The following is a 57,671-nucleotide window of genomic DNA, read 5'->3' on the forward strand; positions in this document are numbered from 1 at the left end:
ATCAACATGGGGACCTGGTGATCGCGAATTTCTAACAGTAGCCAGATGCTTACCTGAAGAGATGCAAACTGTTGCAAAGGCTATACTACAGCGAGTCCGCCAACAGTGGCCTGGTGACTTGAAACGTGGGCTACGCCGCAACTTCAGCAACTTCCCTGACAACTTTTGGTACGTGGTAGTTCAACCGCGGTCAAAAGAACTCTCTATTACAGTCCGCGGCGACCCGAAGCTCTTTCAAGGTAAAACCAGCCTAAGCGTCAAAGCCGACCGTCCGGGTTACACGCGCTTCAAGGTCAGTAGCGAGAAGGATACGGAGCCTGCACTTCAGCTAATCGGAATGTCGAGGCGCAAGCAGTAGATCATCCTGTAGAGTACAGTATAGCAAATTCTATTAAAGCGAGTAATTTACTGATGTTTTGGCACGGAGAGGAGTATGCGAGTTTCACAATTCTATGATTTGGGTCGCAATCAAGGGACGCTCGACTTTGTTGATGTTGAATTAAACACTGACGTTCCGGTGTTCGTAAGTCCAAGAGCACTACACGAGCTTGGAAGTGACTTCGGACAACACTGCGAATTTCTGGTACAGAATTTCTTCCAACATGTGATTTCGTTGATCCGAGATGGAAACCACAAGCAAGCTGAGGAGTTGCTGGCGACTCTACGAGAGCCAAACGAGACACATTTGGGACTTTCAAAAGACGCCCCTGCTGGTCGTGCCATGGGGGACGGATCTGCACACAAGGTTTGGCAAGCACTTAGCACTAGTGAGGCTGCTAAAAGCGGTCTTCTTAAAGATTTAGAAGATACCGCTCTTCTCGTACGAGGTATAAACAGAGATGTTATCTCCGACATTACTACAAATATTATAAGAGCTCCACTTATACAATATACACAACATGTATGCGATTACTATGGAATTCACAAAGAGTCCGGCGTTTCTTCTGGTAATATATGGCACCCTGATGAACACAAGTGGGTACAAGATTTTGTAGACTTACCAGTACCAAATGGGTTCGGAAGAATACTACTTGTCCCAAAGGCAATAGTGCGCCTTTCGCTAGGATACGATGCGTCGGAATACTATAGACACTATCTTCTTGAACGAATGCGAGAAGCTGAAGAAGCAGCCCATACGGGTCTTGTAGCGTTGATACAAGGCGGTCCTCGGCGTGGGCAAGTCGGAGTCACCAAGAAAGCACTTATTGAAAAGTACGGACAGAACAAGGATTCTATTGTATCGCAAACACTACGTTTTCCAGACGTTCTGGACGCATACAAGAGAACAAAAGATTCCGCCCCATCGCTGCCATTGTCCCATTACCAGTTTCCAGATGGAGATGGATCAAGCACACCCGACTGGAATACACTGTTGTCGAATATCCAAACTATACCCACTGGTAGAAAAGATGCAGCAAAATACGAAGACGCAATCGAATCTTTGCTTACTGCGCTTTTCTATCCAGCACTAACCAACCCGACTAAGCAGACGCGCATACATGCTGGACAGAAGATAATAGACATTACCTATACGAACATGGGCGTGGCTGGCTTCTTCAGTTGGGTTCGGGGACACTATTCCTCTGCTATGTTGATGGTCGAATGCAAGAACTATGGAAATGAAGTGGCAAATCCTGAGGTAGATCAACTATCAGGTCGCTTCTCCCCTAGCCGTGGAACTGTGGGGCTTCTTGTTTGCCGAAATGTTCTCGATCTAGAGAGTCTGCTAGAGAGATGTCGCAATACTGCTGCCGACGCTCGCGGGTACATAATCCCATTAACCGATGCAGACCTTGCTGAGTTGGTGAATGCCCGGACCACGGCGATGGACTCATTAGAGTTCCCCTTACTCAGACGACGTTTTGAACAGCTCATTCTATGAGTTGGATGTATTTAAGCCGAACAAACCGTCGCCAGCAGAAGGCATTAACTGCAGGACAATTTATTACTCTCCAACTCTCCCTGACACAGGGTTTGGCATCTTATGCGTTGTTATCAAGGCGATGGTGTAGAGTTGCCTTTATCATGATCAACAACACCGCGACGCCCAGTGTTGAAACTGCCGCAAGGTAGACAATCGTAAGTACAAACCAATTAAGTACCAGTTGCCAGGTGGGCCAAATATCACGCGTGTTACCAATGTAATCCAATACGATGAGACATGATCGCCCTGGGTTCTCTATGGCGTAGCTCGCAGCCTCAGGAAGGAATGACCACCCTATCACCATTGCAAACCCTGTATATGAACAAGTAAATAGCGCCTGCAGAATATAGTACAAACATGTTAGTAGTATACCGGACACTATAACAACTGTCGTTGTGCGTGTATTAGGAGCCTTGCTTCGTGAAATGTTATGGTACAACAGAAATGCAACAAATGCACACAGTACAATACGTGCAACCGAGAATGTTGGTGAGTTTCCCGCCTCACGCCAAAGCATTGGGGGTTGGCTAGTCCACTCACCCAAGACAGATAAGACGAGAGCAGCAATAGCTGCGATAGCATCCCAATGTTTTCTAATACTCTGGCTTTTTGGCTTGGTATTCATTGTTTAACTATACATGTAATACTGTCTAGTAGCCCGAGGCTCGCCCCGATTGAAACACTCTGCTTCTGTACAATCTCTCCATCTATCTCGACATTCATTATGTAATTCCCTGGAGGAAGATGACCTGTACTAGGAGAAGTTGGAATGTTAAATCTAAACATTGGCTTGCTATCTGTGTAAGCAAGTGGGCTAAAGCTTACATAATAACCATTTACTTCGTCGAGATTCTCAGCATTCTTTGTGCGTACTTCTACCGCTACCTCAAACATTTTGGCTGTAGAATAACCAGCCTCCCTAACATATGATATATACTTATTCTTAGTCTGTAGATCCGCACTAACTGCCTGTATAACATCTATTACCTCATCATATTCTCCTGCTCCTGAAGCTTGCATTAGAAGCTGCTCGTTATAGGCCATTGTTCTACCAAAAGCCTGATCCTCAATGTTCTGTCCCTCCACGATGCCATAAATTGACGTCCAGTCTGTAGAAATGCCCTGTAATTGAATTTTGATTTGCCTGTTGACGCTTGGCGGAAACTGTTTCGTTTCCAGAACCTCAAGCGCATCATTGGGGACTGGTATCGGTTGGCTGAAAACGTCCTGTGCATAACTTTGCTGAATGAAAATCAGTGTCAGCAGAATTGACAATGTGTACTGGAATCCGGATAGCATGTTCGTAACCCCCACTAATTAACAATATCGGACGGCCGCTGCATTGTCAGCCTTCGGATGCATAGCGCCCATAGACTCTCGGCTCAATTGCAAGTTCTGCACACCTAAACATAGGAAGGCCAAACTTGCCACGTCTAGCTATTCAGACTGGTGGACGACGCAAAGGGCATCCCTGATATTATTGATGGAATGATGACCGCCGTCGTTTGCGATCTGCTTTCCGTTCGTATATTGGCAGATACGAAAGTGAGACATCGCGCCTCACTAGAACCACGAGAAAGCCCGTAAACTAGCGGTTTTCGACATGGTGGGTTTCCCAGTCACGCCCACCATCTAAACTCCTGATATATTTTTAATTTTGTACTCACATAAAAACAACGCGAGTATATAGATCTCAGTGTAGCTAATTTCTAGCTACCCAGCGGTCAGGCTGGCTCAACTGGGTGTTTCCTATGAGTTATGCGATGAAATAAAGGCGGGAGGCTATGGTCAATCTAATTAGCACCGAAAGACATTTCGGATTTCATGTGATACAGAATTTCCGTTCTCATAGAGGACCTTTGAGCCTCTCCGGACGAGCCACTGATAGGGGCGCGATCTTTAAGTAGTCGACCGTGAAGAATAAGTTTGTTCCAGGCTGCAGCTGATATTCTGTATGAGATCAGCGCAGCGACGATAAGCCAACTCACGAAGCACAGTCTAGGTAAGTGACGCGACGCATCAAGAGCATCTGAGCGATTTCCGATGGCGTCGAACGCTAAGTTGGGTTGGCATCCAATAGAGAGAGACGGCAAAAAACAAGACGCTGCTCACCTAAGATGTGCCAGATTGTGTTGTGAATCGGCAATCGCGTAGGCAAATAAATCCTCATTCCAGTATGCAGACAGTGCCCCGGAAGCTCGCCCGACGATAGGCTGGATGGTAATGTCCAAATTCAATGGCTTGACTTAAGGTCTTCTACGTATCGAATAGCCGGACAACTTCGGATTCATCAATGTTTAGACCTGGCTGGTCGTGAAGGTGCAGGCAACCGTTGTGGGTTCGCTGCGTAAATATTTTCTCCCGGAACGGGTTAGGATTGCTGTCGATTTCGACCATACCTGTACCGCCAACAATCGCAAGTAGTTCGGCGGAGGCGGCCAGAGCGATACCACCGCCCAAGCTGTGAGGACAGAACATCTTTCCCGCAGCAACAGCCTGACGTCCGATTTCGATACACCCCGTAAGTCCGCCCCACTTGCACACATCGGGTTGGACAACATCGATCCAGTCAGCCGACAGTGCTTCGTGAAACGCTTCTTTATCGGCGAAATTCTCCCCTGCAGCCAAAGGGATGGTCGTTGATGTCTTCAAAGTTTGCCATTCTCTTGTCGGGCGATCGGCGCATATGGGTTCCTCAAGCCACAAGGGACTGAATTGCTTAAATCGCTGGGATGCGTTCAAAGCGTTGGCGACATCCCAAGCCTGGTTCGCATCGATCATGAATGTTTCATCTGGAAGCAGGGATTTAGCGAACACTTCGACATTCGTAGTGTCGCGTCCCAGGCCAAACCCGACTTTCAATTTGAATTGGTTAAATCCAAGCTCGCGAGCCGATTCCATTTGCTCCAAAGCGCTATCCGGGTTGATGCCGCTTGCATAGGCGGGGACCACATCTGAGGCGCGAGAAAACAATTTCCGTATCGGCAAATCTGCGCGCCTTGCGATCAAGTCCCAGCACGCGACATCCAGCCCGGCAATGCACTGGCTGATTGCTCCTATGTCGCCACTTTGGTTCTTCAGCACTTGCAGCTTGGATGTGAGAAACGAGTAGCATTCCGCCGGGCTGTGGAAGTTCCTTCCCACAACGAGCGAGAAAATTTCCTCTCCAAGCAGGTTTTTTCGATAGGTTGCGCCAGCAGATGGAAAATTGCACCAAACCTCTCCGTAGCCAGCGTTTCCATGACGATCTTTTATTCGCAGGAACAACGCCGGCCGCTTGAGCATCTTGCCGAATGACGTCACAACTGGCTTGGCGATCTCCGTGGCAAGACAGACACACTCCAGGGATTCTATTTGTATCGCTATATCTGTTTCGTTCCTATTTGCCAGATCTGGCAGAACTGAAGCATCACTCTGAATAATATTCATTTGCCGACCGTGAACTCTATGTCGAATTGAAGGGCGTCTCCAGGGTAATGGGTTTCTGCAGAATAGATGACTGTGTCACCTGCTCCTGTTAGCGTCCTGTTCACCTTGAAAAGAGGTGTATTGAATGGAACGTTCAGACGTTCAGCGCGCTCAGTGTTTGCGGAATCCAGGGACACTATCTGTTTCGCTGAATTTATCTGAACGCCAAGATCCCGCATCACAGTCAGGACGAGTTCCCGATCGAATCTTTCCGGTGCTTGATCGTATACGGAGTGCACCAGTTTAAGGTCTATCAGACAGAATGGCTTTCCATTCCTCGTATGCACTCGGCGCAATCTTCGGAAAACTGTTCCGTCCTCATCCACTGTCCCGACCAACTCCGAGGTCACACCAACCCCGACCTCAAGATCGGACACAGAATGTTCGAGTTGAGACAGATCAGCGTGCACCTTCAAAGCCGTCTTCGGAACAACTGCGACCGCCCGGACGAATGTTCCACGGCCGGAATATCGTTCGATCAAGCCTTCTGCTTCAAGCGAATCCATCGCTTTGCGAACAGTCATTCGCGCAAGGCCGTATTCCTTGACCAGAGACGACAGAGGAGGAAGTTCTGCTCCCGCCTGCAGTTCGCCTCGCAGAATACGCGCCCGCAGATGCTCGGCCATTTCAGCGTGAAGCGGCACTGACTTTCGCCGGATTGCGTGAAGTTTCATCTTGACAAGTTTCTCCGAGATACTAAAGGTCTATAGAGCTAGACGTATGCCTCAATACCAAGTCGATATGATAACGGGACCGGCTCGAAGTCAAGCATGGGTTTTGCACAAGGCATTGATTCAGTCAGGGAGAACACATGAGCATGCAAATCAGAGGCGTGATTGCCCCTATGACCACACCATTCGATGAGCAAGGCGAACTGGAAGTTGGCGCGGTTTCGGATCAGGTAAATTTTCTTATCGAGGGGGGCGTACACGCACTGGTGGCAGGCGGCAGCGGCGGAGAGGGTCACGTTCTTGACCGAGAAGAATTCCGAAGCCTACTGGAAGCCGTCGTAACCGCAACGGATGGCCGTGTTCCAGTAGTCGCCGGCGTGATAACTAACTCAACACGCGAAGCGATTATTAGAGCAAATTCGATCGCCGATCTGCCAATCGCGGCTTTTCAGGTTACACCGGTGCACTATCTTTTCGCGCCTACTCACGATGCAACGGTTCGTCATTTCGCTGAACTCTCAGATGCACTTCAGCGCGAGATCTTCATTTATAACGTCATCAAGTGGAATTACCTGCCACCGGAACTTCTGTTGAGGATCATGCGGGAAGTCGAGTTCGTCAATGGCGTAAAACAGTCAGCGGGCGATCTGAAACTTCTGAGCGACCTGTTGCTTGCCGCTGAGCCGAATATGGCGATCTATACAGCGATCGACGCCTTGCTCTATCCATCATACACGTTGGGGGCTCCTGGATCTATTACCGCTCTTCTGGCGGCAATACCCGGATCTAACGTTCAGCTATGGGACGCTGTGCATAATGGCGATCACGAGCGTGCACTAAAACTGCACGAACTCCAACTGGGACTGTGGAACACAATCACACAGCCTCGAATCCCTTCCTGCATCAAATTTATTCAATCGCTTCAAGGCGTCCCGTCAATGCATTCGAGAGCACCAATGACGCCGCCTGATATCGATCAGCAAGCCAGAATTCGCCGAGCATTCGACGAACTACAGGAGTTTCTGGATTAAACACGGATCAATCGATACGACAAAGGAGGAGAGTACATGCTCAGTTTACTTTTTAAGAAAACCGGACGTTTTATAGGGGCAATCGCCCTGTCGTTCACGCTTTACACAGCGACTGCAAATTCGGGAATGGCTTGGGAACCCGACGGCCCCATCCGTCTCATTGTGCCATGGAATGCCGGTGGCGGCACCGACTTGCTTGCGAGGGCTCTTGCCGCCAGTGCAGAAGACGAGTTTGGTGTTCCGGTAGTTGTCGAAAACGTGCCGGGGGCATTTGGTGCGCTCGGCGCGCAAAGAGTGGCTAGGTCTGATCCGAACGGCCAGACATTGCTGGTTTCTTCACAGTTCTTGGCATGGATCGATCAGGTGCGTGAATATCCAGTGACGCTCGACGATCTCTCAATCGTTATGAGTCTCAACAGCGGTCCCGCTGCCTTTGCTGTATCTGCAGACAGCGGAATCGAGTCGCTCGAAGATTTGAAAAGAGTTTCAAATGAAATGGACGGCGGTTTCACTGTCGCTCATGCAGGCGAAGGGCTTATCTGGCATATTTCCGCCCTGCTTCTGGCCAACAAGTTAGGCGTTGAATGGAATCTAGTGCCTTTCGATGGGACGAATGCAGGAGTTGCTGGCGTACTTGGTGGACAGGTCAATGCCGTTTCTGGCGGCGCTGCCGAGTTTGTTTCCCAGGCGAATGGCGGTGGATTGCGCGTTCTTGGCGTTTTTTCGGATGAAGAAAGTTTTGACGCCTTGCCCGAGGCGCCGACTTCGGCCAGCCTTGATCTCGACTATCAAATGATCACCTCTCGCGGGCTTGCCGGTCCCGCCGGCCTTTCAGATGAGACCCTTAATGCTCTGTATGAAGGCTTCACCAAGGCTGCCCAGAAGCCTGAATTTGTTGCACAGATGAACAAGCTTGGATTGGGTATAGATCTGATGCCGCCTGCTGAATATCAGACATTCATGGATAATATGCGGTCGTCTGCGCTGTCCGCGCTTTCCAACGCGTCCAAATAGCAATTCGGGGCCGGCGGCATTGTCGGCCCCGCACTGGCCTCCAAGAGTATGATGACCTTTGTTTTTCCGGTTATTGTCCTGTGCGTTTGCGTCACCGTTCTAATGTCAGCGTCCGGCAATATTGAGGGATTATTGCTGCCGACAGCGTTCGTCTTCCCCAGCATAGTCGCCGCATTGCTGACGCTTCTGACATGTTTTGAGATTTTCCGCAGCGCCCGAAACGACGACCGATCACAGGTCCAATCACTAGATTTTCTCAAGCCGTTACTTCTGGTCGCCAGTATGGCGTTCTATGTCGTCATGTTACCCATTGCAGGGTTTCCTGTTTCGGCGTCTTTTCTGGTGATAGCCACATCAGTCGTATCCGGCGGCAGAGGTATCCTTCCCATCATTGTCTTCACGGCTCTGATCGTCGCAGCCAGCTATTTGGGTTTCAGCTGGCTCGCTGACGTACCCTTGCCCGCGGGTTCAGTATCCAAATTATTCGGAAATTAAGACACTATGTTCACTGAACTCTTTGCTTCACTTGCTGAACTGCTTTCATCTCCACTTCGCCTTGGCATTATTTCCGGTGGCATTGGTCTTGGTATTGTAGTTGGTGCGATTCCCGGGCTTACAGCCACAATGGGCATTGCGCTGGCGCTTCCGCTTACGTTCGGCATGCCTCCCGAACTTGGCGTTTCACTACTGATCGGCATTTTTGTAGGAGCCATACATGGCGGAGGAGTGCCTGGTATTCTTGTTCGAACGCCGGGAACACCTGCTTCTTCGGCGTCCATGCTCGATGGATATTCGCTAACCGAGCAGGGCCGTGCAAGTTTTGCTCTGGGTGTCCATGCTACTGCGTCAGCCTCTGGTACTATCTGCGCTGCGATAATCATGACGTTCGCATCTCAACTATTGGCGCGTGGCGCTCTTCAATTTGGGCCGGCGCAATTTTTCCTGTTGGGTCTGGTCGGCCTTACGGTGGTGGCGTCCTTCGCCGGTCAGTCCGCAGTGCGCGGGATGATAGCGGCACTGCTCGGGCTCCTGCTTTCTACCGTTGGTCTTGACCCGATTACTGCAGCCAGCCGATTTACATTCGGTTCGTTCGAACTTGCCAGTGGTCTGAATATCATCCCCGTGCTTATAGGCCTCTTTGCGCTATCTCAGGTTTTTGAAGATCTCCTGACAAAACGCACAGACGAGTCTGCCAATGACGAGTCTCGAATGTCGGGGTTCAAGGTGGAACTACCAAGCTTCAAACTTTTCCGACGTCTGATGCCTACATTGTTGAAATCCGGTATTATTGGAACTGGGATCGGAGCTATACCTGGCCCGGGCGCTGTGCTTGGCGGTTTCATCCCATATGCTGAAGCCCGGCGTACGAGCAAAGAACCAGAAAAATTTGGGAAAGGCTCTGAAGAAGGGCTGGCTGCTGCAGAAGCAGGAAACAACGCCGCCGCTATCGGTGCTCTCGTGCCAACATTGGCCCTTGGACTGCCCGGTGAGGCAGCAACGGCCGTCATGCTTGGGGGCTTCATGATTCATGGCCTTCATCCAGGACCGATGTTGTTCCAGCAGAGCCCGGAGATCGTGAATTCACTCTACGCTGCAGTCTTACTGGCAGCTCCGATTCTTTTCGTGCTGGCTGTGATTTTCGCCCGGTACGCGTTCCTGATTGCCTATGTCCGGCCCGCTTACCTCGTTCCGACGATCGTACTGTTTTCAGTCATAGGTTCCTATGCGATCCGCAATAGCATATTTGATGTCGCGGTAGCGGTCATGTTCGGAGTCATCGGTCTCATCGCGCAAAGGAACCGTTATCCGATCGTTCCAATCTTGCTTGGGCTCGTCCTTGGACCAATCATCGAATCCAATTTCAGGCGTGCGCTACTGATCTCTCGTGGAGATCCGATGATTTTTGTCGATAGCCCCGTATCAATTGCATTGATCGCAATCGGTGTTATTTCGCTTTGGATGGGCCTGCGCCTGAGTCGGAAGAACGTTGATTGATTAAACAACGCATCCGCTTGACCTCCGACTGGGTCAGCCCGCCATAGCGCTTATGCCAGGTATAAAACATTGCATCGCTGATCCCGGATTTGCGGCAAACTTCCGCAACCGGTGTACCTTCATCTGCCTGGAGCAGGATGAAGGCGATCTGCACCTCGAAAAACTTCGACTTCTTCATGGAGCTCTCCTTCTCCCATCATCGGGATCACAAATGGAAAATTCCCGCTCAGAACACTCCGAAAACCGGGAAGCACGTCAGCCGCTGCATGAGATATCCACCCCCGAAAATTCCGGCTCGGGGCGATCCAAAGACGGGGAGCACATCAGTTGGGGAACAGGCTAACCTCAAAGCGGGGACAATTCAGGGGAGCAGGTCACTTTGCATCGCCAAAGCGCGACAGTTGGCGCCCTGTTTTTCACATACACAACCGTAAACAGAAATTGTATTCTACCTTCGCTCCCTCAATCGGAGCGACTCAAATCGCGTGGCCTGATACCATATTTCCGGCGAAACAGAGTGGAGAAGTGCGACGAACTGTTGAAACCGTGCTCGAACGCAATCGACGTGATCGAGCGACCATCGCGCCTGGCAATGAGATCATAACTACGCTGTAGCCGCCTGTGCCAGATCCAGTCTGAAACCGACATATCGCATTGGCGAAACAGCATATGCAGATAGCGCAGCGACATGTTGTTCGCATGAGCGATCCGTTCGAGCCTTAAATCGGGCTCCCCAAGGTGCTGCTCGATCCATTGCTGAACAGATCGAAGCCGCGCGCGCTGCACCGAACCGTCGAGCGCTGGGAAATCGCTTTCGCCGGCCATCAACGCCAAAGCTATGATGTCGATCAATTGAGAGCCGAGCCCGCTGCGCAACTCGCCTTTGACATTTTCGCTTTCCATGGCGAGCGAGGCACAAAACTCAGCTGCAATCCGACCGAGCCCCTGCGTGGTGTTAATTTCAGCTGAAACGGGAATAGCGTTCCTTGGCAACCTCGACGCCAGCTGGTCGCGCGGAACTTCGAGATAAAAGGCCCTCCCTTCCCCGACCACCTGCAGTTCATACTGCTCGGTCGCACTGAAAATCGCGCCGCGCGCCGCGTTGGAATGAAGTGTGGACCCGTGCTGCAGCACGTTGACGCTGCCATACTGCAGGAAGTGCAGGTAATAGCAATCCTTGTCGAGACGGGCGATGTGCTGTCGATTGCGATTGATGCGCTGTTCGGAGAGCAGAATGTCGGTCAGCACCACGTCGCCAAATTGTGATTCGCGAATAAACCCTTTGTATTCCTCGGGTTTTGTCGCATCGACTTCGACATTTACATAGACATCACAAATGGCATCCCGCCAAGATGCGTAGCGCTTGGCGGGCACAATGCCTTCAGTATTGAACACAATATCCACGAGCTCCTCCCCCCAGACAGCACGTGTTGCAGTACGTTCAATATCATAGGTGTGAATATCCCGCAAACCGACTCCCACCGTTGCGCGCTCGGAAAAGTCCACTGCGCTCTCGGGAAAGAAATCCGGTTTCGAACGCCATATTTTTTACCTCCGACGTCGCGCGTCCCATGTGCGGCGCTGGGAGGAACAAGATGGGGCTTTTGGGGCAGCCAACCCAGGAAAAGATCGTTCTCGCACTGGCGCTGGTGTTGTGCCTTGGTTTCGCTTTGCTTCTGCCGGGCTTCTGGACGGCCAGCAATTTGCTTAATCTCGTCCGCAGCGTGTCGATCCTCGGTATTCTGGGCGTCGCGATGGCTCTGGTCGTCATCGGCCGCGGCATTGATCTTTCTTTGGTCGCCACCATGGCGGTCGCCGTCGCGTGGTCGCTGCAACTGGCGGAAAGCGGCATGCCGATGGCCCAGGCGCTGGCATTCGGCCTCGGATTTTGCCTCCTTATCGGCCTTTTGAACGGGTTCTTAATCGCCTATGTGGAAATACCCGCGATCTTTGCGACACTGGCTATGGGCACAGCGGTCTATGGTTTCGGGCGTTACTTTTTATTCAGCCTCGATATCGTCTACATGCCGCCGGATGCGCATGCACTTACCTGGGTTGGTCAAGGCACGCTTTTCGGTGTTCCCGCACCCATCTATATGTTTGCGCTAGTCAGCGCACTCGCTTTCCTGTTTCTGCGCTACACGCGGCAGGGCCGCTATCTGCGTTCCGTTGGCGACAATCTGCTTGCGGCACGCATCACAGGTGTACCGACGCGGCCGATCATATTGATGCAATATATGATTTCATCGGTTATCGGCTTTCTCGCCGGCTGCGTCACGGCCGCCTCGGTGGCGAGCATGAACGTGCGTATCTCCAATTCCACGCTCATTTATGACGTCATTCTTGTTGTCGTGCTCGGCGGCATTGGGCTGTCCGGCGGCAAGGGCGGCATCCGCAACGCCATCGTCGGCACTCTGCTGATCGGCGTGCTTCTTAACGGCATGACCATAATGGACATTCAGTACACAGTGCAAAACGTAATCAAGGGCATAATCCTGCTCACAGCCATCGTCATCGACACACTTCTCAACCCCCGCGACGAGCAGACCGCGCAGCAGGGGGACATCTAAACCCGTACTCGAAAGGGAGGAACCAACTATGAGACGGATAAAGGCAATCATCATGGCCGCCGCGCTGGCAGCCACGACCGGCGCGGTAACCGCACAGGACATCGAGGATCCGACGCGTGCGCCGTACTATGACAGCTTCAAGGACAAGACGGTCGCGTTTCTGCCCGTCTCCATGGGTATTGACCTGACCGAGGGCTGGGCCGCCGGCATCAAATCGGCGCTCGAACCGCTCGGTGTCACCATTGAAATACGCGACCCGAACTTCAACACGGCCGCTGGCGCTCAGGCGCTTACTTCGCTGATTTCCGAGAAACCTGATGTGATCGTGGTCCACAACCCGGATGTCCAGTCCTATGCGCGCCTGCTCCGGCGGGCTGAAGAGGCCGGCATCTATGTCGTTCAGGTGAATATGCGCTCCGCCTATTCCACCGACGCCTTCGTGGGCGCCGATTATGTGGGCATGGGCCGGCAGATCGGTCAGCGTCTGGTCGACTTATGCTCACCTGACAATGGCAAGAGCGGCAAGGTCGCGGTAACGCAGGGCGTGCTGACCGCCGCTGCCAGCATCTATCAGATGAAGGGCATTAACGAAGTCTTGAACGATCACCCGGAAATCCAGTTGGTCTCAAATCAGGCTGCTGACTGGGATGCCACCAAGGCCAAGAATATTGCGGCTACTGTCATCCAACAGCATCCCGACCTTTGCGCCATCACCGGATTCTGGGATGTGATGGATGTGGGCACCGCCGCCGCGATCAAGGAAAGTGGACAGGATGTCTATTTGTTGACCCAGGGCGGCGGCAATCAAGCGACTTGCGATGCAATCGCCGCAGGCTCATTCGATGAGTCCGTGGTCTACAACGTGCCCGGTCAGGCCCGCGACATCGCCAACATCATCAAGCAGTTGTTGCAGCTCAAGCCCGAGCCCGGCGCGATGAAAACAACGCTGTTCACCCAGTTGGAGTTCATAACCGCGGACAACATGGATTCGGGCACCTGCTGGAAGCTGCCCGGTCAATAATCCTGCGACCATTTTAACAAACTCCGGGGCGTCCGTTGGCGTCCCGGTTCCCCGACAAGCGAACGTTCATGGCCCTGACCGACACCCTTACGCGCTGGCGATACCGCCTCGTCCCCGACCATCTCGTCGGTGAAGTTCTCAGCAAGCGCTGGATCGACAATGCGATCCCCCTGCTGATCCTTTTGGCCGTCGTCTGCGCATTCAGCTTTGCGATGCCCGATTTCTTCGGTCCGTCCAGTATTTCGGATCTGACCCGTCAATGGGGCGAGTTCAGTTTGCTTGTGCTGGCACTTATGATCGTAATGGTCGCGGGCGGCATCGATCTGAGTATCGGTTCCACCTTCGCGCTCGGCAACATCGTGGCGCTGGCGTTGATCGCTGTGGCGGGCTGGCCAATGTGGGCGGTGGTTCTCGGCACCCTTGCCTGTGGTGCTGCCGTCGGCCTTGTCAATGGCCTGCTGGTTGGCTATCTGCGCCTACGCGCTTTCCTGACTACGCTCGTGACGCTGATCATCGTACGCGCAGTGGTCGATATGCTGTTGTTGAATTACTCAGTTGCAATCGCGAGCACCTTCATCGACTCTGACTCTTGGTATTACCCCGGCGAAGGTTCGGTGTTCGGCGTTCCTTTTTCGGTCGTCTTAACCATTATTCTCGCGATTATCATTCATCTGGTGTTTTCCCGCTCGCGTATCGGCTGGCAGGTTTTAGCCACCGGCGGCTCGCGCCGGTCGGCCCACAATGTCGGCATTCCCGTCCGCCGGGTTGTCTGTGCAACCTATGTCGTTTCCGGTGTGCTAGCTGCGCTTTCGGGCCTGCTATTTGCCTCGCGGCTGGGCGGAGCGGGAGCGGATACCGGCGTTGGCCTTGAAATCATGGCGCTGACTGCGGCCGTCCTTGGCGGCAACAGCCTTGGCGGCGGACGCGGTTCGGCGGCCAAGGCGATCATCGGTTCGATCACGGCCATGATTATGGTCAACGGTCTTATTAGGATGGGTGTGCCCGCCGGGGCCAATTCGCTGATGCTGGGGCTGGTGCTATTTACCGCCGTCGCAATCGATGTGCGCTGGATCAAGAACCTACATAAGGTGGTCTCAAAGGTCTATGTGTCGCCAGCCTACGCTTCTCTGCCAAAGCCGCCGGGAACCGACTCGTACTCGCCCTATGCCGTCAACGACAAGCTGGCGCCGGTCACATTGATTGGCCTTGGAGAAATCGACGGGCCCGAAGACATTATTCTCGATGACGACGACAATATCTACACCGGCAATCGTACTGGCGATGTCATCCGGTTTTTCGCACCCGACTATAAGCAGCACGAAGTTTACGCCCATGTCGGCGGACGGCCACTAGGGCTCGCCTTCGACAAAAATGGCGATCTTCTGGTTTGCATCGGCGGCATGGGGCTCTATCGGGTCACCAAGGACCGCGAAATCGAAAAGCTAACTGACGAGACGAACCGCTCCTGGCTGTCGGTTATCGACGATTCCCGGCTGCGCCTAGCCGACGATCTTGATGTCGCGCTCGATGGCCGCGTGTTCTTTTCAGAGGCGACGGTTCGCTACGAAATGCATGAATGGCCGGTTGATGGGCTGGAGTCGCGCGGCAATGGACGGATCATCTGCTACGATCCTAGCAGCAAGTCTACGCACACAGTTTTGCGGAATCTCAAATTCCCGAATGGCATCTGTATGGCCCATGACGGCCAATCGTTCTTCTTTGCCGAAACCTGGGCCTGCACCGTTTCCCGCTACTGGTTCGATGGGCCAAAAAAGGGAACCGTCGAAACGGTCATTCCCGATCTTCCCGGCTACCCGGACAACATAAATCGTGCGTCGGACGGTACCTTCTGGCTAGCTCTTGTCGGCATCCGCACGCCGTCCCTCGATCTGGCGCTTAAAATGCCGGGCTTCCGCCGCCGCATGGCGCGCCGCATCGCCCCTGATGAATGGCTCTACCCCAACATCAACACCGGTTGTATCGTGCGCTTCGACGCGACCGGCACCATTCTCGATGTGATGTGGGATCGCGGCGGAGAGAACCATCCGATGATCACCTCAATGCGTGAGCATAAGGGGTACCTTTATATCGGCGGCATCCTCAACAACCGCATCGGCAAACTGAAGCTCAAAAGTGCCGACAAAAGCTGGACTGGCTTAGCCTCCTACTGGGGGCAGTCATGATCGGGGCAATTATGAATGCCATCGACAATTTCTTCGGTCGCGGCGAGTCCGCCGTAACGGTGCCGCCACTAGACGGCGCGTTGAAACCCAATCGCATTCTGGACGATACCGATAAGCGCTATCCGCTTGAAGATGTAGACTGTCTGGCCGAGTCGGGCAGAAAGCTTTTCGCAACATCGGGCCGCACCGTTTGCGTCCTCGGTCCGAAAGACCGCTGGACATCGCTTTGTAAAGTTGATGCGGACATCACCTGCATCGCACCCATTGGCAAAGAAGGGCTGGGCATTGCTCTTGCAAGCGGCGACATCGTGGTTCATGGCGGCGCCGAGGACGGCAAGCGGTTTCGCGCTGCCCCGGATGTCAACTGCATTACCGCAATGATTGAGAAAGACGGCGTTCTTTATCTGGCAAACGGTTCAGCCAGTAACGCCTCCGAAGACTGGCAGCGCGATCTATTGCAACGCAACGCATCGGGCAGCATATGGAGGATTGGGCTTTCAAACGGCAGGTCCGAATTGCTGACCGATGGTCTCGCATGGCCCGCCGGGATCGCAATCGATGAAAAGGGACTGGTTGTCTCCGAATCCTGGAAACACAGACTGATCCGGCTCGACCCATTTGAGCCGAAACATACCGAGACGCTTTATCATGACCTGCCAGCTTATCCAGGACGTTTGTCCGCGTCACCAAAAGGCTGGTGGCTGGCGGCATTTGCGCCGCGCAGCCAGCTTGTCGAATTTGTCCTGCGCGAACCGGGTTACTGCGCGCGCATGCTGGAGGACATCCCGAAGGACTATTGGGTCTCCCCAAAATTACAGTCAGGCCGGAGCTTTTACGAGCCGCTGCAGGGCGGCGGTGTCAAGCATCTGGGGCAACTCAAACCCTGGGCACCAACTATGTCGGCGGGTCTTTGCGTTGAACTCGATGGAAATTTCCAGCCGGTTTCAGGCCTGCATAGCCGCGCCGACGGTGTAACGCACGGTATCACTTCGGTTGTCGAACTGAACGGGACTGTCTATGCCGCATCACGTGGCCACGGCGTTGTTGTCAGGGTGCCGGTCGAACCGGCGGGATCACGATCATGACGCCGATTCTCGAATTGCGCAAAGGCACCAAACTTTACCGCGGCGTTGCCGCCGTCAAGGATGTGGATTTCGATCTAAACCCCGGCGAAGTGCACGCGCTTCTCGGCGAGAATGGTGCCGGCAAATCCACGCTGACCAAGATGCTGGCCGGTGTGGTCGAGCCGACATCGGGCGATATTTTCATAAGTGGCGAGAAGGTTGCGCTGCCTACTCCCGCCGACGCCCTTAAAAATGGCATCGCGATGGTCTATCAGGAAACAAGCCTCGTGCCCTCGCTCACCGTGGCGCAAAACCTTTACCTGATGGATGACAAGCCGTTCCATCGGCTGCGCGGCATCTACATTGCGGGCCAGCAATTCCTGCAATCGTTGAATTTTCATGTAGACCCGGCGGCACTGATTAGCAGTCTCGGCGCCGGTCAGAAACAAATGGTCGAGATTGCCCGCGCCGTACACCACAACGCCAAGGTCATTATTTTCGACGAGCCGACAGCAACGCTGACGCCCGAGGAAAAATACCAGTTCTTTGCGCTGGTCGGGCGACTTAAAAAGCGCGGTGTCTCCATCATCTTCATCAGCCACGCCCTTGAGGAAGCGCTGCAGATTTCGGACCGCATCACCGTGATGCGGGATGGCGAGCATGTGGTCACCGACCATACCTCCAACTTCGACCGGGAGCTCATTGTACAGGCAATGGTGGGGCGATCGCTCACCGAGGAACTGTATGGCTCTTTTCAAGACCGGCAGACTCGCCAACCGGGACGCAAGGTTCTGAGCGTGCAAAACCTCTCGATGGGCGACGTCGTACGCAATACCTCGTTCTCGGTGTTCGCCGGGCAAATCACCGGCATGTTTGGCCTGATCGGCTCGGGCCGCACGGAAACCGCAAAAGTCGTCTCCGGGGTTCTCAAGCGTGACCTTTTCCATGGCGGCAACGTACAGTTCGAAGCCCGACCAGTCCGCTACCGGGTGCCCCGGCCTGCCGTGAAAGACGGTATTATCTACGTCACCGAGGATCGCAAGTCCGAGGGCTTTTTCGAAACCATGTCGATTGCCTACAATATTTATCTCGGCGCGTTGGCAGGCGGGCAAGCCGACTCTCCGATCATTTCGATGAAGGAGATGCGCACGCTGGCCGAGCACTGGACCAAGGCACTCAATGTCAAGGCGATCAACGCAGATGCCAAGGTTATCGAATTGTCGGGCGGCAACCAGCAAAAGGTGGTCGTGGCGAAGGCCCTGGTTCAAAAACCGAAACTGGTTATTTTTGACGAACCGACCCGTGGTGTGGATGTTGGGGCGATTGCCGAAATCCATCAGCTTATCAACAAGCTCGCCGATGATGGCATCGCGGTTCTGGTGATCTCGTCCTATCTGCCCGAAGTCCTGCACCTATCTGACCGTATCCTGGTCTGCCGTCAGGGCCGCGTGGTGGAGGAATTTGACGGTAGCCAGGCAAAAGAAGAGTCTATCATGTTCGCGGCGGTACATTGATGACTCCGGTTCTGAAGACCACTCGCCCCGTTCTGCCCGTACGCACCATCGACGATGTGATCGCCATTGAAGGGATGCCTTATGACGAACTGGTGACGGCGCGAAATCTTTACGACCTCGTGCTGGCAACCGCCATGCATGTAGGAGACCGCAAGGCGCTTACGGTGCTGCGCTCCGAGGATCCATACGATGTCGGCATTTCGCTAACCCACAAGGAACTACTTGGCGAAGTCACCCGAGCGGCCAACATGTTCCGCGCACTCGGTATCGCACCCGGGACGGGCGTCGTCGCCTTTCTCGCCCCCACCCTGCCCGAGTTGCCCGCGCTGCTGCTTGGCGCTCAAGTCGCTGGGGTCGCCAGCACACTGAACTATCTGCTCAGTGCCGACGCGATCATCGACTTGCTGAATGCGCAAAAAGCGAGTGTTCTGGTGCTAGCATCCGAAGCGGCGGATGCCACATGCTGGAGCAAGGCCAAAGGCGTGTTCGCCAAGGTGCCAACACTCCGTCATGTTCTGGTACTTGGCGATGGCGCAAAAGCAGGGGCCGGCTATGAAGTCCTGTCCTCCGAGCTGGCGAAGCACGCCTCCAGTGCGCTTGCCTTCGAACCCGTTTCCAACCGCGATAGCGTCTGCGCGCTGTTCCATACCGGCGGCACGACAGGCCGGCCGAAACTCGTGCAGCTGACCCATGGTAACCAGATACACGCCGCCTTCGGCTTCGCGCAGGTGTTTGGCTATGATGAGTGCGACGTCGCCATAGACGGACTACCATTTTTCCATGTCGGCGGCACGATGACTGTGGGGCTGGCACCGCTAGCCGCAGGGGCGCATGTGGTCGTGCCCTCGCCCCACGCTTTGCGGCCACCGGCTGTGATCGCCAACTACTGGACAATAGTTGAACATTTCAAAGCTACGGTGGTGGGCGGCGTACCAACCTCATTGGGTGCGCAAACCAATAGCTGGAAGCCAGGCACCGATGTGTCTCAAATCCGCATGGCCATGACCGGTGGCGCAGTGCTTCCGCGCGCGGTTGGCGAGCGCTACCAAACCGTCACCGGCGTCACGATTTTCGAAACCTATGGCATGACCGAGACCGCAGCAGCTATCGCCTTCAACCCGGGCTTGGGAGAATCCATAATGGGCAGTGTCGGTTTCCGGGCCCCTTTTTCTCAGACCCGGATCGTCTCACTGGACACCGAAGAGGTGCACATCTGTGTGCCCGGAGAAAGCGGGCTGGTTCAGGTGCGTGGGCCGCAGGTGTTTCCCGGCTATGTAGACCCGGCCCACAATATCGGTACGCTTTCCGAGGACGGCTGGTTGACGACCGGTGACGTTGGTTATCTCTCCGCCGATCAGCGGCTATTCCTCACGGGCCGCGAAAAAGACCTGATCGTTCGCAGCGGCCACAATATCGATCCGGCGGCTATCGAGGATGTCGCCAATCAGTTCGCGGGTGTACAGATCAGCGCCGCTGTCGGCATGCCGGACCAGTATGCCGGCGAAGTACCGATCCTTTTTGTTGTCCCACTTGAGGGCGCAACGATCGACTTTGCCGCCCTGTCAGATTACCTGCAAACCAATATTCACGAACTCCCGGCCCGCCCGAAGGTTATCCTTCCCCTCGATGCGCTTCCTGTGACTGCCGTCGGCAAAATCTTCAAACCGGCACTACGCGACGCGGCAATAAAGGAGAAAATCCGGCGCGAGGCGGCGGGTATATTTAGTAGGAACACAGCGCTAGACATCGACGTCAGCCTTGATGCCCAAAAGCAGACCATCGTCCGCATAGAAGTCAGCGACGCAAGTGCTGGCGACCTTGCCAAGCTTACTGAAGCGCTCAAACCTCTGCCTCAAACCTATATAGTGGAGGCAGTAAATGGCTGATCCGGTGCTTTTATCTGTTGATGGGCATGTCCTGACGATCACACTCAATCGGCCCGAGCAACTGAACGCCCTCTCGCGCAAAGCCATGACGTTTTTCGAGAAGACCGTCCGCGCGCTCGGAGATTTTTCAGGCGTTCGCGCGGTCATAATCACGGGCGCTGGCAGGGCCTTTTGCGCAGGCGGCGATCTAATCGGATTCAAACGTGCGATCGACGTCGACAAGCAGGCATTGCTCGACGAGCTCGCGTATAACCAGACCATTCTGCAAATGATCGAGGACATTCCGGTGCCGGTCATCGGCGCGGCGAACGGAGTTGCCGCTGCAGGCGGACTAGAGCTGCTGCTGTGCTGCGACATCGTGCTGGCGGCCAAGAACGCGAAAATCGGCGATGGCCATGCACGCTACGCCATCGTACCGGCGGGCGGCGCCACGGTCAGGCTGCCGCGCAAGATCGGTCCGGCCAACGCGGCGCGGCTATTCTACACGGCGGAACTCGTCGATGCCGAAACCATGAGGGATTGGGGCCTTGTTTCAGAGGTGGTGCCCGGCGATAAGCTGTTGGAAAGGGCTCAAGCCCTGGCATCAGACATCGCACGTGGCAGCCCCGAAGTCTTGCGCAGGATCAAGAAGCTGATTTCGGCGCGCGCTGGCGAACCGGTTACCGGCCTTGCGGAAATCGGACAATTCGCCGAACACGTGAATGGCGCTGATCTTGACGAGGGACTGCGCGCCTTCATCGAAAAACGTACACCGGACTATTAGGGTCAGGACCTATTGATTAAGGGGGTTTTCGGGTTCAGGCAAATCAGATTCAAAGCAGGAAACGAAGGAGTTTTCTGATGTCTGATATGTTCTGGTTGTCCAATCGACAGTTTGCCCGGATGCGCCCCTATTTCCCTCTTTCCCATGGTGTTCCGCGAACCGATGACCGCCGGGTCATTTCCGGCATCATCCATGTGGTCAAGAACGGTCTTCGCTGGTGCGATGCGCCTGCCGGGTATGGGCCTCACAAGACACTTTACAACCGCTTTGTCAGGTGGAGCAGGCTGGGTGTTTTTGATCGTATTTTCAGTGGCCTGGCGGGTGCGGCTGGCGAGCCGGACACGGTGCAGATCGACTCTACCCACATCAAGGCTCACAGGACTGCATGCAGTCTTGCAAGTCCGCGGGACGGGATGTTCCCCGCCACATTGGCAGGACGAAAGGTGGTCTGAATTCCAAATTGCATGCCGTCATCAATGGAGAAGGCAAACCGGTGATCTTGGCGCTGACTGCCGGACAGGTCTCGGACCATATCGGGGCGAAGATCGTTTATCCCTGTCTTCCAGGTTCAAGAGTACTGATCGCGGACAAAGGCTACGACAGCAACGAATGGCGCGCTGCACTCAGCGCCAAAGGCATCACGGCATGTATTCCGCCAAAAGCCAATTGCAAGGCGAAGATAGAATTCGACAAAGTCCCGTACAAACAGAGACATAAGATCGAAAACACCTTCTCGAAGATAAAGGACTGGCGCCGGATGGCAACCCGATACGACAGGTGCGCCGACGTCTTCATGGCTGCTGTCACACTTGCCGTAACCTGTATCTTCTGGCTCAGTTGATGAGTCCTGACCCTAGGGGCTATTCAGCGACAGCAGTTCGAAACTTCGAAATGCGAATATCCAATGCATCCAGTGATAAGGGCTCCACTCACCCCATACCCTTAAAAAATGGCGTATTACTGCTAAATGTAGATACGAAAGTGAGACATCGCGCCTCACTGGCACCGCAGGAAGGCCTGTAAACCAGCACTTTTCTAGTATGGTGAGTTTCCCAGTCACGCCCGCCATCTTTCAGGAAAATACAGCTTTTCAGACGGTCGGTCGGACACTTGCGCCGCTCGAGCCGGAACGCAGCTACAGTCGCCGTCAACCGCCGGCGTCGTCCACGCCTCCGGCTGTCGCCGCGACATTGCCCTTGCCGACGTCCACAATGCGTTCGCGTGGCCACCATTGCGGATGGTTCTCCTCCACCCATCGCAGCATCTTTTCGCGCAGCCTGGCGTGCATCTGCCAGGCGGCGGTGGGATCGCCGGCCGTGGCGTAGAAGCGGACGTGCTGTCCGTTCTGGTCGTGATCGTCGACCAGAACCTTTGGCTCCGCGCTCTCCATGACATCCTCGTCTTCGGACGCGAACTCCAGGTACGCCTTCCTGAGGGCCTCCACATTGGCGGAATGATCGAGGAGAAGCGTGAATGTCCGCGTCATCTTCGAGTCCTGCACCGACCAGTTCTCGAAAGGATTGGATATGAAATAGCGCACAGGCACGATCAATCGGCGATCATCCCAGGTGCGCAATCTCACGAAGGTATAGAAGATCGCCTCCACATAGGCCCAGTCGCCCTCGTAATAGACGCTGTCGCCAATCCGGATCGGCTTGGCGATCGCGATCTGGAGGCTCGCCAGTATGTTGCCCAGCACCGACTGGCCGGCGATGCCGAGGATCACCGTCAGGACACCCGCGGAAGCCAGCAGCGAAATGCCCAGCGAATGAAACAGATGCAATTGCGTGAGCACGAGGCCGGCGCCGAACGCGAATGCGACCAGAAGCACGACACGCCGCAAGGCGTATATGGAGGTATAGAAGCTTCGCTCCTGCGCGCTCTGCTCGTCGTCTATTTTTCCGACATAGCGATGCGTGACGACATTGAGGATACTGTCGATCGAGCGCAACGCGGCAAGGGTGATGGCGATGGCCATCGCGATCGTCAGTATGGGCGTAAGAACGGCCATGATGGGCGCAGAAAAGGCCAAGGCCCTGCTTGCGATATAGTCCAGCAAGAAGACCGAGAAAAACAGCGCGAGCGGAGTCCGCGCCGCTTGCGCCGCGATCTTGCCATTCTCCCATTTCAGGCGCCCCGCCAGGAGGCCGAGGCCCCAGCGAAACAGGAAGAATGCGCTGAGTGAAATGACAATCGCGACCGGCAGCGCGACGAATTCCCACGGTTTCAGGGACCAGAGCGCCTGACGCCGCCAGGAATCAGGCAGTTGACGCTCCAGCCAACCCGGGCCGTAATGTTCGTACAAGGCATCGATATTGGCGACTGTCTGACGCGAAAACACCCATGCGGCGTCGCCCGTTACAGGTTTCACGCGGTTCATCCGGATTGCGACCGGACGGTCGTCGAGATCTAGAATTTCCAGTTGCAGGCTGCGGCGCGGCCGCCCGACGCCCGCGCTGTTGGTGGATCCGTTCTCCTGCATGGCGTCCGGCCGGTCCGGCAACTCGTTCCAGCTGATCCAGAGACGCCTTTCGATGATCTTGCCGAGTTTTTCGGCAAGGTCCCGCCCGGCCTCGGCCTGCTCTGTCTCGGGGATGTCCGAAAGATCGAGAAGGTGCGCCGCAACCAGAGGATTGTCGGCGCGGGTCGCGTTCAGGAAACTCTCCATCGCGCCCTGCGGGGTCGAACGATCGACCTCTGCGGGCATTTCGCCAAGACCGGTGTTCAGGACATCCACCTGAAACCAGTTTTCCATCTCCTGCGCATGCCCGTCTGACAACGGGGCGAAGCATGCAATGATGGCGATGGCAACGAACAGGAAGGAAGAACGCGGACGTTTCCGAAGACGCAAACCGTTTACCTCTGGTCTTTCAGACATTGATTCAGAGGTTGCGCTCGCGTCCGTAAGCAGTTCGATCGATGAGGGAGGAGTCACTGCCCGGCATCGATCGAGATTGCGCCATGACATCCAGGCGGCAACCCTTGAGGTGATCTAACGCGACCGCCGGAGAAAGGTTCCAGTCTGGTGTTTGGCTGATTTTTGTCTGGCCTGGCGTTTCATTCTGACTGGCGAAAAGCGGCGAACCCGGTCGGCCTCCCACGCCGTCGCGGACGCTACTGTCCTTCTGTCGCACGGGCGCCGCGCGCCCTTGAACCCTGTCTGGCGCTGGCGATCTGGCGGAAGAAATCCCGTCGCGGCTGCGCCGGACTGCCCAGCAGTTCCGCCTTTGGCGGCACGTTGCTGATGACGCCGGCCTGTGCGCCAATGCTGGCGCCGTCGCCAATTTCGAGATGCCCTGCAATCGCCGCTTGTCCGCCGATCCGCACGAAATTGCCGATCTGCGTCGAACCCGCGACGCCGACCTGTGCGACGATGACGCAGTACTGTCCGATCGTGACGTTGTGGGCGATCTGGACAAGATTATCGATCCATGTGCCCTTGCCAATAATCGTGTCGGCGGCCGATCCACGGTCAACCGTCGTGTTGGCGCCGACCCGCACGTCATCCTCGATTATCACGCGTCCCAATTGCGGGATTGCGAGAAACCCGCTCTTCGTGCTGGCGAAGCCGAATCCCGGCTGGCCTATGCGGCACCCTGCTCCGATATGGACTCGCGATCCGACGATGGCGTGGCTGAGGCTCGCATTGCTTTCGATGACGCAGTCGGAACCGATGGAAACGCCGCGCCCGACCGTCGCTCCGGCGCCGATGCGGCAACCGGCGGCGACTGTGGCGCCGGCCTCCACCACCGCGTGGGAGCCGATGCGGACCGAACTGTCGACGACAGCGAGCGGATCGACAAAAGCCGTCGGGTGAACGTCGCCGGCATGGTCAACAACGGGATGAAACAGACTGCAGACGCGCGCCCATGCAGCGTAGGGCTCGGTCGAGCGAATTGCGATGGAGCCTTTCGGAAGCTGGCTTTCAAGCGCCGGATGTATGATGACGGCTCCGGCTTTCGTGTTCGACAGTGTCGCCAGATAGCGGCGATTTTCCAGGAAGCTGACTTGACGCTCACTCGCCTCCTCCAGCGACGCCACGCCTTCCAGCAGGATTTCCGACGCATCGGCGTCGCCCTCCGCATGCCGCGCCACAGTCGCCACGTCGAACGGACCGACGCCCTGAAAGAATTGCGGATCACCAACCAATACTCTGTCCTCCTGCAAGGGACATTCCGGCTACGCCGGAAAGGATTCCAAATGGCGTGTCGACTGCCTGCGCCAGCCCAATGGAGACGATCCATTCTGCCTGCGCCTGAGGGCTGGGTGAACATGGAGGAAAACGTCAGTCGGACCCGATCGAAAGATCGCCGATTATTCGTTGCCTCAGGACCGCCCTCCGCGATCAGTCGACTGTCTCGCTCATGGCTGGTTTCCGGGCTTAAAAGCCTGTCCTTGCGGACATCTCCGACACCCTTCCCGGACAAGTCGTTGTCCAGTGGATCGTGTCGGGCGCGGCTTCAATACCGTTGCGGGGGCAGCGCCGGCCTTCAACCGGCTTCCCAATTATCCGCCTGAACGAATCCGGCGGCACCATAAGCAATCGCTAGTAAACACAGGCGGCCGGAAAACACAACCAACCATCGCGCTAGTGCCCCGAATCTGAAGTTCGTTACATCCTGCAGCACGCTCTATTCGAACTTCAGATTCGACAAGGGCGCTAGCAAGATAATGTTTCTAGTGTGGTTTACGGATTTGAAGTTCCTGTATGATACAGCTGCTACAATTTAAGGAACTTCAAATCCACCACACTAGTGGCCCGAATCTGAAGTTCGCCAGACTATGCGACGCGACCGGTCCAAACGTAATATTCGATCAGGACGCTAGCTGTGTGTCGAACGCGCGCTTTCGTGCACTGTAAACAGTTCCTGAATTTCCTCGACGCCGCGCAATTCGTAGCGACCGATCGAGACGAAGGACGCGCTGTCCGCCTCGCTGGCGGCAGCGGCGAACGCCGGCGATATCAAGACGTCTGTCTTCAGCGAACTGCACAACGCCAAGATCCGGCTGGTTTCGTTGACCGCAGGCCCGACCACGGTAAAATCCAGACGTTCCCTGCTGCCGATATTGCCATAGAAAACCTCTCCGGCGTGGAGGGCCACATAGGGATTGGTCACCGCATGGTTTTCCGCGCTTCTCTCACCATTCAGGACGGCAGTGCGTTCGCGAAGCGCCTTTTCAGCCTGCAAAGCGGCGCGACAGGCCTCGCCCGTATCGTCGGCATTGAAGATCGCCAGCACCCCGTCGCCCATGAGCTTGAGAACCTCGCCGCCGGCTTCATGCACACAATCGATTGTCACTTCCGCATAGTCATTAAGAAAGGGAATGATCTCCTCGGGCAGCGCGGTGTCTGCGGTTCTGGTGAAATCGCGAAGATCGCTGAACCAGATCACCGATCTCATTTTCTCGGCGACGCCGCGAACAATCGTTCCGGCTAGGACGCGACGGCCGGTCTCGCGTCCCAGATAGGTCTGCGCCAGCGTATCGGCGATCCGGGACAACGAAGCGCTGCGCAAGGCGAGCACAAGATGGGCGACCAGGCGCTTGAGCTCCGCCGCCTGGTCGTCAGAAAAGCCGCCCGGTTTGTCGGACGTCCAGGAGGAATAGACGCAATCCATCTCGCCGATCACCCCTTCCACACCAAACCGGTGGATCATCGCGACGTAATCCGTGCAGCCTTCCTGCGCCAGTTCGTCAATGATCGGATAGTCCGCCTTTTTGCCCGGCGCGATGCGGTGATGAAGCAATGTCTCTCCGGACGTATAGAGATGGAAGAAGGGGCTCCTTCGCCAGGCCGCCTCCTCGATGCCGTCACCGCCGGTCCGGCCATATTCCGCAATTGTGACCGGCTCTTCGGTGTCCGGGCGCCAGCGGAAAACACGCCCCTCATAGAGCGGATGCAAAGTGTCGATGATGACCGAGCCCTGCAACAGCGGAAACCCGATTTTCACCAGACGCTCGCAGAAACCCGACAAAAGGTCAGGTTCAGCGGCGCCCGCCAGACCGGCTGCAGTGATCCACGAGGCGATGCCCGGGCGGGAGACTGCTTCGGGGGGAGGTTGGGATGGGCTCATTTCGTCACTTCGATCAGACAGGGAATCGACGTTAAGGCGTGAAAGTGATCATAAAATGAAAGCCCGACGCGACGGCGTTCCAACCCGATCAAAACGGTTGAATATTTTTTTAATTGCACATTTAGATTGTAACACGGCGCATGAATAAAACATGTTATAGCGCTTGCGGCATATCATTGTTGCAACGCCCAGACCGGAGCACGTTATCATGAATTTCAAGGTTCTGTTTCTTCCATTTCTGACATTGACAACCCTTGGCGTTGCGCCGGTTGCAGGAACTGCGTTCGCGCAGGAAGACGAGCTCGTCATCGTGTCAACCGGCGGAACTCTCCAAGACGCTCTCGAGACGCTTTTCTTTGAACCATTCACCAGCGAATCCGACACAAGGATTACGCATGTATCGGCTTTCACGTCGGAGCAGTTCGATACGGCAAGAACCATGAAAGACTCCGGAGACGTCGAATGGGATATCGTCACGGCGCAACCGGAGAGCTTCTTCCACGAGCGCGACCTTCTCGAGGAACTGGATTGCTCCCGCATACCCAACGCTGCGGAATTCGGCATCGAGAACACCTGCGCGACCTATGGACTGCTTCGCACCATCGGGGGCGGCGTCATAGCCTACAATACCGACGCCTTTCCCGATGAGGGACCCTCGTCCTGGGTCGACTTCTGGGACGTCGAACGTTTTCCCGGTCAGCGCTGTCTGCCCGCAATCACGCCGCACTGGATGATCATGATCGCGCTGATGGCCGACGGCGCAGATCCGGACCAGCTCTTTCCGCTCGATATCGATCGGGGCGTAAGCAAGCTTGAAGAACTCAAGCCGAATGTCTCAGGCTGGTGGGAAACCGGCAATGAAAGCCAGGACATGATGCGACAGGGCGATTGCGTTATGGCCTGGATGTGGTCTGGCCGGGCGCTGCAGCTGATGCGTGAAGGTCATCCGATCGCCATTTCCTGGAACCAGCACGTGCCGATCGTCGGCTACTGGGCTATCCTGAAGGACGCGCCGAACAAGGACGCAGCCTATGATTTCCTGAACTTCTTCATGGCGCGCCCGCAAGCCCATCGGACGTTTTCCGAAACCTATTTTTACGACACGGCGAACCGTATCGCGACGGAGCAGCTCAGCCAGGAAAACCGTAAGCTGCGAGTGACGTCGCCGGAGAATCTGGCCGAGCAAACGCCAACTGATTTCCATTGGATCGCGGAACACCAGGACGAGATGCGTCAGGCGTTCGATGCGTTGCTGAACAAGTAAATGGCGTCTGCGGACTTCAAAAAAAGGTTCAGCCGCCTGCCGCGTCGAGCGCCTGCATTTCCTCGTCCGACAGCGTCAGTTCCACAGCTTTCACGAAACTCTCCAGATGGGCCGGCTTGGTGGCGCTGGCGATCGGAGCAGTAACGCCTTTCTTTGCGATCAGCCAGGCAAGCGCAACCTCGGCGGGCGTAGCCGCATGGCTTTGCGCCACCTGATCGAGCGCGTCGAGAATGGCGAGCCCGCGCGTGTCGAGATATTTCTCCACGCGGCTGCCTCTGGCCGATTGCCCGAGATCGGCTTTCGAGCGGTATTTACCGGACAGGAATCCAGACGCCAGGCTGAAATAGGTGACCACTCCAATACCGTTTTCCTCGCAAAGATCGCACAGAGGTCCTTCGAAGGTTTCGCGGTCGTAGAGATTGTATTCCGGCTGAACAACCTGATAGGCGGGCAATCCCTGATCTGCGGAAATCTTGAGGGCTTTGGCGAGGTATTCGGCGTCGTGGTTCGATGCGCCGATGGCCTTGACCTTGCCTTCCTTGATGAGCTTGTCATAGGCGCCAAGCGTCTCTTCCTGCGGCGTTTCCGGATCCATCCAGTGGGAAAAATACAGATCGATGCTGTCGATCTTCAGCCGGGACAGGGAATTCTCGACCGCTTCGGTGATCCACTTCGCCGAAAGCCCCTTTTGTCCCGGCTTGCCGAGATCCGATGCGACCTTGGTGAAAATCACGACCCTGTCGCGCATGCCCGGCCGGGCCTTCAGCCAGTTTCCGATGATCGTTTCGGATTCGCCGCCGCTGTTGCCTGGCGCCCATGTCGAATAAGAGTCCGCCGTATCGATCGCGTTGAATCCGTGATCGACAAAGGCGTCGAGCAATTCGAAGCTGGTTTTTTCATCGATTGTCCAACCAAATACGTTGCCGCCGAAGACGATCGGCGCGATCAAAAACCCTGTGTTGCCGAGTGTCCGCTTATCCATTCCTTTTTCCTTTCATTCTTGCTTTCAGGCGATTGCTCCGCCGCCGTCGACCATGATCGTTGCTCCGGTCATGTATGAATTGGCCATGCATGCAACGACCTGAAGCGCGATATGCGCCGGCGCGCCGATCTGTCCCACCGGCATTCTTTCGGCGGCGCCCTCGAACATCGATTTGCGGGCGTCGCCTTGAAGCCGGTCATACATTTCCGTCATGACGAGACCCGTCGACACGCAATTCACGCGAACCGGCGCCATCTCCAGCGCCAGGCCGCGGGTGAGGCCCTCCAGCGCGGCGTTGATCGCCGACTGAAGAGCAGCTCCCTTTTTTGGCCGCGTGGAGAGCGTTCCCGATATCAGGGTCAGCGAACCGCCATCGGCGATTTTGGCCTGTCGCGCGATTCGATAGGCGCCCCAGAACTTCGATTCCATCGAACGATAGGCGTCTTCCAGAGCCAGTTCGCTCACTGCAGCAATTCTGGTTTCGGCGGCCGAAACCACAACATGATCGAAGGGTTCCAAGTTCGTAAAGAAAGCCTCGATGGCCGGTTGATCGGCAGTATCGAGCACCCGGGCGGAGGCGCCGCCGCCGAGCCGAGACACGGCTTTCTCGAGTTTTTCGCTGCTGCGCGATGCGATAGCGACATTTCCACCATGGGCGAGGGCGGCTTCCGCCACCCCAAAGCCGATGCCGGAACTGCCTCCAACGATCAGAATTTTTTTGCCTTCGAGCGACATGATGCTTCCTCCGTCCCTATCACAAACTGTCGACGACGCCGCCGTCAGCCAGCAGGTCAGCGCCGGCGGCAATCGCGGTTTTCGAACTCAGGTCAATGTGCATCGCCCCCAACCCTGTCCATGAACAAATAATGGCCGCGATCGCATCCGGACGCAGTGGGTGTGGCTGAAGATTGATCCGGCTGCCGCGGACGCGGCGCTCCCTATTGAAATGGGAGCAAAAGCCGAAATGGCAACCATCGAAATGACAATGTTGACAGACGATCAGAGCAGTTCCCGCGCAGTAACACAATCCAGTATTATAGGATTCATTAAACTCCAAGGGGAGCAAAACGGCTTACTGTGGTGTATAAACTGGTTCAAATCAGGTACATTAGATTTCACTACTTGTCATTCCGGATGATTTGCTGGCGCGACACGACAAGGTCAAAGGCAGCGATGCAATGGCGCAGATAAAGAGCCGCTGAAATGAAACTCGACTGGTCGTCAGAGGGGTGGGCGCGTGTCTATGCGTTTACGGCGCTCGGCACGCTTGCGTGTATCGGTTTCGCCTTCGCGTTCGACAGCTACTCCTTTGAAGACGGATCCTGGCGATGGGGCTCCGACCCGATCAACAATCTCCTGATTCCGCTGATACTGGCGCCGCCGCTCTTCCTGTTCATCCTGAGCAAAATGCGGCAGCTCGCCATTGCACATACCGAGTTGATGACGGTCGCGGCGACCGATCCCCTGACGTCGTTGCTCAATCGCCGAGCCTTTACCGAGATGGTCGACGGCTATCTCAACAGGGTCGAGGAAGCGTCGGCGGCGTCTCACAATGCGCTTTTCGTCATCGACGTGGATCACTTCAAGGCCGTGAACGACCGCTTCGGCCATGATTATGGCGACAAGGCGTTGCAGCTCATCGCCGAGGCGATCGCCGAAACGGTGCACGACACGGACCTCGTTGGCCGCATTGGCGGCGAGGAGTTTTGCGTTTTCATGCCCCGCAAGCCATCCGACCATTTTCCCGACGCCGCTGAACGGATCCGGTCGGCTATCAGCGAAGTCGCCTTTGTCGTCGATGAGCAGCGCCATGTGTTGTCCGTAAGCGTCGGCGGCGTGATATTCGAGCGCGGCGCCGCATTCAGCGATCTCTATCGCGGCGCCGACGAACGGCTCTATCTCGCCAAACGCAACGGCCGTAATCGGGTTGAACTCTCCATTTTTTCTCCGCAAACAACCGATCCGCTGCACTAGCGTCATCAGCCTTGCGGAGTTTTCCTGTCTTACGGCTTACGTCGCCGCAAATTTCGCCCTATGATTGTGCAACAATGACAATCCTGTTTCATGAATTTCGATATTGCCGCTCTCGCGGAGCTCATCCAAAGGCGTTCATTTGGGACTTTTTCTGGCCAATCATTACAGCAGCCTGAAAGGCGCGATCTTTATCATCTGCTACGGCAGATCAGGCTCGACCCTGCTGACACGCCTGATCAACACCATACCGGGCGCATGTATTCGGGGCGAAAACGCCAATGCGCTCATGCATCTCTTTCGCGCCTTTGAGGCGGCGCATCGAACGCGGTACGCACAAGGAAAACCGGAACTCGCCGACACGGCCCCGTGGTTTGGGGCCGACAAGGTCGCGCCATCCGAGTTCGGCGACGCGCTCATTGATTGTTTTGTCCGACAGATCCTGAAACCGGAGCCGACAGCGACATGGCTCGGTTTCAAGGAGATCCGCTATCACGAACTGGGCGACAAGTTCGCGGACTATCTTGATTTCATGCAGAAATTCTTTCCGAATGCGCATTTCATCTTCAACCGTCGGTCCCACATCGATGTCGCCCGGTCGGGGTGGTTCGCCCAGAGACCAGGAAAAACAGTCGAGAAACTCGTCGATGAAATGAATGCGGCCTTTCTCGACTATCACGAAAAGCATCCCGGCAATTCGAGTATTACAGACTACGAAGATTTCTCTGAAGATCCGAGCCGCCTGAAACCGGTGTTCGACATGTTGGGCGAAGAACTCGATCTTCCTCGCTGCCGGGAAATCCTGAACGTCCGGTTGAAACACTGAACAGCAGCCAGATTACCGCATCTTCCTCGTCCAGCGTCGAAGTTCATTGCCAATGCGCGCGCCACTCATCATGACGCTATCCTTCTTGAAACTCTTTCTGGCGGATCGCTCTTGCTGCCTGGCGATCGCGCGCTTGGTCTGAATGTGTTCAAGGTCACGAATACGAAGATCCATGAGCATCGCGATCTCGACGGCGAGTTCCCTTTCGAAATCCCCAAGCGCCTCAAGGAAGCGGCATTCGTATGTCCGCAACTGCGTTACGTCATCTTCGCTCTGCAGCGGAACGAGACCCGCAAGCTGCCCCGCGCAACGTTTGTCGCCATCATCCATGTGGGCGAGATACCGCGCATGGGTGGCGATAACTCTCTCCAGTGCGAGCGCCGGCGTCCGCTGATCGCTATCAACCGGCAAGGGGTGATAGGCCTCCGGCGTCGGCAGAAAATGTCCACTGGCGCCGTTTTCCAGATTGCGGTGAACCCACTCCAGTTCGGCGCCCGTATCAAGCGATGCGTCGAAAGACTGCAGGAAGGCCGATTTTCTGAATGCGAAGCAGGAAAACGGGCCTGGCGCTCCGAACAGCGCGCGGGCTTGCATTGTCGACGGCGCGACGACTTGCGGTCCGTCCGGTCTGATCTTCATGGGCCTGTCGGAAAATATGTCGAAACAGACACATCCCGAATACGGGTGCTGCGCAAAGTAGGAGGCCGTCTGAGCGAAGCGGTCAGCGACGCTGATATCACCGATTTCAGCGATCACGCAGACGTCGCTTTCGGCCCTGGCGATCGCGTGATCGAACGCCGCGCCGCGCCCGACGCCATCGGTCCTGACAAGCGCAAGCCTGTCGTACTCCCCTGACCATAGATCCAGAAGGCGGTCGGCAGTGTCATCGTCGGACCCGTCATCCACGAAAACGACCTTGAAGTTCCGCCAGGTTTGCAATCCAAGCATTCGGCGGTAGTCGTCGAGACGATCGCGGACGTTTCTGGCGACGGTCAGAACGGTAAGTTCCGGCGCATCGTCATTCGGAGGCGGCAAACACAAGGATTTGCGGAATTCAAACGCCTTCGACTGTCGCGTCGGCCGACGATAAACGGAGAAAATCCGCTGGACAGCGGATTTGTCATAGCCGCAGAAACCGATATAGGCGTCGTTTCGATCATACAGCGCGCTTTTTTCCGCCGCCTGTTCGGGAGCGTCTGCGAAATCGTGGATCAGAAGCGCCTCGGGCGTATACAGAAATCGCTCCGGACCGAAGAAGGGCAACATGCGGGCGCAGAGCAACAACCCTTCATGTCCGACAAGAAGCGGGTCGAAGCCGCCGAACTCGAGAAACAGATCCCGTCGCCAGATCGAAATGCCTTCGGCTGACGGAATGGCGGGCCGGATGCGGTCGCCGAGATCGTAATTCTCGGCAGACGATCCGCCTGGTGATTTCGGGACGATCCTGCCCCTGACCGCGACTGCGCCATGGCGCGCAATGACCGATACAAGCGCGCCAATCGTGTCTTCCGTGATTGCGCCGTCGTCATCGAGAAAAATGACGTATTCGCCGCGCGCCAATCGCGCTCCGATATTCCGCCCTTCAGAGCAGCCGACATTGAACGGCGCGTCGATCCGGACGTAGCAGTCCAGTCTGTCGAAAACGGTTTTCTCCAGGGAAGGATTGCCGTTGTTGACAAAGACCACCTCACACTCTTGCGTCCTGGAAACGCCCGAAAGTGAGAAAACAAGCGCTGCGAAATCCAGGCTTTGCTTGTAATTGAGGACGACAATCGAAAATCTCGGATTTTCAGGCCCCGGCTCGCCGATGATTTTGCAATGAGGGATCAGTTTTTCCTGGAATCCCTCCATCGCATTTCGGGCGGCGGCGTGATTGCCGGCAAGAAATTCTTCTCCGGCGCGCCCGAACGCCTTTTCAAGCGAGGCGCATGTCGTCGCTTCCCCGTTTATCCCGCTGTCAGTATCGTGCATGCAACCGGTCCCGACGTCTGTCGACAGCAAGCAGCGGCATATTCAACGGTCGCCGCCGGCAGTGTAATAAATTTTAATTTGCCCAAACAAAATATAGGCTATGAGAGGTACGATATTCTTCGGTTCAACGCAATGAAATGAACTTCGACAAACAAGACGCCGCCCCTTTGGCTGCAATAAAAAGACCCTATAATCAGCCGCTTGAATATTCGGCGGCTTGGCCTTGTCATCAGGAGACGGCGTGAAACTGTTTCCCAATGCGCCTATCGGCGCGTTTCTCGTCGCGATCGTTATCGCCGCCATTGCGCCGATTCTCATTTTTGTCGTCCTCGTCCTTCAACAACTCGAAGACGGACAGCAGGAGTTGCTTGAACGCCGGGCGCTTCGGGACGCCCGCAGTCTGGCTTCGTCCACCAACCAGCTCCTGAGTGATATGGCGGCCAATATCCGGCTCGTCGCATCCGATCCTGAACTTGAGGCGGGAGACCTGCAGAATTTCCATAACAGGACGCAATCAGCCCTCAGGCACAGTTCTCTCTACGTCATACTTGTCGAGGAAGACGGACAGCAGCTCCTCAATACACGTGTGCCCTTCGGCACGCCGCTCGGCCCGATATCGCACTTGAAGTCGCTCGCAAGCGCGCTCGAAAGCCAACGACTCACCGTGTCGGACGTTTTCTTCGGCCAGACAAGCAAGCAATGGGTCTTCAACGTGCTTCTTCCGGCGCCGCCGAAAACGAGATCAGGCGACGCGCTCATCATCACGCGCAACGCCGCCGAGGTCGCGTCGCTCATTTCCACAGACAGCCTTCCGGAAGGCTGGTCAGCTGCGATCCTCGACAGCGCAGGCCAGGTTGTGGCGTCCATAGGACCCGACCAGGCTGACACCGGCGAAACTTTTGATGAAAGGTTGCTGGCCAGTTTTGAATCGTTCAGCGGCGTCACTCGAGCGACGATCGACGGAAAAAAACTGCTCAGCGGCTACACCAGACTGCCTGGCTGGAGCTGGAACGCGGTCGCCTGGGGGCCGATCGGATCAGGACAGGAAGCGATCCGGGAAACCTGGCGGTCGCTGATCCTCGGCGGCGTGCTTCTCCTGGCGATCGCCGTTTTCGCCGCCTATTTGGTTGCAAGACAGATCCGCAAGTCGATCATCGGCATCGCAGGCATGGCGAACGAGATGGGCGAAGGCAAGATCGTCGCGCCGATCAATACGCCGGTGCGCGAAATCGACACGGTCGCCAAGGCGCTTTCAACGGCGTCCTTCGATCGCAGCCAGGCGGAAGACCAGATCAGGTTAATCATGCGCGAACTGGCGCATCGCACCAAGAACCAGCTTTCCCTCGTGCAGGCGGCGATCCGCCAGACCGCCCGCAACGCCGAAACGATCGCAGACTTCAACCGCAGCATCGATGCGCGCATATCCGGGCTTGGCCGCTCGGTCGACCTGTTGACGTCGGAACAATGGGCCGCCGTTCCTCTTGAAACGGTCATCCGCAGCCAGATGGAATTTTTCGGAGACATCACCGCGCGGCTCGACACCAGCGGCCAGACTGTGCTCCTGAAACCGGAAGCCACACAAAATCTGGGATTGATCCTGCACGAACTTGCCACCAACGCCGTCAAATACGGCGCCTGGTCCGTTCCCACAGGCCGCGTGAGCATCGAATGGGACATTGTGCGCCATCCCGACAAGCCCGAGGATCTCGAAATCAACTGGCTGGAAATCGGCGGCCCGCCAGCCGTCGAACCGACGCGAAAGGGTTTCGGCTCCCAGGTTGTCGTCAGCCACGCCCAGGCCGTTTTCTGGGGAGCGGTTACGACGCAATACGGAGAAAAAGGTTTCCGCTGGAAACTCGTCGCTCCCCTGGCTTCCTTCATCGGCGTCAAGGACGACGAATAGGATTTTCAGGCCAGAGCCCGCATGGGCAGGTGATCGAAGCCCCGGAACCGCGCGCGTCTGGATCGGACCGCCGGACGCGTTCTCCGCAAATGAGGAAAGGCGGAGAAGATCTTCGACAGCGCAATACGGCCTTCGATGCGGGCGACCGTCATTCCGGCGCACAGATGCGGACCGCCGGCGAAGGCAAAATGGGTGAACCGCCCACGGTCCAGACGAAAACTGTCGGGATTTTCAAAAACCGCCGGATCGCGATTCGCCGCGCCAATGCACAGCGTGATCTGCGTCCCTGCGTCGAACCGTTCGCCGTCGATTTCGAATGCCTCGACCGCGCGCCGGTTGCCCAGCTGATTGGGGCTTTCCAGCCGCAGGATTTCCTCGATGGCGACCGGCCACAGAGACGGATCGTCATTCAGCATCGCGGTTGTTTCGGGCATGTCGCAAAGCATGTTGACGCCGCTTGCAATCAGATTGGTCGTGGTTTCATGACCGGCGTTGAGGATGAAGATGCAACTGTGAAGCAACTCCTCGTGCATCAGGCCGTCCTCGGCGTCGACGTCGCGTATCAGCCGGCTCAGTATATCGTCATCCGAAGGGGTCATTTCGGCGCGGCGGCGCGCGACCAGTTCCTTCAGATAGACGAGGAACTCCTCGACTGCGCGGTTGCCCCATTCAAACTTTTCTTTGGGAATTTCCGGCTCGAGCGCGCCGAGGATCGCAAGCGACCAGCCGCGCAGCGGCTCCCTCTCGTTGCGCGGCACGCACAGGAGATCGCTGATAATCTCGATCGGCAGATGGATTGCGAACTGTTCGACCGCGTCGAATTCCGATCCGGGTTCGATATCCGCGATCAGGCTGTCGACGATCCGTTCCACCTGCGGCTCAAGGGGTTTCAGGGCGCGCGGCGCAAGAGCACCAACGATCGCGCGGCGCACACGCGTATGCAGAGGCGGATCGCTGAACACCAGGCTCGTCGTGTGATGCTCGTATAGCAGGCTGTCTCCGAATTTCGGCTTGAACTCGATCTTCTTGTCTGACGAGAAGGTCTTCGTGTCGCGATAGATCCTGTCCAGGTCCGCATGGCGCGTCAGAAGGATCGAGCCGTCCGGCATGCGCCGCACCGGCGTATCGCGCCGCATGCGGTGATAAAAGGGAAAGGGATTTTCGTAGAAGGCGTCCGGCAATCGGCGGAGGTCGAAGCCGCGGATCGTTTCCGGCGACGCCAATTCAATACGCTCATAGGTGTCCGGAACAACAGACATGACTTTCCTTCCCAAGCCCGTCTGGATGCCACGAAACCGCAAGATTGACAAGAATGGACCGGCCGGATCGGGCTTTTGGAGCCCGCTGGTCGAATGACCCACAAACTCAATCGGCGTGAGCAAAATAATACTCGCGGATCAGCGTAGACAGCATTTCATTCCTTCAATCGGGAAGCCGGATTCATCACATTAAGGACAACATTGGCTCAAGGCCCCTGATCGGCGGCCAAGGCCTTAAAAAGGAACTGGTGATGGCCCGCAAGCTCTCGACATTCCCGGCGTTCTTCAACGTAGCCGGACAGAAGGTTGCAATTTTCGGCAATGGCGACGAAGCCTTTGCGAAAACGCGGCTGCTCGCCAACACCGCCGCCGAAATCGTTGTTTATGGCGACGCCCTCGAGGCGTCGTTCGAGGATTGGATCCGTCAGAGGAACATCACGCGCGTCGCCGCTCCCTACTCCATCGATTTCCTGCAGGATTCGACGCTCGTCTTCGCCGCCACCGGAGACGCTGCGCTCGATGCGCGGATCGTCACGGACGCCCGCCGCCTCAAGATCCCGGCCAATGCGGTCGACCAGGCCGATTATTGCGATTTCCTGACGCCCGCTCTCGTCAACAGGGCTCCGGTCTCGGTCGCCATCGGAACGGAAGGCGCGGGCCCTGTCCTTGCCCAGATCATCCGCGCGCGCATCGACCGGATGCTTGCGCCGTCGCTCGGGCAACTCGCCACGCTTGCCGAATCCTATCGCGGCATCGTCGATCGCACTGTCCCGCGCGGCGCCGTCCGCCGCGATTTCTGGCGGCGGTTCTTCTCCGGATCTGTAAGCGAACAGGTTGAAAACGGCGACTTGGCAGCGGCGCGACAGGCCGCCAATACGCTGCTTTCGAACACCGGCCGCAACTCGGGCTACGTATGGCTGGTTGGAGCCGGACCAGGCGCCGAGGATCTGCTGACGCTGCGCGCCCAACGGGTTCTGATGGAAGCTGACGCCATCCTCTACGATGCGCTCGTACCGGAAGAAATCGTCGACATGGGTCGCCGCGACGCCGAGCGCGTCTCGGTCGGCAAGCGCAAAGGCTGCCACTCGAAAACGCAGAACGAAATCAATGAGCTGATCGTCGACCTCGCAAAACGCGGCAAGCGCGTCGTGCGTCTCAAATCCGGCGATCCGCTGATCTACGGCCGCGCGGCTGAAGAAATGGCGGCGCTTCGCGACGCCGGCATTGGCTACGAGATCGTGCCGGGCATCACGTCCGCCTTCGCAGCCGCCGCCGATTTCGAGCTGCCGCTGACCCTGCGCGGCGTCGCCTCGTCGCTGGTCTTCACCACGGGCCACGACCTGAACAGCGACGTGCTGCCCGACTGGGCGCGGCTCGCCGTCTCGGGCGCGACAGTCGCCGTCTATATGGGCCGCACGGTCGCAGCCTCCGTCGCCGAGAGGCTGGCCGCCGCTGGCCTCGCCAGCGATACGGCTGTCGCCATAATCGAGAACGCCAGCCAGGACGACAGGCGCCTGATGCACGCGACGCTGAAGGAACTGCCGCTGATCGAAACGCTCGATGACCTGACAGGTCCCGTCATGGTGATCATCGGCGACGCGGTCGCCGGCGCCAATTTTGAAAAATCGACCCCCCTTGTCGCGCTGGTTCCGGAATCAGCGGCGGCCTGAGGCAGATGAAAGCAGGAGTATCGACATGATGAAAGTACTCACGGCAAACCGCCTTGGCGATGGCATCGCCGTTTGGCTCGACGCCAATGGACGCTGGCTGGAACAGATAGACCATGCCCTGATCGCCCGTCACGACGACGCGGTCGCCGCGCTGGAAATCGCGGGCAAGTCCGCCTTCAACAAGAACGTGGTCGTCGATGTCGCGCTGATCGATGTCGAAGAGATCGACGGGGAAATCTATCCCGTCAGGCTCCGGGAGCGCATTCGCGCGGCAGGTCCGACGGTTCGCGCCGATCTTGGAAAACAGGCCGAGTTCCGCCCGGCTTCCGCAGCGTAAAATCCATTCGTCACGGACAAGAGGTCCGGGGAGTTATACATGTACCGCTACGATGAGTTCGACCACGATTTCGTACAGCAAAGGGTCGCGCAATACAGCGACCAGGTCGAACGCCGCCTGTCCGGTGAGATCACCGAAGACGCCTTCAAGCCGCTCAGGCTGATGAACGGCGTCTATCTGCAGCTTCACGCCTACATGCTGCGCGTCGCGATCCCCTATGGCACGCTCAACAGCCGCCAGATGCGCCGGCTCGCACGCATCGCCCGCGACTACGACAAGGGCTACGGCCACTTCACGACGCGCCAGAACATCCAGTACAACTGGCCGAAATTGTCGGACACGCCAAAGATCCTGGAAGAACTTGCCGAGGTCGAGATGCATGCCATCCAGACATCCGGCAACTGCATCCGCAATGTCTCTGCGGATCACTTCTCCGGCGCTGCGGCAGACGAGGTCGCCGACCCGCGGCCCTATGCGGAAATCCTGCGGCAGTGGTCGTCCAACCATCCGGAATATTCGTTCCTGCCGCGCAAGTTCAAGATCGCCGTCACCGGCGCCGAGCGCGACCGCGCCGCAATCCAGGTCCACGATATCGGCCTGCATCTGAAACGCGACGAAAACGGCGCGCTGGGCTTCGCCGTCTATGTCGGCGGCGGCCAGGGCCGCACGCCAATGATCGCCAAGAAGATCCGCGACTTCCTGCCGGAAGAGCACCTGCTCTCCTACGTCACTGCCGTCATGCGGGTCTACAATCTGCACGGCCGCCGCGACAACAAATACAAGGCGCGCATCAAGATCCTGGTCCACGAGACCGGCACGGAAGAATTCGTCTCGCAGATCGAGGCGGAATGGGAAAAGCTGAAGGACTCCGAACTGAAGCTGCCCGAGTCCGATCTCGCGGCCATCGCCAGCTATTTCCAGCCGCCTGAACTGCAGGACCGGCCTGAAGGCTGGTCGGGCCTTGCATCCGCCAAGAAAGCTGATCCGGGCTTTGCAGCCTGGGTGCATCAGAACGTGACGCCCCACCATCATCCGGACTACGGGGTCGTGACGATTTCCCTGAAGCCGATCGGCGGCATTCCGGGCGACGCCAGCGACAGCCAGATGGAAGCGGTCGCCGATCTCGCCGAGCGTTATGGCCATGACGAGATCCGCGTGTCGCATGAACAGAACCTGGTTCTGCCGCATGTCGCCTTCGCCGATCTGGAGAAGGTCTATCGCGCGCTGCTCGACGTTGAACTGGCGACGGCCAACGCCGGCCTCGTCTCCGACATTATCGCCTGCCCGGGCCTCGACTACTGCGCGCTGGCCAACGCCCGTTCGATCAACGTCGCCCAGGACATCTCCAACCGCTTCGCGTCGCTGGAGCGTCAGCGCGAGATCGGCGAGTTGAAGATCAAGATTTCCGGCTGCATCAACGCCTGCGGCCATCACCATGTCGGCCATATCGGCATTCTGGGCGTCGAGAAGAAGGGTGCGGAACTCTACCAGATCACGCTGGGCGGTTCCGGCGACGAGAATACATCGATCGGCCAGATCATCGGCCGCGGCTTCGAGCCGCACGAGATCACCAATGCCGTCGAGACGATTGTCGAGACCTATCTCGGCCTGCGCGAAAACGCGGACGAGAGCTTCCTCGCCGCCTATCGCCGGGTCGGACCGCAGCCCTTCAAGGACGCCCTTTACGGCGAAACGTCGAAAGCCGCCTGATGACCGAGGTAACACTGATGAAGGAACCGAGATTGTGGACGCGGGACGGCTTCGTCGACGACGACGCCTGGACGATCGTGTCTGACAAGGAAATCGTCGTCGACGGCAATTCGAAACAGGTGCTGCCGCTTGCGCGCTATCTTGATATGGACGATTCCTTGCGGACCCGCGCCGTCGGCGTTCTGCTTGGCCCGGCCGACGACGTGATGGATCTCGAGCCGTTTCTCGACCGGCTCGATCTGATCGCCGTGACTTTTCCCGCATTCAATGACGGCAGGGCGTTCTCCCAAGCCTCCCTGCTGCGGTCACGCCTTGGCTATGCCGGCGACATCCGCGCAACCGGCGATGTTCTCATCGACCAGATTCCGCTGATGCTCCGCTGTGGTGTGACGAGTTTCAAAGTGTCGAACACGACCGCGCTCAAGCGCCTCGCTGAAGGGCGGCTGCCGGGCATCGACACCTACTATCAGCCGGCGGCCGTTCCGACGCAGTCTGCCGGAAAATACAGCTGGCGGAGGACGCCGGGCGCGGCCGCCTGACTTCGGCGATCAGAGTACCCGGCCGGTGGCTTGCGAAAATACGTGGATGTTTTCGGGATCGGTCTCCAGATGGATTGTCTGACCCGGTTCGATCGACGTGCGTCCACGAAGCAGCACGCGCGCCGTATGACCGGCGATGCGCGTGGTGATCTGGGTTTCCGATCCGGTTGGTTCGATGACGATGGCCTGCGATGGCCAGCCGTCGCCTTTGCCGATGTTGAAATGCTCCGGCCTGACGCCGATCGTGACCTCGGCACCGGGCTGTGCAACGTGCTTTCCGAGACCGAGTTCGACACCGTCTGCGAGCACCAGAGACCGGCGGTCGCTCAGCGTGCCTTCGAAGAAGTTCATCTGGGGTGAGCCGATGAAGGCTGCGACGAACAGGCTATGCGGGCTGTCGTAGAGTTCGAGCGGTGGACCGGCCTGCTCCACATTTCCGCCATTCATGACCACCACCCGATCCGACAGCGTCATGGCCTCGATCTGGTCGTGGGTGACATAGACGGTGGTTGTCGCAAGACGTTGATGCAGTTCCTTCAGTTCCGATCGCATCTGGACACGCAGCTTGGCATCGAGATTGGAAAGCGGCTCGTCGAACAGGAAGACGTTCGGATTGCGCACGATCGCCCGGCCCATCGCCACTCGCTGCCTCTGGCCGCCGGAAAGTTGCCGCGGCTTGCGCTCCAGATAGTCCGCAAGCCCGAGGATCCCGGCCGCCTCGGCGACCCTCTTGTCTATTTCGCTGGCAGGAAGCCCTCTTTGCTTCAGCGCGAACCCCATATTCCTGCGCACCGACATGTGCGGATAGAGCGCATAGTTCTGGAACACCATCGCGATATCGCGATCCTTCGGTGCGATGTCGTTGACGACGTCGTCACCGATCAGGATTTCACCGGAGGTGATCTCCTCGAGACCGGCGATCATCCTGAGCAGCGTCGATTTCCCGCAGCCGGAGGGGCCGACAAGCGCGACGAACTCCCCGTCGGCAATATCGACATCGATGCCGTGAATGACTTCCAGATTGTCATAGGTCTTGCGCAGATTGCGGATTTCTACCTTGCTCATCTCCCGTCCTCCTTCCCGTTCACCAGCGACGGTGGACTTCCTCGACCCAGCCCAGAAGATCGCTGATCCAGATGGTCTTGCCCGCGGGATCTTCGATGGTTCCGTTGTAATAACCGAAGCACTGGTCCTCGCGGCTGCGGACCAACATCCGGTCGAAGTCGAAATGGCGGTCGAAGACCGGCGTGAATATGAGATCGATCCCGGCGCCGCGGATCGTCCATGGCTTCATGTAATCACTGCGGTCGTAAGTCCATTCCAGCTCTTCGCCGATCTTGAACACCCGCCCGTCGATACGCAGGGCGTTTTCCGTCGACGGGGTGCCATCGGTCCACTTGCCGCCGAACTGCAGCCCGATCTCGTGTCCGTCGCTGTGGCCGCTGGCAGAGCCCCAGTTCCAGACAATCGAATAGGGCCACCGCCCGCGGCCGTGATCGAGGGTGCCGTAGGTATTGTCCGGATCGAGGTCGTGGCGTTTCCCGTCGGCAATCACCGTGCCTTCAACCTTCATGCAATTGCTCTTGCGGGTGAGCTGGAAGCGCTTCGAATCCCAGGGAACAACCACGCTCATCGATTCATGGTCTTCCGGCTCGGCCACGAAGGCTTCGATACCGAGACGGCCGCTTTCAAGACTGAGCTGCGTACCACCTGCAGCCGGGACCATGCGGATGGACATCTCCTGCCCGATCCCGATGACCGGTCCGCTCCCCGACAGATCGCACATTTCGGGCACGCGCTTGCCCGGCAGCCAGTGCACTTCCGACACGGAAATATGGTCCAGCGTCTTCAGATCGAGGAAGAATCCGGCAAGCGTGACGCGGTAGTCGCCGTGCGACACGTTCAGCGCCGCGACCAGGTCGGGCGAGGTGATGCACCAGTATTCGAACCTTTTGTTACGACCCCAGCCGCGCAGGTTGGCGCGCACCAGGGGACGGCGCGCCCAACCGACCGCCGCCGGATTGAGGCGGCCGCGGGCGTCACACAGATCGACTTGCGCGGTGAGTTCGCGCTCCGTCTTCACCGTCACCATCTGCGGTGTACCTCCTCGACCATTCCGAGGATATTGCCGACCCGCAGGACCTCTCCGTCATCGGCGACGATATGCCCGTTGAAATGTCCGAAACATTGGTCGCCCCGGGCGGAGACGATCCATCGGTTGAAGCGGTGACGGTGGTGGTTCATCGGAGTGAATGTCAGATCCACGCGGTTGCCCCTTATTGTCCAGTTGCTGAGGAAATCATTCGTGTCATAGGCCCAGTCGAGTTCCTCCGAGATCTTGTGGATGCACCCGTCGATGCGCAGGGCGTTTTCGGTCGATGGTGTTCCGACCGTCCACTTGCCGCCGAACTGCAGCCCGATTTGGCGTCCGTCGGTTTCGCCGCTCGCGGCCGACCAGTTCCACCATGTTGAATAAGGCCAGCGTCCGCGACCGACATCGTGGACCGCCAGGCACTTCGCCGGGTCGATGGTCCGTTCGACGCCGTCGACTATCACGGAACCGCGCGTCGCCAGGCAATTGTCCTTTCGGGTGTATTGAAAGGTCCGGTCGTTCCACGGCACGAGCACGCCCATGGATTGATGGCCCTCTGGCTCGATGACCGTCGCATCGAGCCGGATGCGATCCGAATCGACCCGCAGCCGCGTTCCCCCGACTACCGGCTCGATCGCGACCACGATGCCCTCGGCCGACTGCGAGACGCGCCGGGGCTCTGTGGGATTCGGCAAGGCGCCCGGTTCCGGAAGCCAGCGATTGATGCGCCGGGAGATCACCTGATCCGTTTCCAGGTCGACGAAGGTCGAGGCCACGTTGGCGCGATAATCGTGATGCGAGATATTGGCGGTGACGATGAATTCTTCCGACATCACGCACCAGTATTCGAAGCGCTTGTTGCGGCCCCAGCCTTTCAGATTGTCCCGGTGCATGGGAAAACGCGACCAGCCGACGGCTTCCGGGTTGAGCCGGCCGTTCGGCAGGCACATCTCCACCGGAACGGTGATCTCCCGCTCGTCCTTCGATTTGACCTTCGGCATGAAGTTCATGAGTGGTCCTGCCCGTCCTCGTGCCGCAGCGTATCGATCAGCCGCTGGCCGGCGGATACCTCGTCCTCGTAGGCAAGCCGGGCGGCATCCTCGAAATGACCCTTTGCAAGGGCCTCGCGGATCGCCAGATGCGCGTCCAGAGACTTCCGCAATCCATCCGGGATCGCACGAAAACCATGCCGGAAGACGGCCGACTGCCCCTGCAGAATACTGAACATCCGGTAGGTCCATTCGGCTTCCGGCGTATTGCACAGAAGATCATGGAACTCGCGGTTGAGCCCGGAATAGGCTGAATGATCATTGTCGGCGACCGCCTTTTCCGAACGCGCGATATTCTCGTCGATCTTCGCCATGCGTTCGGCGCCGAATGATGATTGTCCGCGCTTGACCGCCTGCTGGTTGAGCAGGCCGCGCAGTTCGAAGATCTCCGAAATCTGCCCGCTGTTGAGGGTCGCGACCACTGTTCCGTGGTGGGCCGCGTGGGTCAGCCATCCCTCGGCGGCCAGGCTCTTGATTGCCTCGCGCACCGGCGTTTCGCTCATGCCGATCGCCGAGGAGACGGCCTTCGTGGTGATCTGTGTGCCGGCAGGCGCCTCGCCGGACAGGATCTGCTCCTGGATGAACTGCGCGGCGATCTCCGACTTGGTCATGTATTTCTGTCTTGCGGACATATGCGTTCAGCCTTTCGTAGCGCCTTCGGCGAGACCCTTGATCAACCATTTCTGGACGAGAAGTGCGAATATGACGACGGGAACCACTGTCAGGGTTCCGACAGCTGTCAGCGCCCCCCAGTTCGCGCCGTTTACCGTGTCGCCTGCGATGCCGGCAATGGCGACCGGAATGGTCGAGGCATTGCGGTTGGTGAGCACCAGCGCGAAGAGGAGTTCCTCCCAGGCCAGGATCACGCTGAAGATCAGCGTCGATAGAAGACCCGGCAGCGAGATCGGCACGATGATCTTGAAGAAGGCTCCGTAGCGGGAGCAGCCGTCGAGAAGGGCCGCCTCCTCCAGCTCTTTCGGCAGCCCCTTGAAGAAACCGCGCATCAGCCACATCACGTACGGAATAAGGAAGGTGCAATAGGCCAGGATCAGCGTGATGTGCTTGTCCGTGAGCCCCAACTTGCGTGCGACGAGGAACATCGGAACGGCGAGCGCGATCGGCGGCACGCCACGCGACATCAGGATGAGGACCCCCAGGGTCGCGGCCCCCTTGATGCGGATGCGCGCCAGCGCATAGCCGGCCATCGCACCGGCAACGATCGACAGCAGACCCGATCCGGTGGCGACGGTCACCGTATTGACCATCCGCCGGCTGATGTCGGCCCGCTGCATGTAGCTGATATAGGTTTCGAGCGTCGGATCGAAGAACAGCACCGGAGGCGTTGTGAAGATATCCCGCGGCAGCTTGAAGGACGACAGGACCATCCAGAAGACCGGAAAAAGGAACAGGACGCAAAGAGCGACACCGGCCCATATCCGGACCTGGCGGCCGACCCGCTTGCGCTTGCGGTAACCGGGGAGCGTCGCGGCGGTCAATAGTTGTCCTCCAGCTTGCGGGTGCCGATCAGGAAGAGACCGGTGAGCATCATGGTCATCACCAGCACGATGACGGCCATGGCGGCGCTTTCGGCAAACCGAAGCGACCGGAACGCCTGTTCGTAGATGTAGAGATTGATCACGTTGGTCGCGTCGCCCGGCCCGCCCCGGGTGGCCGCAAGGGCGATGTCGAACATCTTGACCGCACCGAGCCAGCGCACAACGAAGGTCGCCGCGATGATCGGGACGAGCAGCGGAACGGTGATCGACCAGAGCTTGGTCCACCAGTTCGCGCCGTCGATGTCGGCGGCCTCGAAGACGTCCTTCGGCAAGGCCATCAGCGCAGCCGTGGCGATGAGGACCACGAAGGGCGTCCAGCGCCAGGTGTCGATGATGACGAGAGTAGCCATGGCAAGCGTCGGATTTCCGAGCCAGTCGGGATTGCCGAGTCCGAGAAGTCCGAGCAGGTAGTTGACCAGCCCCCAAAGCGGATCGAGCATCATGCGCCAGATGCCGCCGGCGACTACCGGCGCCACGACCATGGGGATGAGAAACAGGGCCCGCACGACGCCGCGTCCCTTCCATTCGGCGTTGATTAGATAGGCGATGCCGAAGCCGAGGATCATCTGGATGGGCATGGCCCAGGCGAGATAGATGCCGGTCACCTTCATCGCGTTCCAGAACCCGCGGTCCTTGAGCACGTCGCCGTAATTCTCCCAGCCGACCCACTCATTCGCGGTGAAGCTGCCGAGATCGAGCGAGGAAAAGCTGATCTCGAGCGTATAGAGGATCGGATAGGCGAGCACGGCGAGCAGTATGACGATCGCCGGCATCATGAAGCTCCAGCGCGTGAGCCAGTCGATCATCGGTACAGTCTTGCGAGGGCGCGCTTTCCGCGCGCCCTTCATTGCGGTTTCGACTGCCATTCGAGCGGTCCTGTCAGTTCAGGACATCGTTGACCCGATCGGCGGCCGTGTCGAGTGCTTCTTCGGGCGTGATCTGGCCGGCAATGGCGCGCGCGACTTCATCTGCCAGAACCTGCTGGACGGCGTCAGATTTAGGCGTACGCGGCCGCCACATTCCGCCTTCGCCGGCGACGCTGTAACCGTTCTTCAGCGCCACGAAGACCGGCGCCATCCACTCGCTGTCCGGCGTGCTGTCGAGCGTCGACTTGCGGGCGGGGAAGACGCCGAGCGTATTGGCGTGCCACTGTTCGCCCTCCTTCGAGCTCAGCCATTCCAGCAGCGCCCAGGCCGCCTGCCTGTTCTCGCTCTTGTTGTTGATCGTGCCGCTCCAGATGCCGCGATGGGCGCCGCCGGTCTTGCTGCCGACCGGCATGATCTGAATGCCGACTTCATCTGGCGTCAACGTCGTGGTTTCCGGGCTGACTGCGGTTCCCTTGAACACGCTTCCCCACATGAACATCGTGGCGGTCTGGCCCTGGCGGAACGCCTGGAGCGATTCGTTGAAGCCATGACTGACGGCGCCGGGCGGTGCGAAATCGAGCAATTTGATATGTGTCTTCAGCGCCTCGACGCCGGTTTCGTCGTTGAAGGCAGCCTTGCCGTCATCGGTCAGCAGCTTGCCTCCGTTGGAATTCATGATGGTCTGCCAGATCGTCGGCGTCAGCGCATCGCGGGTGAAATAGGTGTCGATCGCCCAGGTATCGGCCTGGCCGTTTCCGTCGCGGTCCATGACAAGCTTAGGCGCCTGTTCGAGATAGTCTTCCCACGTCAGTTCCGGCGTGGGCGCGGGAAGGTCCGCAGCCTCGTAGATCGACTTGTTGACGAACATCAGGAGAAGATTCGACCGCAGCGGCACGCCATACTGCACGTCCTTCCATTCGGAGGCCGCGAGAGGAGCGGCGTAGAAGTCGTCCCATTCATAGTCATCGGCCGTCCAGCCGGCCACTTCGTCGCCCTTCAGGTCCAGAAGCACACCCGCTTCCGCAAGCTGCGGAACCCAGGGATCGTCGGCAATGAGGATGTCGTAGCGCGGATCGGGACCGGTCGCATCGAGCAGGCTCTTGGCCAGAAGCTCGGAATAGGGCACGCCGTCGATCACCACCTTGATGTTCGGATAGGCCTTGTTGAATTCGGGCACCATGTTCTGCTGCCACTGGTTTGCAAAGGCCTCATTGGCGAGCATGTGGATCTCGACCGGATCGTCTGGCGTACCGAGGCCTTCGGCATGGGCCGACAGGCCAAATGACAGAGCGCCGGCCAGCGCCGCGCCTGCCAGTAATTCGTGGATGCGAATTTTCATGATTTCATCCTCCCTTATGATGAATGGTAAATTCTATATTCTATAGAATACATTCTATGCAATAGCTTATCGAAACAAACGGGGCTTCGGGTCGGCGCAAAACCCACTCCGAAGACAGGTCTGTTCGTTTAAGGAATTGAAAAATCGCTGTTTTACATCTCGCCTTGAGATGATTCCACGAAAGCGGAGAAGCGTTCGACGAAGTCACGGAGCGCTTCGACGCTTTGCGGGCGGGACAGTTCGGCTTCTATCTCGCCGGGCGATTTCGCCATCAGCGGTCGCCTCAGGAAGATATCCGCGTTGAACCGCGAGGAGACGGTACCCAGAACCGCCCGTAGCGAGGCAAGCATGTCGTCTCCGCGATGAGAGGCATGGGCAAGCGCGATCGGCTTGCCGATCACCGCTTCGCCCGAGACGAGCCAGTCGATGGCGTTCTTCAGGCCGCCGGGAATGGCCCGCGCATATTCAGGACTTGAGATGATCAGCCCGTCAGCGCAGTCCACTGCCTCGATAAAACGCCGGACCGAATCCGGCGGTTGCGGCGTCTCAAGGTCAGGTGAAAAGATCGGCAGATCGCCCATCTCGCGAAAAAGGCGGATCTCGACGCTTTCGGGCGCGGCGCGGGAGATCGCCTCCAGCAACGCCGTGTTGGTCGAGTCGCTGCGAAGACTGCCGGAAATCGCCAGAACTTTCATGAACCGCATCCTCACCGCCCGCCTTGCGCTGCGGGCGCAAGACGGCCAGTAGGGATGATTCAGTCGATCGGGTCCAGAACCGAGCGCGCTTCCTGCGCGCTGACGCGGCGAATCTCGATCTGGTCGCGCAGGGTCGCGAAGGCTTCGCTGGCGAGCAGCTCGTCGGCGATATCAGCCGGCAGGCTGATGAGAACGCGGTCCTTTGCGCCTGAACCAATCCCGTCGATCCGTCCGCTCTTGGCCGTGATCATGCCGCCGGCGACCGTGTTGTTGGTGTCGGGGTCGATCAGGATGAAGGCGCCGGTTTCGCGATTGGCCTCGTAGGGATCGAAAATCGCCGTCTCGTCGAAGGCCAGATGCACCTTGCCGATCGCGTTCAGCGGCAGGCTCTCCGCCTCGCTCCACTGCCCCGATTTGAGATCGAGCACCGATTGCGGCTCGACGCGCACGCGCTGGCGGCGGCTGGAGGATTTCAGCCAGTAGCGCTTGCCCGGCGCGATCGCGTCTTCCGACAACGCGACGAGCTTCGCGTCGAAGGCAAGACCCGACACCGGCGCCGCGTCGACCGAGGCGATCATGTCGCCGCGCGCCACGTCCACCGGCCGGTCGAGCACCAGCGTGATGGCGTCGCCGGCGACCGCCGCGTTGCGCACCAGATCGAATGTCACGATCTGCCGAACATTGGCGACCGTGCCGGACGGCAGGATGACGACGCTGTCGCCGGGCTTCACCGATCCGCCGGCGACCGTGCCCTGATAGCCGCGGAAGCTCTCGTTCGGACGGCTCACGCGCTGGACGGGAAGTCGAAAACCGACGGCCTGCGCCGTTCTTTGCGTAGCGAGCTCCAGCGCCTCGATGAGCGGCGGCCCTGAATACCAGGGCATCGATTGATGTCCGGAATGGACGACGTTTTCTCCGAGCAGGGCCGAAACGGGAATCGGCGTCACGTTGGTGACGCCGAGCGACAGCGCCAGTTGCCGGAACTCCGTCGAGATATGTTCAAATATCGACCGGTCATAGTCGACGAGGTCGATCTTGTTGACCGCGAGCACGAACTGGCGAATGCCCATCAGCGACGCGATCGTCGCATGGCGGCGGGTCTGTTCGAGAAGGCCGGCGCGCGCGTCGACAAGCAACACGGCGAGATCGGCTGTCGACGCACCGGTCGCCATGTTGCGCGTATACTGCTCGTGGCCAGGCGTGTCGGCGACGATGAAGGAACGCTTGTCGGTCGAGAAATAGCGGTAGGCGACGTCGATCGTAATCCCCTGCTCGCGTTCGGCCTGCAAGCCGTCGAGCAACAGCGCGAAATCCGGCAGACCCAGTTCGTTCTGCTGGATGCTCTTTTGCCCTTTCAGCGCGGCGGCCTGGTCTTCCTTGACCGCCTTGGTGTCCCAGAGCAGGCGCCCGATCAGGGTCGACTTTCCGTCGTCGACGCTGCCGCAGGTGATCAGCCGCAGCGGCCGCGCGTTGCGGATCGCTGCGTCCGTCTCGACCTGGCTGCGGACGGCTGTTTCAACAGTGGCTGACATCAAAAATACCCTTCGCGTTTCTTCTTTTCCATGGAGCCGGCCTCGTCGCGGTCGATCGCGCGGCCCTGCCGTTCGGAAACGGTCGCCGTCTCCAGCTCCTCGATAATCTCGTCAAGCGTCGTCGCGCCGGAGCGGATCGCGCCCGTCAGCGGGAAACAGCCGAGCGTGCGGAAGCGGATCGTCTCCCTGCGCTTGACCTCGCCCGGCAGCAATTCCAGGCGCTTGTCTTCCGCCAGGATCAGCATGCCGTCGCGTTCGACGACCGGCCGTTCGGCGGCGAAATAGAGCGGCACGATGGGGATGTTCTCGGCCTGGATGTAGCGCCAGATATCCACCTCGGTCCAGTTGGAGAGCGGAAAGGCGCGCACGCTTTCGCCCTTGCGGATCATGCCGTTATAGATCGACCAAAGTTCCGGCCGCTGGTTTCGCGGATCCCAGCGATGGTCCGGCGTGCGGAAGGAATAGATGCGCTCCTTGGCGCGCGAGGCTTCCTCGTCGCGGCGCGCGCCGCCGAAAGCTGCGTCATACTGCCCGGCGTCCAGCGCCTGGCGCAGCGCCTCGGTCTTCATGATGTTGGTGTAGACGGATGAGCCGTGCGTGAACGGCGTCACGTTCTCCAGGCTGCCGCGCGGATTGGTGTGCGCCACCAGCTCCAGATCGAATTCGGCGACCATGCGGTCGCGAAAGGCGATCATTTCGGCGAACTTCCAGCCCGTGTCCACATGCAGCAGCGGAAACGGGACCGGTCCCGGATAGAAGGCCTTGCGCGCAAGGTGCAGCAGCACGGAAGAATCCTTGCCTACCGAATAGAGCATGACCGGCCGCTCGAACTCGCCGGCGACCTCCCTGAATATGTGGATGGCTTCGCTTTCCAGCGCCTTGAGGTTCGGATCAAGGGGCGGTTTCTTCTCGGTCATTCTGATGTTCCATTATTGAATTGCGGAAGCCGCCGGCTGGCTGTCGTCGACATGAAGGCCGCATTCGCGTTTCTCGTCGTTTTCCCACCACCAGCGTCCGGCGCGTTCGTCCTCGCCGGGTTTGATTGCGCGCGTGCATGGTTCGCAGCCGATCGAGGGATAGCCGCGCTCGTGCAGCGGATTGGTCGGCACGCGGTTGCCTGATACAAAGCTGCGAACATCCTCGATGCTCCAGTCCGCCAGCGGATTGGCCTTTTCCAGGTTCCGGTTCTCGTCATATTCGATGAACGGAACCTCGGCGCGCGCATTCGACTGCCGACGGCGCAGGCCGGTGATCCACAGATCCGCGCCCTCAAGCGCGCGCCCCAGCGGCTCGAGCTTGCGCACGCCGCAGCAGGCGTGGCGGGCGTCCACGCTCTCGTAGAACCCGTTTGCGCCATACTGTTCGATGTAGGCTGCGAGCTTTTCCGGATCGGGCGTAAACCGCTCGATCTCGATACCGTATCGCTTTTCCGTCTCCTCGATGAGCGCAAGCGTCTCGGGAAACAGGCGGCCTGTCTGAAGCGTGACGATGCGCACCTGCGGCGCGGCGTCGGCAAGCGCTGCCGTCAACACCTGGTCCTCGATGCCGAGGCTTGTGGTGAAGACGGGATTGACCTTGTCCATGGTCATGACGCGGATCCGCTCGATAAGCGTCAGTTCCCCCAGATCGTCGATCGGTGATTTCAGTAGAATGTTCGTTCCGGATGGCATCGGCTTTGAACTCCGGTTTGTGTTGGCTCCAAGACTGGACCACTTCTGGCTCCAGTTGAAACAACCGGGTTCTATATGTGCGCTGCTTGCGACAAAGAATTGTCGCCCGCGGGCGAAAAGGCGGAAAATGCGTTTTTCATTACGCGCTGCGGCGCCTGATCTTTCCCTGTTGGCAGCCCATCGCGAAGAGGTTGAACCTGCCCGCCGAACGCCTCTCGCCAAAGTAGCATCGCAGCAATACAGTTATACATAAAACAATAAATCCGTTACCGATCTCCAAAGCTTAATATGTATCAGATACAGCGCCTTAACCATTAATATATGCACACAAATATTGCAGGCGACAGTTGAGAAAACTATTATCGAATAATGATAATTCAATATTTATATAAATGCAGTAATTCCGGTTTTTCTTTTTTTATAGACCAAAACAATAATATCTGCTTATCTTTAACCTATGAATAGAATCGGGGGATTCTTTATATGTTAAAGCAAGTGTGGCAGTTTTTCTGTTCTTTTGCACCGCAAAAGCAAATCGATTCTTGTCCTTATCTAAGTTCTCGCAAACCTATAACAATACAGCCGAAACCGCTGCTTACGCTCGGTTTTGCTTTGCTTGCGACGACCGCGCTGAATGTCCGCCCGACAGCCGCCCAGACAACGCCGCCGGACGCCCCCTGCCATCAGGTCAGCGACGGCGGCGCGACGGTGACCTGCACGGGAGACGTCTCCGATGGAATTATCCTCTTCAACGGCGCCGGCCCGGTCACCACGCTCTATGTGAACTCCGTAACCGACGATTTGGTGGCGAGTTCCGGAATCTCCGTTATCAGTTTCGTCTCGGAAGGCGACGTCACCATTATCAGCGACACGACGGACGGGCCCGGCGGACCATTCGTCATTTCCGGTGCAACCAGCGCCGTCATGGCGATTACAGCTCAATCGACGGTCTCCGGCGACGTGACCGTCAACCACACCGGCGACATCGTCATGGAAAATTCAGGAGCGATATACGCTACCGCTGCAGACGGGTCGGTCAGCATCACCCACACGGGAGATGCATCACAATCCTCCGCTGATGGAGTTCCATTGATATTTGCAACCGCCTCTTCAGACATCACCATAACGACGGTCGGCGATCTCGCCAGAATTGGTAACGGTGCTGTGAATCTGGGAGGAGTTTCGAGCGGGGGCAGCGTCTCCCTGAACCATACCGGTTCTATTGATTTGATCGGCAACGGCGGCCCTTCCGTCTTTGCTGTCGCAGCAAACGACGTGGACATCGTCATTGACGGCGACGTCAGTATGACAGGCGACGGCGCCCCAGAAATAGTTGCAAGATCGACGGCCGGCGACGTCCAGATCACCCATACGGGGCTTCTGACAGCAACCGGCTTTAATACCACGGGCATAATGGCGACATCCGAGCAGGGCGACGTCACGGTGACCAGGACCGGCGACCTTGCCATGACAGTTTCAGGTATTTCCGATTCCACCGGCTTCAAGGTCGGCGGCGTCTGGGCGTCTTCGGTGGAAGGCGACGTGACGATCAGCCAGACCGGCCTCGTTTCAATGACGGGAGACGGACTGTTCGGTCTGCGCGCAGAGACAGAAAACGGAAGCGCGACGATCCTGCTCGACGGCGATCTGACCATGGACGGGCTCGATACGACCGGTATACTCGCACAGGCTGGCGGCGACGGGACGATCCTGGTCACCACATACGGCGCGGTCATGGCGACCGGAGACGGCTCGACGGCGATCAGCCTTGTCAATGAAGGATCGGGCGACGTGATGTTGCAGGCCATGGGCGATGTCAGCGGCGCTGTCAACGGCGTCCAGATCGTCACCGGGACCGGCGACGCCTTTGTCGAGATAGCAGGCCTCGTCACTGGTTCAGGCGGCGTCGCTGGAGACCTGACCGGCGTCGGCGGCGACGGAGAGGCCAGTTCCCGCGTGACGCTTATGCCCGGCTACGGCTTTGACGGCATCGTCGACGCCCGGAATGGCTACGATCGCAACAGGATCGTTCTCGGCGGCGACAGCGGCGAGGCCTTTTTCGATCTCGCCGAACTCGACGACGGCGACGATGTCGAGGAGGCCGGCGAAGTCTTCTTCGGCTTCGATCCCGTGCTCACAAAGGAAGGCCTGTCGAGCTTCATCCTCACCGGCGTCAACGCCGATCCGTTCGAGGAAGGCGTCGTCGAAGGCGGCGGACTGTTCCTGGCCGACGGCGCAGTCGTGGCGATGGACACGGGCGGGTCTCTCAGCGTCAGCGCCGGCGCCGTGTTCGGCGGATATGGCGTCTCCAGCCTCATGGGCGACCTGATCAATATGGGCGCCGTTTCGCTTTCCGACGGATCGAGCCTGTTCGCCTCCGGAATGGAAGGCGCGAACGACGTTCTGACGATCTCCGGCGACTATTACTCCGACGGTGGTCTGTTGATCATGGACGCCTATCTCGGCGCAAGCGGATCACCGGCGGACCTGCTCGTCATCGAGGGCGACGTGACCGGCGCCGGTTCGACGGCGGTGCTCGTCAACAACGCCGGTGGACCTGGCGGCTATACCGGCCCCGGCGGCGGTATTCCGCTGATCACCGTGGCGGGCCTGACCGACGCGGAAGACTTCTACCTGGCCGCGCCCGTCACGGCCGGCGCTTTCGAATACGGCCTCGGCCTGGAAACCGACACCTGGTATCTGGAAGCGGTCAGCCTGACCGGAATAGGTGTTACGGCGCCCTATATCCCTTACGCCCTGCAGAACTTCGGCCGGGAGATCACCGGCAGCCTGTCCGAGCGGCTTGGCGGGCGCACGGGCTTCAGCCCGGACTTGCCCGGAAGCTTCAGCTTCACCGCCAATGCGGACCTGCCGGGAAGCGACGCGCCGCTTGCGCCTGAGGCAACCGAACCGGCCGCCCGCTACGGCGCCTGGGCCCGCGTGCTCGGCGCATGGTCGGACGCCGACGGCTCGCTTCTGGGCGGCTTTGGCGCTGGCTCCTATGAGGAGACCCTGTGGGCGTTGCAGGGCGGCTTCGACGCCGTCCTTGTCTCCGAAGCCGACAGCATGCTGATCTCCTCCGCCTTTCTGCATTACGGCGGCAGCACGACGGACAGCACCGACGCAAGCTCAGGCCTGACGGTCGGCAGCACCAGCGCAACCGGATGGGGCGGTGGTCTGGGCCTCACCTACGCAACCGCCAACGGCCTCTACATCGACACGGTCGCGACCTACACCCGCTACGATCTCGACGTCGCTGCCAACGGCGCCACCGGCTCGACCAACGCCGACGGGGTTTCCGTCTCCGGCGAGGCAGGCTGGCGGATTGCGCTGTCCGACCGCTTCGGCCTGACGCCGCAGGCGCAGCTTGTCTACCAGAACATCGGGATCGACGGCTTCATCGATTCCTCCGCCGTAGCGACGAGCTTTTCCAACACCGACAGTCTCGAGGGCCGCGTCGGCCTGCGCATGGACCTGATCGGGTCCGGCTCGACGATACCGGTTCTCGTCTACGCCACGGCCGACCTCGTGCACCAGTTCCTCGACGACCCGGTCGCCGACATCAACGGAACGCCGCTGGCTCTGGGCTTCGACAATTCCGGCTACCAGCTTGGCGCCGGCCTCGAGTTCGGGGGCCCGGCGACGACGCTGTCCAGCTGGATCAACGGCAGCTACCGCGCGCCCTTCGACAGCGACAACGGCATCGCCACCTGGGACGCTACCGCAGGGGTGAAAGTCGCTTTCTGAAGAATGTCGCCCGCAACCGGAAAGCGGCGCCCTGTCAAATCTTGTAGTGTGGCGATGCATCCCCTTCCCATGGGGCGAGCGGGTCTGTATGGAGACGCAGGCTCAACAGGCTCGGAGGCGGACTGCATATGCCGGAGAAAATCTCACTCGTCGATCTTCCAGATCTGATCGGGACGGAAGTGGGCGTGTCGGACTGGATAACTGTCGATCAGACCATGATCGACCTCTTCGCGGACGCCACGCACGACCACCAGTTCATTCATGTCGATCCGGAACGGGCGAAGGCCGAAACGCCGTTCGGCGGCACGATCGCCCATGGTTTTCTGTCGCTCTCGCTGCTGTCGACGATGAACTACACCGGAACGCCTGAAATTCGCGAGCGCAAGATGGGCATCAATTACGGCTTCAACCGGATCCGTTTCATGGCGCCGGTGAAATCCGGCGCGCGGGTGCGCGGTCGCTTCACCCTGAAGGAGGCCCGCTACCGGGCCGCCGACATGATCATGCTGAGCTACGGCGTGGTCGTGGAGATCGAAGGCGAACCGAAACCGGCGCTGACCGCCGACTGGCTGACCGTCGGCCAGTTCGATCCGAAGGACCACCCGAACAGGGCCGACGCCGCTAAATGACCGGATCGCGGATCGCCTCTGCGAGAAACCCGAACACATAGTCGGAGAAGGAGCGCCAGTGCTCCACGCGGAAGGTTTCCGCATCGTCCCGCACGAGAACAACCTCGACCTTGCCGAGCATCGTGCGCGAACAGGCGCCGACCGGAAAGGCTTCCAGCGACAGGTTCTGCGGACAGCCGGCCTTGAGCGCGGCCTCAGCTCCCTTGCCCGAAACGATCAGGGCCACGTTGCGGTGGGAAATATCGACGGCTGCGTGAAGCTGCTTGACCTTCGCGCAGGGCGCCATCAGGTCGGCGCCCGCCTCATCGATCACCAGCCACTCGTCCGGGCCGAGCCACAGTGCCGTCCGTTTGCCGTTTCTCGACTTGGCGGATGTTTTCGGCGCGTCAGGCAGTTTCACGCCGAGCGCCCGCGACAGCGGTGCGACGGCTTCCGCGCGCGCCCGGATTGAAAGGCGGCTCGCGAAGGCGGCGGGCGTTATCGTGACGACGCCCGTTCCGGCGGCGTTGCCCTCATGGGGCAGGATCATTGCGGCGGTCTCAACCATTGACGCGCTCCCCCTTCTCGTCGAAGAAAACCATGCCCGTGACTTCCACTTCGATCGTCCGATCCGGCATCGGAACATATAATGTGTCGCCCATGCGATCCTGTCCGCCGGCGACCAGCGCCATGGCGATGGAGCGGCCGCAATTGGGAGACCAGTAGGACGACGTGACGTGGCCGAGCATCGTCATCGGCGTCGGCTGGTTCGGGTCGGCCACGATCTGCGCGCCCTCTTCCAGCACCGTCTCCGGATTTTTTGTCTTGAGGCCGACGAGCTGCTTGCGTCCGCCCGCCACGAGATCGGGCCGTTTCAGGCCGCGGATCCCGACAAAATCCGGCTTGC

47 protein-coding genes, 1 pseudogene and 1 riboswitch (1 of these 49 cut by a window edge) are annotated in these 57,671 nt (G+C 58.1%); of the genes and pseudogenes, 23 read left to right on the top strand and 25 right to left on the bottom strand.

Annotation, left to right across the window (positions count from 1 at the left end; translation table 11 throughout):
* Nucleotides 1-433 precede the first annotated feature (433 nt).
* A complete protein-coding gene (locus K1W69_RS18395) occupies nt 434-1,882 on the top strand; it encodes a DUF8370 family protein (RefSeq protein ID WP_220229877.1) in 1,449 nt (482 codons plus the stop codon).
* Nucleotides 1,883-2,545: 663 nt separating this feature from the next.
* On the opposite strand, the gene K1W69_RS18400 is transcribed toward K1W69_RS18395, so the two are convergent.
* The 3 genes from K1W69_RS18400 to K1W69_RS18410 all read right to left on the bottom strand — a co-directional run bounded on the left by K1W69_RS18400 (nt 2,546) and on the right by K1W69_RS18410 (nt 6,036).
* Nucleotides 2,546-3,199: a hypothetical protein gene (locus K1W69_RS18400; RefSeq protein ID WP_220229878.1), complete on the bottom strand. Its 654-nt coding sequence runs from the start codon at nt 3,197-3,199 to the stop codon at nt 2,546-2,548.
* 981 nt (nt 3,200-4,180) lie between these two features.
* Entirely contained in the window at nt 4,181-5,353 is a 1,173-nt protein-coding gene (locus K1W69_RS18405; protein ID WP_220229879.1) for a mandelate racemase/muconate lactonizing enzyme family protein, read from the bottom strand.
* Nucleotides 5,350-6,036 (bottom strand): GntR family transcriptional regulator, encoded by a 687-nt coding sequence (locus K1W69_RS18410; protein WP_220229880.1) that lies wholly within the window; start codon nt 6,034-6,036, stop codon nt 5,350-5,352. Before K1W69_RS18410 ends, K1W69_RS18405 begins: the two co-directional genes overlap by 4 nt.
* 167 nt (nt 6,037-6,203) lie before the next feature.
* Between K1W69_RS18410 and K1W69_RS18415 the strand changes: the two genes are divergently transcribed.
* The 4 genes from K1W69_RS18415 to K1W69_RS18430 are packed head-to-tail and all read left to right on the top strand — an operon-like array spanning nt 6,204 to nt 10,103.
* Entirely contained in the window at nt 6,204-7,094 is an 891-nt protein-coding gene (locus K1W69_RS18415; RefSeq protein ID WP_220229881.1) for a dihydrodipicolinate synthase family protein, read from the top strand.
* A 36-nt stretch (nt 7,095-7,130) separates the two neighbouring features.
* Entirely contained in the window at nt 7,131-8,108 is a 978-nt protein-coding gene (locus K1W69_RS18420) for a tripartite tricarboxylate transporter substrate binding protein (protein ID WP_220229882.1), read from the top strand.
* A 48-nt stretch (nt 8,109-8,156) separates the two neighbouring features.
* On the top strand, nt 8,157-8,603 hold the full coding sequence (locus tag K1W69_RS18425) for a tripartite tricarboxylate transporter TctB family protein (RefSeq protein WP_220229883.1): 447 nt from the start codon (nt 8,157-8,159) through the stop codon (nt 8,601-8,603).
* 6 nt (nt 8,604-8,609) lie between these two features.
* On the top strand, nt 8,610-10,103 hold the full coding sequence (locus K1W69_RS18430; RefSeq protein ID WP_220229884.1) for a tripartite tricarboxylate transporter permease: 1,494 nt from the start codon (nt 8,610-8,612) through the stop codon (nt 10,101-10,103).
* Nucleotide 10,104: 1 nt separating this feature from the next.
* Here the strand turns inward: K1W69_RS18430 and K1W69_RS18435 are convergent.
* Both K1W69_RS18435 and K1W69_RS18440 read right to left on the bottom strand, forming a co-directional pair.
* A pseudogene (locus K1W69_RS18435) lies at nt 10,105-10,281 on the bottom strand (transposase); the annotation flags it as partial.
* Between the two features lie 284 nt (nt 10,282-10,565).
* Entirely contained in the window at nt 10,566-11,609 is a 1,044-nt protein-coding gene (locus K1W69_RS18440) for a helix-turn-helix domain-containing protein (protein WP_370688270.1), read from the bottom strand.
* A gap of 89 nt (nt 11,610-11,698) precedes the next feature.
* Between K1W69_RS18440 and K1W69_RS18445 the strand changes: the two genes are divergently transcribed.
* The 8 genes from K1W69_RS18445 to K1W69_RS18480 all read left to right on the top strand — a co-directional run bounded on the left by K1W69_RS18445 (nt 11,699) and on the right by K1W69_RS18480 (nt 21,945).
* On the top strand, nt 11,699-12,673 hold the full coding sequence (locus tag K1W69_RS18445) for an ABC transporter permease (RefSeq protein WP_258571174.1): 975 nt from the start codon (nt 11,699-11,701) through the stop codon (nt 12,671-12,673).
* A gap of 52 nt (nt 12,674-12,725) precedes the next feature.
* Nucleotides 12,726-13,694 (top strand): sugar ABC transporter substrate-binding protein, encoded by a 969-nt coding sequence (locus K1W69_RS18450; protein ID WP_258571175.1) that lies wholly within the window; start codon nt 12,726-12,728, stop codon nt 13,692-13,694.
* A gap of 68 nt (nt 13,695-13,762) precedes the next feature.
* Nucleotides 13,763-15,877 (top strand): ABC transporter permease subunit, encoded by a 2,115-nt coding sequence (locus K1W69_RS18455; RefSeq protein ID WP_220229888.1) that lies wholly within the window; start codon nt 13,763-13,765, stop codon nt 15,875-15,877.
* A complete protein-coding gene (locus K1W69_RS18460; RefSeq protein WP_220229889.1) occupies nt 15,874-16,962 on the top strand; it encodes an SMP-30/gluconolactonase/LRE family protein in 1,089 nt (362 codons plus the stop codon). Before K1W69_RS18455 ends, K1W69_RS18460 begins: the two co-directional genes overlap by 4 nt.
* Nucleotides 16,959-18,455, top strand: coding sequence for a sugar ABC transporter ATP-binding protein (locus K1W69_RS18465; RefSeq protein ID WP_220229890.1), 1,497 nt, complete (start codon nt 16,959-16,961; stop codon nt 18,453-18,455). The genes K1W69_RS18460 and K1W69_RS18465 overlap by 4 nt, the downstream gene beginning before the upstream one ends.
* Nucleotides 18,455-20,341 carry an AMP-binding protein gene (locus tag K1W69_RS18470; protein WP_220229891.1) on the top strand — a complete coding sequence of 629 codons (1,887 nt, stop codon included), beginning with the start codon at nt 18,455-18,457 and terminating at the stop codon, nt 20,339-20,341. The genes K1W69_RS18465 and K1W69_RS18470 overlap by 1 nt, the downstream gene beginning before the upstream one ends.
* The gene (locus K1W69_RS18475; protein WP_220229892.1) at nt 20,334-21,104 is read left to right on the top strand and encodes an enoyl-CoA hydratase/isomerase family protein; all 771 of its coding nucleotides are present in this window, start codon (nt 20,334-20,336) and stop codon (nt 21,102-21,104) included. Before K1W69_RS18470 ends, K1W69_RS18475 begins: the two co-directional genes overlap by 8 nt.
* Before the next feature lie 77 nt (nt 21,105-21,181).
* Nucleotides 21,182-21,945 (top strand): IS5 family transposase gene (locus K1W69_RS18480; RefSeq protein WP_258571176.1). Its coding sequence is split into 2 segments (ribosomal slippage): nt 21,182-21,520 and nt 21,523-21,945, totalling 762 coding nucleotides; the frame shifts between segments, so codons are not numbered across the junction.
* A gap of 306 nt (nt 21,946-22,251) precedes the next feature.
* On the opposite strand, the gene K1W69_RS18485 is transcribed toward K1W69_RS18480, so the two are convergent.
* From K1W69_RS18485 to K1W69_RS18495, 3 genes are all read right to left on the bottom strand, one after another.
* Nucleotides 22,252-23,955, bottom strand: a complete 1,704-nt coding sequence (locus tag K1W69_RS18485) for a mechanosensitive ion channel family protein (RefSeq protein WP_220229893.1) — start codon at nt 23,953-23,955, stop codon at nt 22,252-22,254.
* 263 nt (nt 23,956-24,218) lie between these two features.
* Nucleotides 24,219-25,271, bottom strand: a complete 1,053-nt coding sequence (gene lpxD, locus K1W69_RS18490) for a UDP-3-O-(3-hydroxymyristoyl)glucosamine N-acyltransferase (protein WP_220229894.1) — start codon at nt 25,269-25,271, stop codon at nt 24,219-24,221.
* Between the two features lie 182 nt (nt 25,272-25,453).
* Nucleotides 25,454-25,657, bottom strand: a riboswitch (cobalamin riboswitch).
* 270 nt (nt 25,658-25,927) lie between these two features.
* Nucleotides 25,928-27,178, bottom strand: coding sequence for an adenylate/guanylate cyclase domain-containing protein (locus K1W69_RS18495; RefSeq protein WP_220229895.1), 1,251 nt, complete (start codon nt 27,176-27,178; stop codon nt 25,928-25,930).
* Between the two features lie 208 nt (nt 27,179-27,386).
* On the opposite strand from K1W69_RS18495, the gene K1W69_RS18500 reads away from it, so the two are divergent.
* Nucleotides 27,387-28,442 carry an ABC transporter substrate-binding protein gene (locus K1W69_RS18500; RefSeq protein WP_220229896.1) on the top strand — a complete coding sequence of 352 codons (1,056 nt, stop codon included), beginning with the start codon at nt 27,387-27,389 and terminating at the stop codon, nt 28,440-28,442.
* A gap of 28 nt (nt 28,443-28,470) precedes the next feature.
* Here K1W69_RS18500 and K1W69_RS18505 read toward each other — a convergent pair whose 3' ends face one another.
* Entirely contained in the window at nt 28,471-29,424 is a 954-nt protein-coding gene (locus K1W69_RS18505; RefSeq protein WP_220229897.1) for an aldo/keto reductase, read from the bottom strand.
* Between the two features lie 24 nt (nt 29,425-29,448).
* On the bottom strand, nt 29,449-30,159 hold the full coding sequence (locus tag K1W69_RS18510; protein ID WP_220229898.1) for an SDR family oxidoreductase: 711 nt from the start codon (nt 30,157-30,159) through the stop codon (nt 29,449-29,451).
* A 468-nt stretch (nt 30,160-30,627) separates the two neighbouring features.
* Here K1W69_RS18510 and K1W69_RS18515 point away from each other — a divergent pair, with 468 nt between their 5' ends.
* Together K1W69_RS18515 and K1W69_RS18520 are read left to right on the top strand one after the other, a co-directional pair.
* A complete protein-coding gene (locus K1W69_RS18515) occupies nt 30,628-31,398 on the top strand; it encodes a GGDEF domain-containing protein (RefSeq protein ID WP_220229899.1) in 771 nt (256 codons plus the stop codon).
* A 139-nt stretch (nt 31,399-31,537) separates the two neighbouring features.
* Nucleotides 31,538-32,221: a sulfotransferase gene (locus K1W69_RS18520; protein ID WP_220229900.1), complete on the top strand. Its 684-nt coding sequence runs from the start codon at nt 31,538-31,540 to the stop codon at nt 32,219-32,221.
* Nucleotides 32,222-32,233: 12 nt separating this feature from the next.
* On the opposite strand, the gene K1W69_RS18525 is transcribed toward K1W69_RS18520, so the two are convergent.
* A complete protein-coding gene (locus K1W69_RS18525) occupies nt 32,234-34,192 on the bottom strand; it encodes a glycosyltransferase family 2 protein (protein WP_220229901.1) in 1,959 nt (652 codons plus the stop codon).
* A gap of 241 nt (nt 34,193-34,433) precedes the next feature.
* On the opposite strand from K1W69_RS18525, the gene K1W69_RS18530 reads away from it, so the two are divergent.
* The gene (locus tag K1W69_RS18530; protein WP_220229902.1) at nt 34,434-36,095 is read left to right on the top strand and encodes a sensor histidine kinase; all 1,662 of its coding nucleotides are present in this window, start codon (nt 34,434-34,436) and stop codon (nt 36,093-36,095) included.
* Nucleotides 36,096-36,100: 5 nt separating this feature from the next.
* Here the strand turns inward: K1W69_RS18530 and K1W69_RS18535 are convergent, their stop codons facing one another.
* A complete protein-coding gene (locus K1W69_RS18535; RefSeq protein ID WP_220229903.1) occupies nt 36,101-37,354 on the bottom strand; it encodes a cytochrome P450 in 1,254 nt (417 codons plus the stop codon).
* Between the two features lie 251 nt (nt 37,355-37,605).
* Here K1W69_RS18535 and cysG point away from each other — a divergent pair, with 251 nt between their 5' ends.
* From cysG to K1W69_RS18555, 4 genes are read left to right on the top strand one after another with little or no spacing between them, the layout of a single operon-like run.
* Nucleotides 37,606-39,024: a siroheme synthase CysG gene (gene cysG / locus K1W69_RS18540; RefSeq protein ID WP_220229904.1), complete on the top strand. Its 1,419-nt coding sequence runs from the start codon at nt 37,606-37,608 to the stop codon at nt 39,022-39,024.
* A gap of 25 nt (nt 39,025-39,049) precedes the next feature.
* Complete coding sequence (locus tag K1W69_RS18545) at nt 39,050-39,361, top strand: DUF2849 domain-containing protein (RefSeq protein WP_220229905.1); 312 nt, start codon at nt 39,050-39,052, stop codon at nt 39,359-39,361.
* Between the two features lie 39 nt (nt 39,362-39,400).
* The gene (locus tag K1W69_RS18550) at nt 39,401-41,071 is read left to right on the top strand and encodes a nitrite/sulfite reductase (protein WP_220229906.1); all 1,671 of its coding nucleotides are present in this window, start codon (nt 39,401-39,403) and stop codon (nt 41,069-41,071) included.
* Nucleotides 41,071-41,610 (top strand): DUF934 domain-containing protein, encoded by a 540-nt coding sequence (locus K1W69_RS18555; protein WP_258571177.1) that lies wholly within the window; start codon nt 41,071-41,073, stop codon nt 41,608-41,610. The genes K1W69_RS18550 and K1W69_RS18555 overlap by 1 nt, the downstream gene beginning before the upstream one ends.
* 9 nt (nt 41,611-41,619) lie before the next feature.
* On the opposite strand, the gene K1W69_RS18560 is transcribed toward K1W69_RS18555, so the two are convergent.
* The 11 genes from K1W69_RS18560 to K1W69_RS18610 form a co-directional block, all read right to left on the bottom strand.
* Nucleotides 41,620-42,675, bottom strand: coding sequence for an ABC transporter ATP-binding protein (locus K1W69_RS18560; RefSeq protein ID WP_220229907.1), 1,056 nt, complete (start codon nt 42,673-42,675; stop codon nt 41,620-41,622).
* A gap of 19 nt (nt 42,676-42,694) precedes the next feature.
* Nucleotides 42,695-43,702 carry a DUF2804 domain-containing protein gene (locus tag K1W69_RS18565; protein WP_220229908.1) on the bottom strand — a complete coding sequence of 336 codons (1,008 nt, stop codon included), beginning with the start codon at nt 43,700-43,702 and terminating at the stop codon, nt 42,695-42,697.
* Nucleotides 43,696-44,712 (bottom strand): DUF2804 domain-containing protein, encoded by a 1,017-nt coding sequence (locus K1W69_RS18570; RefSeq protein WP_220229909.1) that lies wholly within the window; start codon nt 44,710-44,712, stop codon nt 43,696-43,698. The genes K1W69_RS18565 and K1W69_RS18570 overlap by 7 nt, the downstream gene beginning before the upstream one ends.
* Nucleotides 44,709-45,383: a GntR family transcriptional regulator gene (locus K1W69_RS18575; RefSeq protein WP_220229910.1), complete on the bottom strand. Its 675-nt coding sequence runs from the start codon at nt 45,381-45,383 to the stop codon at nt 44,709-44,711. Before K1W69_RS18575 ends, K1W69_RS18570 begins: the two co-directional genes overlap by 4 nt.
* A gap of 6 nt (nt 45,384-45,389) precedes the next feature.
* Nucleotides 45,390-46,247, bottom strand: coding sequence for a carbohydrate ABC transporter permease (locus tag K1W69_RS18580; RefSeq protein ID WP_220229911.1), 858 nt, complete (start codon nt 46,245-46,247; stop codon nt 45,390-45,392).
* Complete coding sequence (locus tag K1W69_RS18585) at nt 46,244-47,173, bottom strand: carbohydrate ABC transporter permease (RefSeq protein ID WP_258571178.1); 930 nt, start codon at nt 47,171-47,173, stop codon at nt 46,244-46,246. Before K1W69_RS18585 ends, K1W69_RS18580 begins: the two co-directional genes overlap by 4 nt.
* 13 nt (nt 47,174-47,186) lie before the next feature.
* Entirely contained in the window at nt 47,187-48,512 is a 1,326-nt protein-coding gene (locus K1W69_RS18590; RefSeq protein WP_258571179.1) for an ABC transporter substrate-binding protein, read from the bottom strand.
* Nucleotides 48,513-48,664: 152 nt separating this feature from the next.
* On the bottom strand, nt 48,665-49,207 hold the full coding sequence (locus K1W69_RS18595; protein ID WP_220229912.1) for an NADPH-dependent FMN reductase: 543 nt from the start codon (nt 49,205-49,207) through the stop codon (nt 48,665-48,667).
* Between the two features lie 59 nt (nt 49,208-49,266).
* A complete protein-coding gene (gene cysN, locus K1W69_RS18600; protein WP_220229913.1) occupies nt 49,267-50,739 on the bottom strand; it encodes a sulfate adenylyltransferase subunit CysN in 1,473 nt (490 codons plus the stop codon).
* Entirely contained in the window at nt 50,739-51,656 is a 918-nt protein-coding gene (cysD, locus tag K1W69_RS18605; protein WP_220229914.1) for a sulfate adenylyltransferase subunit CysD, read from the bottom strand. The genes cysN and cysD overlap by 1 nt, the downstream gene beginning before the upstream one ends.
* A gap of 12 nt (nt 51,657-51,668) precedes the next feature.
* Nucleotides 51,669-52,409: a phosphoadenylyl-sulfate reductase gene (locus K1W69_RS18610; protein ID WP_220229915.1), complete on the bottom strand. Its 741-nt coding sequence runs from the start codon at nt 52,407-52,409 to the stop codon at nt 51,669-51,671.
* Between the two features lie 612 nt (nt 52,410-53,021).
* On the opposite strand from K1W69_RS18610, the gene K1W69_RS18615 reads away from it, so the two are divergent.
* Both K1W69_RS18615 and K1W69_RS18620 read left to right on the top strand, forming a co-directional pair.
* On the top strand, nt 53,022-56,156 hold the full coding sequence (locus tag K1W69_RS18615) for an autotransporter outer membrane beta-barrel domain-containing protein (RefSeq protein WP_220229916.1): 3,135 nt from the start codon (nt 53,022-53,024) through the stop codon (nt 56,154-56,156).
* 128 nt (nt 56,157-56,284) lie between these two features.
* Complete coding sequence (locus tag K1W69_RS18620; RefSeq protein WP_220229917.1) at nt 56,285-56,785, top strand: MaoC family dehydratase; 501 nt, start codon at nt 56,285-56,287, stop codon at nt 56,783-56,785.
* Here the strand turns inward: K1W69_RS18620 and K1W69_RS18625 are convergent.
* The gene (locus tag K1W69_RS18625) at nt 56,778-57,332 is read right to left on the bottom strand and encodes a sarcosine oxidase subunit gamma (RefSeq protein WP_220229918.1); all 555 of its coding nucleotides are present in this window, start codon (nt 57,330-57,332) and stop codon (nt 56,778-56,780) included. The two genes, K1W69_RS18620 and K1W69_RS18625, sit on opposite strands and share 8 nt — an antisense overlap.
* Nucleotides 57,325-57,671, bottom strand: the final stretch of a protein-coding gene (locus K1W69_RS18630; protein ID WP_220229919.1) for a sarcosine oxidase subunit alpha. 2,641 nt of this gene lie beyond the right edge of the window; 347 of the gene's 2,988 nt are visible here — the last part of the coding sequence; the start codon falls outside the window, past its right edge; it ends in the stop codon at nt 57,325-57,327. The genes K1W69_RS18625 and K1W69_RS18630 overlap by 8 nt, the downstream gene beginning before the upstream one ends.

It is taken from the genome of Flavimaribacter sediminis (genome assembly GCF_019492055.1).
Classification (GTDB): Bacteria; Pseudomonadota; Alphaproteobacteria; order Rhizobiales; family Rhizobiaceae; genus Flavimaribacter; species Flavimaribacter sediminis.

Coding starts and splice junctions, on each gene's coding strand:
- K1W69_RS18395 (WP_220229877.1), top strand. CDS start 434: ATGCGAGTTTCACAATTCTATGATTTGGGTCGCAATCAAGGGACGCTC.
- K1W69_RS18405 (WP_220229879.1), bottom strand. CDS start 5,353: ATGAATATTATTCAGAGTGATGCTTCAGTTCTGCCAGATCTGGCAAAT.
- K1W69_RS18415 (WP_220229881.1), top strand. CDS start 6,204: ATGAGCATGCAAATCAGAGGCGTGATTGCCCCTATGACCACACCATTC.
- K1W69_RS18420 (WP_220229882.1), top strand. CDS start 7,131: ATGCTCAGTTTACTTTTTAAGAAAACCGGACGTTTTATAGGGGCAATC.
- K1W69_RS18425 (WP_220229883.1), top strand. CDS start 8,157: ATGATGACCTTTGTTTTTCCGGTTATTGTCCTGTGCGTTTGCGTCACC.
- K1W69_RS18430 (WP_220229884.1), top strand. CDS start 8,610: ATGTTCACTGAACTCTTTGCTTCACTTGCTGAACTGCTTTCATCTCCA.
- K1W69_RS18445 (WP_258571174.1), top strand. CDS start 11,699: ATGGGGCTTTTGGGGCAGCCAACCCAGGAAAAGATCGTTCTCGCACTG.
- K1W69_RS18450 (WP_258571175.1), top strand. CDS start 12,726: ATGGCCGCCGCGCTGGCAGCCACGACCGGCGCGGTAACCGCACAGGAC.
- K1W69_RS18455 (WP_220229888.1), top strand. CDS start 13,763: ATGGCCCTGACCGACACCCTTACGCGCTGGCGATACCGCCTCGTCCCC.
- K1W69_RS18460 (WP_220229889.1), top strand. CDS start 15,874: ATGATCGGGGCAATTATGAATGCCATCGACAATTTCTTCGGTCGCGGC.
- K1W69_RS18465 (WP_220229890.1), top strand. CDS start 16,959: ATGACGCCGATTCTCGAATTGCGCAAAGGCACCAAACTTTACCGCGGC.
- K1W69_RS18470 (WP_220229891.1), top strand. CDS start 18,455: ATGACTCCGGTTCTGAAGACCACTCGCCCCGTTCTGCCCGTACGCACC.
- K1W69_RS18475 (WP_220229892.1), top strand. CDS start 20,334: ATGGCTGATCCGGTGCTTTTATCTGTTGATGGGCATGTCCTGACGATC.
- K1W69_RS18495 (WP_220229895.1), bottom strand. CDS start 27,178: ATGAGCCCATCCCAACCTCCCCCCGAAGCAGTCTCCCGCCCGGGCATC.
- K1W69_RS18500 (WP_220229896.1), top strand. CDS start 27,387: ATGAATTTCAAGGTTCTGTTTCTTCCATTTCTGACATTGACAACCCTT.
- K1W69_RS18505 (WP_220229897.1), bottom strand. CDS start 29,424: ATGGATAAGCGGACACTCGGCAACACAGGGTTTTTGATCGCGCCGATC.
- K1W69_RS18510 (WP_220229898.1), bottom strand. CDS start 30,159: ATGTCGCTCGAAGGCAAAAAAATTCTGATCGTTGGAGGCAGTTCCGGC.
- K1W69_RS18515 (WP_220229899.1), top strand. CDS start 30,628: ATGAAACTCGACTGGTCGTCAGAGGGGTGGGCGCGTGTCTATGCGTTT.
- K1W69_RS18525 (WP_220229901.1), bottom strand. CDS start 34,192: ATGCACGATACTGACAGCGGGATAAACGGGGAAGCGACGACATGCGCC.
- K1W69_RS18535 (WP_220229903.1), bottom strand. CDS start 37,354: ATGTCTGTTGTTCCGGACACCTATGAGCGTATTGAATTGGCGTCGCCG.
- cysG (WP_220229904.1), top strand. CDS start 37,606: ATGGCCCGCAAGCTCTCGACATTCCCGGCGTTCTTCAACGTAGCCGGA.
- K1W69_RS18545 (WP_220229905.1), top strand. CDS start 39,050: ATGATGAAAGTACTCACGGCAAACCGCCTTGGCGATGGCATCGCCGTT.
- K1W69_RS18550 (WP_220229906.1), top strand. CDS start 39,401: ATGTACCGCTACGATGAGTTCGACCACGATTTCGTACAGCAAAGGGTC.
- K1W69_RS18555 (WP_258571177.1), top strand. CDS start 41,071: ATGACCGAGGTAACACTGATGAAGGAACCGAGATTGTGGACGCGGGAC.
- K1W69_RS18560 (WP_220229907.1), bottom strand. CDS start 42,675: ATGAGCAAGGTAGAAATCCGCAATCTGCGCAAGACCTATGACAATCTG.
- K1W69_RS18565 (WP_220229908.1), bottom strand. CDS start 43,702: ATGGTGACGGTGAAGACGGAGCGCGAACTCACCGCGCAAGTCGATCTG.
- K1W69_RS18570 (WP_220229909.1), bottom strand. CDS start 44,712: ATGAACTTCATGCCGAAGGTCAAATCGAAGGACGAGCGGGAGATCACC.
- K1W69_RS18575 (WP_220229910.1), bottom strand. CDS start 45,383: ATGTCCGCAAGACAGAAATACATGACCAAGTCGGAGATCGCCGCGCAG.
- K1W69_RS18585 (WP_258571178.1), bottom strand. CDS start 47,173: ATGGCAGTCGAAACCGCAATGAAGGGCGCGCGGAAAGCGCGCCCTCGC.
- K1W69_RS18590 (WP_258571179.1), bottom strand. CDS start 48,512: ATGAAAATTCGCATCCACGAATTACTGGCAGGCGCGGCGCTGGCCGGC.
- K1W69_RS18595 (WP_220229912.1), bottom strand. CDS start 49,207: ATGAAAGTTCTGGCGATTTCCGGCAGTCTTCGCAGCGACTCGACCAAC.
- cysN (WP_220229913.1), bottom strand. CDS start 50,739: ATGTCAGCCACTGTTGAAACAGCCGTCCGCAGCCAGGTCGAGACGGAC.
- cysD (WP_220229914.1), bottom strand. CDS start 51,656: ATGACCGAGAAGAAACCGCCCCTTGATCCGAACCTCAAGGCGCTGGAA.
- K1W69_RS18610 (WP_220229915.1), bottom strand. CDS start 52,409: ATGCCATCCGGAACGAACATTCTACTGAAATCACCGATCGACGATCTG.
- K1W69_RS18620 (WP_220229917.1), top strand. CDS start 56,285: ATGCCGGAGAAAATCTCACTCGTCGATCTTCCAGATCTGATCGGGACG.
- K1W69_RS18625 (WP_220229918.1), bottom strand. CDS start 57,332: ATGGTTGAGACCGCCGCAATGATCCTGCCCCATGAGGGCAACGCCGCC.